The organism is Pseudomonas sp. SST3 (genome assembly GCF_003325755.1).
Map to the genome: position 1 here is coordinate 227,826 of NZ_QORI02000004.1, position 52,362 is coordinate 280,187.

Annotated in this window: 48 protein-coding genes and 4 pseudogenes (1 of these 52 cut by a window edge); 29 read left to right on the plus strand and 23 right to left on the minus strand. The window is 62.1% G+C overall.

Annotated elements, in window-relative coordinates; genetic code table 11:
• From dgcB to DQ405_RS06155, 4 genes are all read left to right on the plus strand, one after another.
• Nucleotides 1-1,125, plus strand: the 3' portion of a protein-coding gene (gene dgcB, locus DQ405_RS06140; protein ID WP_168423375.1) for a dimethylglycine demethylation protein DgcB. The gene continues 864 nt to the left of window position 1, outside the view; only the last 1,125 of its 1,989 coding nucleotides appear in the window; its start codon lies off the left edge, out of view; the stop codon is at nucleotides 1,123-1,125.
• A 124-nt stretch (nucleotides 1,126-1,249) separates the two neighbouring features.
• Nucleotides 1,250-2,476, plus strand: coding sequence for an electron transfer flavoprotein subunit alpha (gene etfA, locus DQ405_RS06145; RefSeq protein WP_168423376.1), 1,227 nt, complete (start codon nucleotides 1,250-1,252; stop codon nucleotides 2,474-2,476).
• An 89-nt stretch (nucleotides 2,477-2,565) separates the two neighbouring features.
• The gene (gene etfB, locus DQ405_RS06150) at nucleotides 2,566-3,339 is read left to right on the plus strand and encodes an electron transfer flavoprotein subunit beta (protein WP_168423377.1); all 774 of its coding nucleotides are present in this window, start codon (nucleotides 2,566-2,568) and stop codon (nucleotides 3,337-3,339) included.
• Nucleotides 3,340-3,382: 43 nt separating this feature from the next.
• On the plus strand, nucleotides 3,383-3,628 hold the full coding sequence (locus DQ405_RS06155) for a hypothetical protein (protein ID WP_168423378.1): 246 nt from the start codon (nucleotides 3,383-3,385) through the stop codon (nucleotides 3,626-3,628).
• A gap of 289 nt (nucleotides 3,629-3,917) precedes the next feature.
• On the opposite strand, the gene gbdR is transcribed toward DQ405_RS06155, so the two are convergent.
• Genes gbdR through DQ405_RS06170 form a run of 3 tightly spaced genes read right to left on the minus strand, consistent with a single transcriptional unit; the run spans nucleotide 3,918 to nucleotide 6,794 of the window.
• The gene (gbdR, locus tag DQ405_RS06160) at nucleotides 3,918-5,015 is read right to left on the minus strand and encodes a choline metabolism transcriptional regulator GbdR (RefSeq protein ID WP_168423379.1); all 1,098 of its coding nucleotides are present in this window, start codon (nucleotides 5,013-5,015) and stop codon (nucleotides 3,918-3,920) included.
• 16 nt (nucleotides 5,016-5,031) lie between these two features.
• Nucleotides 5,032-5,424: a hypothetical protein gene (locus DQ405_RS06165; RefSeq protein WP_168423380.1), complete on the minus strand. Its 393-nt coding sequence runs from the start codon at nucleotides 5,422-5,424 to the stop codon at nucleotides 5,032-5,034.
• A complete protein-coding gene (locus tag DQ405_RS06170; protein ID WP_168423381.1) occupies nucleotides 5,418-6,794 on the minus strand; it encodes an L-serine ammonia-lyase in 1,377 nt (458 codons plus the stop codon). Before DQ405_RS06170 ends, DQ405_RS06165 begins: the two co-directional genes overlap by 7 nt.
• 989 nt (nucleotides 6,795-7,783) lie before the next feature.
• On the opposite strand from DQ405_RS06170, the gene DQ405_RS06175 reads away from it, so the two are divergent.
• The 8 genes and pseudogenes from DQ405_RS06175 (at nucleotide 7,784) to betA (ending at nucleotide 17,461) form a co-directional block, all read left to right on the plus strand.
• A complete protein-coding gene (locus tag DQ405_RS06175; protein WP_168423382.1) occupies nucleotides 7,784-8,980 on the plus strand; it encodes a quaternary amine ABC transporter ATP-binding protein in 1,197 nt (398 codons plus the stop codon).
• Nucleotides 8,981-8,982: 2 nt separating this feature from the next.
• Entirely contained in the window at nucleotides 8,983-9,870 is an 888-nt protein-coding gene (locus DQ405_RS06180) for an ABC transporter permease (protein WP_174824653.1), read from the plus strand.
• A gap of 32 nt (nucleotides 9,871-9,902) precedes the next feature.
• On the plus strand, nucleotides 9,903-10,847 hold the full coding sequence (locus tag DQ405_RS06185; RefSeq protein WP_168423383.1) for a choline ABC transporter substrate-binding protein: 945 nt from the start codon (nucleotides 9,903-9,905) through the stop codon (nucleotides 10,845-10,847).
• A 262-nt stretch (nucleotides 10,848-11,109) separates the two neighbouring features.
• Entirely contained in the window at nucleotides 11,110-11,964 is an 855-nt protein-coding gene (locus tag DQ405_RS06190) for a glycine betaine ABC transporter substrate-binding protein (protein ID WP_168423384.1), read from the plus strand.
• A gap of 82 nt (nucleotides 11,965-12,046) precedes the next feature.
• A pseudogene (locus tag DQ405_RS06195) lies at nucleotides 12,047-13,347 on the plus strand (OprD family porin).
• A gap of 199 nt (nucleotides 13,348-13,546) precedes the next feature.
• Nucleotides 13,547-14,140: a transcriptional regulator BetI gene (betI, locus tag DQ405_RS06200; protein ID WP_168423385.1), complete on the plus strand. Its 594-nt coding sequence runs from the start codon at nucleotides 13,547-13,549 to the stop codon at nucleotides 14,138-14,140.
• 33 nt (nucleotides 14,141-14,173) lie between these two features.
• A complete protein-coding gene (betB, locus tag DQ405_RS06205) occupies nucleotides 14,174-15,646 on the plus strand; it encodes a betaine-aldehyde dehydrogenase (protein ID WP_168423386.1) in 1,473 nt (490 codons plus the stop codon).
• Between the two features lie 84 nt (nucleotides 15,647-15,730).
• A complete protein-coding gene (gene betA, locus DQ405_RS06210; protein WP_168423436.1) occupies nucleotides 15,731-17,461 on the plus strand; it encodes a choline dehydrogenase in 1,731 nt (576 codons plus the stop codon).
• Between the two features lie 267 nt (nucleotides 17,462-17,728).
• Here betA and choX read toward each other — a convergent pair whose 3' ends face one another.
• On the minus strand, nucleotides 17,729-18,664 hold the full coding sequence (gene choX / locus DQ405_RS06215; RefSeq protein WP_168423387.1) for a choline ABC transporter substrate-binding protein: 936 nt from the start codon (nucleotides 18,662-18,664) through the stop codon (nucleotides 17,729-17,731).
• A 70-nt stretch (nucleotides 18,665-18,734) separates the two neighbouring features.
• Entirely contained in the window at nucleotides 18,735-20,240 is a 1,506-nt protein-coding gene (gene betC / locus DQ405_RS06220; RefSeq protein WP_168423388.1) for a choline-sulfatase, read from the minus strand.
• Between the two features lie 111 nt (nucleotides 20,241-20,351).
• Between betC and DQ405_RS06225 the strand changes: the two genes are divergently transcribed.
• Nucleotides 20,352-21,266, plus strand: coding sequence for a choline sulfate utilization transcriptional regulator (locus tag DQ405_RS06225; protein ID WP_168423389.1), 915 nt, complete (start codon nucleotides 20,352-20,354; stop codon nucleotides 21,264-21,266).
• Between the two features lie 199 nt (nucleotides 21,267-21,465).
• Nucleotides 21,466-22,803, plus strand: a complete 1,338-nt coding sequence (gdhA, locus tag DQ405_RS06230) for an NADP-specific glutamate dehydrogenase (protein WP_168423390.1) — start codon at nucleotides 21,466-21,468, stop codon at nucleotides 22,801-22,803.
• 247 nt (nucleotides 22,804-23,050) lie between these two features.
• Here gdhA and DQ405_RS06235 read toward each other — a convergent pair whose 3' ends face one another.
• Nucleotides 23,051-23,827, minus strand: a complete 777-nt coding sequence (locus tag DQ405_RS06235; protein WP_168423391.1) for a ferredoxin--NADP reductase — start codon at nucleotides 23,825-23,827, stop codon at nucleotides 23,051-23,053.
• Between the two features lie 292 nt (nucleotides 23,828-24,119).
• Here DQ405_RS06235 and DQ405_RS06240 point away from each other — a divergent pair, with 292 nt between their 5' ends.
• The 4 genes from DQ405_RS06240 to DQ405_RS06255 all read left to right on the plus strand — a co-directional run bounded on the left by DQ405_RS06240 (nucleotide 24,120) and on the right by DQ405_RS06255 (nucleotide 27,642).
• Nucleotides 24,120-25,247 (plus strand): methyltransferase, encoded by a 1,128-nt coding sequence (locus tag DQ405_RS06240; protein WP_168423392.1) that lies wholly within the window; start codon nucleotides 24,120-24,122, stop codon nucleotides 25,245-25,247.
• On the plus strand, nucleotides 25,244-25,621 hold the full coding sequence (locus tag DQ405_RS06245) for a MerR family transcriptional regulator (protein ID WP_168423393.1): 378 nt from the start codon (nucleotides 25,244-25,246) through the stop codon (nucleotides 25,619-25,621). Before DQ405_RS06240 ends, DQ405_RS06245 begins: the two co-directional genes overlap by 4 nt.
• A 57-nt stretch (nucleotides 25,622-25,678) precedes the next feature.
• A complete protein-coding gene (locus tag DQ405_RS06250) occupies nucleotides 25,679-26,083 on the plus strand; it encodes a carboxymuconolactone decarboxylase family protein (RefSeq protein ID WP_168423394.1) in 405 nt (134 codons plus the stop codon).
• A 332-nt stretch (nucleotides 26,084-26,415) separates the two neighbouring features.
• A complete protein-coding gene (locus DQ405_RS06255; RefSeq protein WP_168423395.1) occupies nucleotides 26,416-27,642 on the plus strand; it encodes an MFS transporter in 1,227 nt (408 codons plus the stop codon).
• Between the two features lie 88 nt (nucleotides 27,643-27,730).
• Here the strand turns inward: DQ405_RS06255 and DQ405_RS06260 are convergent.
• From DQ405_RS06260 to DQ405_RS06280, 5 genes and pseudogenes are all read right to left on the minus strand, one after another.
• Nucleotides 27,731-29,934: pseudogene (locus DQ405_RS06260) on the minus strand (xanthine dehydrogenase family protein molybdopterin-binding subunit).
• Complete coding sequence (locus tag DQ405_RS06265) at nucleotides 29,934-30,917, minus strand: FAD binding domain-containing protein (protein WP_168423396.1); 984 nt, start codon at nucleotides 30,915-30,917, stop codon at nucleotides 29,934-29,936. Before DQ405_RS06265 ends, DQ405_RS06260 begins: the two are co-directional and overlap by 1 nt.
• Nucleotides 30,914-31,444: a (2Fe-2S)-binding protein gene (locus DQ405_RS06270; protein WP_168423397.1), complete on the minus strand. Its 531-nt coding sequence runs from the start codon at nucleotides 31,442-31,444 to the stop codon at nucleotides 30,914-30,916. The genes DQ405_RS06265 and DQ405_RS06270 overlap by 4 nt, the downstream gene beginning before the upstream one ends.
• Before the next feature lie 273 nt (nucleotides 31,445-31,717).
• Nucleotides 31,718-32,359, minus strand: a complete 642-nt coding sequence (locus DQ405_RS06275; RefSeq protein ID WP_168423398.1) for a nucleotidyltransferase family protein — start codon at nucleotides 32,357-32,359, stop codon at nucleotides 31,718-31,720.
• Complete coding sequence (locus DQ405_RS06280) at nucleotides 32,313-33,290, minus strand: XdhC family protein (RefSeq protein WP_168423399.1); 978 nt, start codon at nucleotides 33,288-33,290, stop codon at nucleotides 32,313-32,315. Before DQ405_RS06280 ends, DQ405_RS06275 begins: the two co-directional genes overlap by 47 nt.
• Nucleotides 33,291-33,584: 294 nt before the next feature.
• Between DQ405_RS06280 and DQ405_RS06285 the strand changes: the two genes are divergently transcribed.
• Entirely contained in the window at nucleotides 33,585-34,880 is a 1,296-nt protein-coding gene (locus DQ405_RS06285; RefSeq protein ID WP_168423400.1) for an NCS2 family permease, read from the plus strand.
• A gap of 106 nt (nucleotides 34,881-34,986) precedes the next feature.
• On the plus strand, nucleotides 34,987-36,078 hold the full coding sequence (gene trmA, locus DQ405_RS06290; RefSeq protein WP_168423401.1) for a tRNA (uridine(54)-C5)-methyltransferase TrmA: 1,092 nt from the start codon (nucleotides 34,987-34,989) through the stop codon (nucleotides 36,076-36,078).
• Between the two features lie 137 nt (nucleotides 36,079-36,215).
• Here the strand turns inward: trmA and DQ405_RS06295 are convergent, their stop codons facing one another.
• A complete protein-coding gene (locus DQ405_RS06295) occupies nucleotides 36,216-36,806 on the minus strand; it encodes a DUF4345 domain-containing protein (protein WP_168423402.1) in 591 nt (196 codons plus the stop codon).
• Nucleotides 36,807-36,975: 169 nt separating this feature from the next.
• On the opposite strand from DQ405_RS06295, the gene DQ405_RS06300 reads away from it, so the two are divergent.
• Together DQ405_RS06300 and ypfJ are read left to right on the plus strand one after the other, a co-directional pair.
• Nucleotides 36,976-37,410: a DUF411 domain-containing protein gene (locus DQ405_RS06300; RefSeq protein WP_168423403.1), complete on the plus strand. Its 435-nt coding sequence runs from the start codon at nucleotides 36,976-36,978 to the stop codon at nucleotides 37,408-37,410.
• Nucleotides 37,411-37,501: 91 nt separating this feature from the next.
• A pseudogene (ypfJ, locus tag DQ405_RS06305) lies at nucleotides 37,502-38,361 on the plus strand (KPN_02809 family neutral zinc metallopeptidase).
• 4 nt (nucleotides 38,362-38,365) lie between these two features.
• Here the strand turns inward: ypfJ and DQ405_RS06310 are convergent.
• A complete protein-coding gene (locus DQ405_RS06310; protein WP_168423404.1) occupies nucleotides 38,366-38,707 on the minus strand; it encodes a hypothetical protein in 342 nt (113 codons plus the stop codon).
• 111 nt (nucleotides 38,708-38,818) lie between these two features.
• Between DQ405_RS06310 and DQ405_RS06315 the strand changes: the two genes are divergently transcribed.
• From DQ405_RS06315 to DQ405_RS06330, 4 genes are all read left to right on the plus strand, one after another.
• Nucleotides 38,819-39,394: a DUF2796 domain-containing protein gene (locus DQ405_RS06315; RefSeq protein WP_168423405.1), complete on the plus strand. Its 576-nt coding sequence runs from the start codon at nucleotides 38,819-38,821 to the stop codon at nucleotides 39,392-39,394.
• Nucleotides 39,395-39,464: 70 nt separating this feature from the next.
• Nucleotides 39,465-40,172 carry an ABC transporter ATP-binding protein gene (locus DQ405_RS06320; RefSeq protein WP_168423406.1) on the plus strand — a complete coding sequence of 236 codons (708 nt, stop codon included), beginning with the start codon at nucleotides 39,465-39,467 and terminating at the stop codon, nucleotides 40,170-40,172.
• A gap of 3 nt (nucleotides 40,173-40,175) precedes the next feature.
• Complete coding sequence (locus DQ405_RS06325; protein WP_168423407.1) at nucleotides 40,176-41,441, plus strand: FtsX-like permease family protein; 1,266 nt, start codon at nucleotides 40,176-40,178, stop codon at nucleotides 41,439-41,441.
• An 8-nt stretch (nucleotides 41,442-41,449) separates the two neighbouring features.
• Nucleotides 41,450-41,962 carry a DUF3299 domain-containing protein gene (locus tag DQ405_RS06330; RefSeq protein ID WP_168423408.1) on the plus strand — a complete coding sequence of 171 codons (513 nt, stop codon included), beginning with the start codon at nucleotides 41,450-41,452 and terminating at the stop codon, nucleotides 41,960-41,962.
• Between the two features lie 125 nt (nucleotides 41,963-42,087).
• Here DQ405_RS06330 and DQ405_RS06335 read toward each other — a convergent pair whose 3' ends face one another.
• Genes DQ405_RS06335 through DQ405_RS06360 form a run of 6 tightly spaced genes read right to left on the minus strand, consistent with a single transcriptional unit; the run spans nucleotide 42,088 to nucleotide 46,963 of the window.
• Nucleotides 42,088-43,179, minus strand: coding sequence for a tetratricopeptide repeat protein (locus DQ405_RS06335; RefSeq protein ID WP_168423409.1), 1,092 nt, complete (start codon nucleotides 43,177-43,179; stop codon nucleotides 42,088-42,090).
• A gap of 1 nt (nucleotide 43,180) precedes the next feature.
• On the minus strand, nucleotides 43,181-43,888 hold the full coding sequence (locus DQ405_RS06340; protein WP_168423437.1) for an energy transducer TonB: 708 nt from the start codon (nucleotides 43,886-43,888) through the stop codon (nucleotides 43,181-43,183).
• A complete protein-coding gene (locus DQ405_RS06345) occupies nucleotides 43,888-44,301 on the minus strand; it encodes an ExbD/TolR family protein (RefSeq protein WP_168423410.1) in 414 nt (137 codons plus the stop codon). Before DQ405_RS06345 ends, DQ405_RS06340 begins: the two co-directional genes overlap by 1 nt.
• A gap of 10 nt (nucleotides 44,302-44,311) precedes the next feature.
• Complete coding sequence (locus tag DQ405_RS06350; RefSeq protein ID WP_168423411.1) at nucleotides 44,312-44,857, minus strand: MotA/TolQ/ExbB proton channel family protein; 546 nt, start codon at nucleotides 44,855-44,857, stop codon at nucleotides 44,312-44,314.
• Nucleotides 44,850-46,196 (minus strand): MotA/TolQ/ExbB proton channel family protein, encoded by a 1,347-nt coding sequence (locus tag DQ405_RS06355; RefSeq protein ID WP_168423412.1) that lies wholly within the window; start codon nucleotides 46,194-46,196, stop codon nucleotides 44,850-44,852. Before DQ405_RS06355 ends, DQ405_RS06350 begins: the two co-directional genes overlap by 8 nt.
• Nucleotides 46,193-46,963 (minus strand): DUF3450 domain-containing protein, encoded by a 771-nt coding sequence (locus DQ405_RS06360; RefSeq protein ID WP_168423413.1) that lies wholly within the window; start codon nucleotides 46,961-46,963, stop codon nucleotides 46,193-46,195. Before DQ405_RS06360 ends, DQ405_RS06355 begins: the two co-directional genes overlap by 4 nt.
• Before the next feature lie 197 nt (nucleotides 46,964-47,160).
• On the opposite strand from DQ405_RS06360, the gene DQ405_RS06365 reads away from it, so the two are divergent.
• Entirely contained in the window at nucleotides 47,161-47,835 is a 675-nt protein-coding gene (locus DQ405_RS06365) for an OmpW/AlkL family protein (RefSeq protein ID WP_168423414.1), read from the plus strand.
• 71 nt (nucleotides 47,836-47,906) lie between these two features.
• On the opposite strand, the gene DQ405_RS06370 is transcribed toward DQ405_RS06365, so the two are convergent.
• Together DQ405_RS06370 and DQ405_RS06375 are read right to left on the minus strand one after the other, a co-directional pair.
• Nucleotides 47,907-48,836, minus strand: coding sequence for an NAD-dependent epimerase/dehydratase family protein (locus DQ405_RS06370; protein ID WP_168423415.1), 930 nt, complete (start codon nucleotides 48,834-48,836; stop codon nucleotides 47,907-47,909).
• Nucleotides 48,829-49,713, minus strand: a complete 885-nt coding sequence (locus DQ405_RS06375) for a sugar nucleotide-binding protein (RefSeq protein ID WP_168423416.1) — start codon at nucleotides 49,711-49,713, stop codon at nucleotides 48,829-48,831. Before DQ405_RS06375 ends, DQ405_RS06370 begins: the two co-directional genes overlap by 8 nt.
• A gap of 636 nt (nucleotides 49,714-50,349) precedes the next feature.
• On the opposite strand from DQ405_RS06375, the gene DQ405_RS06380 reads away from it, so the two are divergent.
• Entirely contained in the window at nucleotides 50,350-50,733 is a 384-nt protein-coding gene (locus DQ405_RS06380; RefSeq protein ID WP_168423417.1) for an antitoxin Xre/MbcA/ParS toxin-binding domain-containing protein, read from the plus strand.
• Between the two features lie 247 nt (nucleotides 50,734-50,980).
• Here DQ405_RS06380 and DQ405_RS06385 read toward each other — a convergent pair whose 3' ends face one another.
• The gene (locus DQ405_RS06385; RefSeq protein WP_168423418.1) at nucleotides 50,981-51,325 is read right to left on the minus strand and encodes a hypothetical protein; all 345 of its coding nucleotides are present in this window, start codon (nucleotides 51,323-51,325) and stop codon (nucleotides 50,981-50,983) included.
• Between the two features lie 20 nt (nucleotides 51,326-51,345).
• Nucleotides 51,346-51,900 (minus strand): annotated as a pseudogene (locus tag DQ405_RS06390) (IS3 family transposase); the annotation flags it as partial.
• A 129-nt stretch (nucleotides 51,901-52,029) separates the two neighbouring features.
• On the opposite strand from DQ405_RS06390, the gene DQ405_RS06395 reads away from it, so the two are divergent.
• On the plus strand, nucleotides 52,030-52,362 hold a 333-nt coding region (locus tag DQ405_RS06395), incomplete at its 3' end, for a DUF4158 domain-containing protein (protein WP_168423419.1).

Here is a 52,362-nt window from a genome sequence, read left to right on the forward strand (position 1 = left end):
AAGGGTTATTTCGGCAGCCCCTACCCGGGGATTCCGGTCGGCGAGCACGGTGGTAACCCGCACCAGCCCATCGTCTTCGCCGAAGGCAAGGGGTTGGTCGAAGCTGAAACCCTATGGTCCTGCACCACCTGCCGCGCCTGCGTCGAGGAATGCCCGATGATGATCGAGCACGTCGATGCCATCGTCGACATGCGCCGCCATCTGACCCTGGAAAAAGGCGCCACACCAAACAAGGGCGCCGAGGTGCTGGACAACCTGATCGCCACCGACAACCCCGGCGGTTTTACCCCAGGTGGCCGACTGAACTGGGCGGCTGACCTGAACCTGCCGTTGATGAGCGAAAAGAAAGAGACTGAAGTGCTGTTCTGGGTCGGTGATGGCGCCTTCGACATGCGCAACCAGCGCACCCTGCGCGCGTTCGTCAAGGTGCTGAAAGCCGCTAACGTCGACTTCGCCGTGCTCGGCCTTGAAGAGCGTGACAGCGGCGATGTGGCGCGCAGACTGGGCGACGAGGCAACCTTTCAACAACTGGCCAAGCGCAATATCGCCACCCTGGACCAGTACCGTTTTCAGACCATCGTCACCTGCGATCCGCATAGCTTCCACGTACTGAAGAACGAGTACGGCGAACTGGGAGGCCGCTACGAAGTGCTGCACCACAGCACATACATCGCCACCCTCATCGCCCGTGACCAACTGAATCTTGGCAAGCACCAAAGCGCCAGCGTGACGTACCACGACCCCTGTTACCTGGGCCGCTATAACGGCGAGTACCAGGCGCCGCGTGCCGTGCTCAAGGCCATCGGCATCGAGGTGAAGGAGATGGCCCGCTCCGGCTTCCGTTCGCGCTGCTGCGGCGGTGGCGGTGGCGCGCCGATCACCGACATCCCGGGCAAGCAACGCATTCCCGACATGCGCATGGAAGACATCAAGGAGACCGGAGCTGAGCTGGTGGCGGTCGGCTGCCCGCAGTGCACCGCCATGCTCGAAGGCGTGGTCGAACCGCGCCCACAGATCAAGGACATCGCCGAGCTGGTGGCGGACGTGTTGATCGAAAGTGCGCAAGCCCCAGCAAGCACACCCCCGGCGGTGAAGCGTGAGAAGGTCGTGGAGATGCATTCATGAGCAGGCGCCATTTTTTGCGATACCAACCTGCAGCGAGCTTGCTCGCGAAACGCCCGGACTTCCGCACTAACCCGTTCGCAAGCACGCTCGCGCTCAGGGAAAGCGCCCCGAACCAGGAGGCCCTGTGATGAACATCATCCGTCGCGATCCCCGCGCCGAGTGGATCGCCCGCAACCGCCTGCATCCGTTGCACACAGCGATGCAGACCAAAGGCGAGACGAGCTGGATGGGTCCCAACGGCGTCATTCGCAAGAATCCCCACGCCGTCGGTTTTATCGGCCCCAACGGGATCAAGCGCATTGACCGCAGCGGTGCCCAGCAAGGCGGCAGCAACAAGGGCGCCGTGACCAGGGAAGCGCTGCAACTACCGTTGCATCGCATCGAGCAGCCGAGCTTTCACATCGTCGTGGTGCCGGACATGCTAGGTGGCCGACTCTCCAGCCACGACCGCGACCTGCTCGGTCTGGCGCGCAAACTGGCAGGGGCCGAAGGAGCGGTACTGGCGGTGCTGTTCGGCGACTACAAGGAAACCGCCCTGGACACGGCCGGCGTGGACCGCCTGCTGCATCTCGAAGGCAGTGAGTACGAAGGCTACGCGCCGGAGCAACGCCTGCAGGCTTTGGTTGCCGTCGAACATCATTTCAAGCCACGTCACTGGTTGGTACCCGACAGTCGTGGCGGCGGCGCTGAGCTTGGCCGCCGTCTGGCTGCGAAGCTGGACGAGCGCCCGGCTACACGTGTCTGGCAGGTGGACGAAGCCCGTTGCACCGGGCGCGCCGGCGCGGGCCGCGAAGACCTGCAGCGGCCGTTGCCGAAGCTGATCCTGGCCGCCGCCGAGTGCGCCGAACCCGTCGCCGAGACCCGCCACGAAGTGCTGCCGGTGGAGTTGCAGGTCGTCGTGGCCCGTAGCCTGCCGCGGCTCGAAGATCTCGGCCCGGTTGCCGTCGATCCCGCGCAGATACCCATGGCCGAATCGGAATTCATCCTCTCCGGCGGCAACGGCGTGAAAGATTGGGACCTGTTCCACCGCGCCGCGCAGGTGCTAGGCGCCACCAAGGGGGCCTCTCGGGTCGCGGTGGACGATGGCTTCATGCCGCGTCACTGCCAGGTCGGCGCAACTGGTACCTGGGTCACAGCGCGGGTCTATCTGGCGGTCGGGATCTCCGGCGCCATCCAGCATCTGCAGGGTATCGGCGCCTGCGACAAGGTGGTGGCAATCAACCTGGATCCGGGCTGCGACATGATCAAACGCGCGGACCTGTCGGTCATTGGCGATTCGGCGGCGATTCTCCAGGCGCTGATGGAGCGGGTCGCCACCTATCGCCAGGGAGGACAACGCGATGCCGCGTGAATGCCTAGGGTGGCCGCCGTTGTTCGCAGCCACCATCACCACGTCTCGGTGGATCCATGAAGTGCGATTCACCCTACGGAGCACCCGTGATGAATGACCTGAATGTTATCGCCCTGGTTTCCGTGGGCGCTCACCCGACCTCGGGGCGAGCCCGCCGCGCCGAACAGGATGCGCGTGCCGTCGAGTTGGGCTTGCGCCTGGCGGGCGAGCGACTGCAGCTGGTGCATGCCGGTGCCCCCGAAGAAGAGGCACTGCGCGGCTACCTCGGCATGGGTCTGGCGGAACTGACTGTGCTTAAACAACCCTCCGGGGCCGACGCCCTGCCCGTGCTCGCTGACTACCTGGCAAACGCAGGCGCCCAGATGGTGCTGACTGGAAGCCAGGCCGAAACGGGCGAGGGCTCGGGCATGCTGCCCTACCTGCTGGCCGAGCAACTGGGCTGGCCACTGGTGGTCGGTCTGGCCGAAGTGGAGACAGTCGAAAACGGTAGCGCACTGGTACTGCAGGCGCTGCCACGGGGTCAGCGACGCCGGCTGAAGGTGCGCCTGCCGTTTCTCGCCAGCATCGACAGTGCAGGCCCACCGGCACGGCAAAGCGCGTTCGGGCCAGCCCGCCGTGGCGAAATCAGCGCCGAAGCGGTCCCCGTGATCGAAGACGAGCTGTTCGCCGAGGCGCAGCTGCAACCTGCGCGCCCACGCCCCAAGCGGCTCAAGGTCATCCATGGCAAGACCGCCGCTGATCGCTTGAAAGCCGCCACAGCCAAGGCGTCCGGCGACGGCGGACAGGTGCTTCGGGATCTGTCGCCGGAAGCCGGCGCTGAGGCTATCTTCAACTTGTTGCGCGAGGAAGGTGTGCTGCGCTGAGCGCAGTGACCCGTCTCGCATCGAAGCCAAAGGAGCAAACGCGATGATGCATGCCGATCTGATTGACCAGGACGATTTTCGTGATCGCCTCGTGTCGCTGGGCTTTGAGATACCCAGTGGCGTTACCGCCGAGCAGGCCTGCGAACGGGCTGTCAGCGGCCTCTCTCAGGAACGCGCGCAGGCACTGCGCCGATTGGTCGAGGAACTCCTCGGCGGCTCCGCAACCCTGCTGCCCGCGGTGCGTGAAGCCATCAGCAGAAAGTTGCTCCCGGCATTGGTGCGACCGTAGTACAACGCAGGGGCGGATGACGTTCCGTTCTGAAGCACGTCGCGCTTGCTCATGCGACGCGAGATGACGTCTCGCGTCGCATGAAGACGTGAGCGTTATCGTTCTGGATCAAGGCAGGCTAACGGGCCTGCCCCGCCCACTTGCGGCCCGGGAAACCTGTGGCTATCGGGCCAGCACCCGTCCTAGACGCTGCACTGGCCCAATCGGCGTTCATCAGGCTTCCATCAACCCTACGCTGGGTCGGTCTGGGCCAGGCGCTCATCAGCCTGGCCAGAACGTCTATCGTCGATCAGATGCGCACGCTGGCGAAGGTCGACTCACCCTGGGCCCGTTGCAACGCGGCCATGACGGCTGGGTGTTTGCGGACTTCATCAGGGCGAGGAATCAGCGCGACCACCTGCCCCGAGTGCTGACCCGAGCGCTCGTCACGCGGTGGAATGCCGAAGAACTCGCGGTAGCACTTGGAGAAATGCGGGGTCGAGACGAAGCCGCACACCGAGGCCACTTCGATGATCGACATGGGCGTCTGCTTGAGCAGCTGGCGGGCACGTATCAGCCGCAGCTTGAGGTAGTAACGCGACGGCGAGCAGTGCAGGTACTTTTGAAACAGCCGCTCGAGCTGGCGTCTCGACACGTTGACGTAACACGCCAGTTCGTCCAGGTCGATCAGCTCTTCGAGGTTGGCTTCCATCAACGCCACGATTTCCAGCAGCTTCGGCTGGTTGGTGCCCAGCATGTGCTTGAGCGGCACCCGCTGGTGGTCCTGTTCGTTGCGAATGCGCTCGCACATGAACATGTCCGAGATCGCCGCGGCCAGTTCACGTCCATGCTGCGCGCCGATCATATGCAGCATCATATCCATCGGGGCGGTGCCGCCGGAGGCGGTATAGCGATTGCGATCGATGGAGAACAGCCGGGGCGTCACCGTCGCACGAGGAAAGGCTTCCTGCATCGCCGCGAGACATTCCCAATGCACGCTGCAGTCGTAGCCATCGAGCAACCCGGCCTTGGCCAGCGCCCAGCTACCGGTACACACCGCCCCCATCTGACGACCATGGCGGGCTTGCGCCTGCAGCCAGTGAAGATGCTCGCGGGTCGCGCTGTGTAGGATATCCACCCCGCCGCAGACGATCACTGAATCAAGGCTGGGCGCCGTAGCGAAGCTGGCATCCGGCGTGATCTGCAGCCCGTCACTGGCCATTACCGGTTGCCCAGCATGGGTCAACGTGAACCAGCGATACAGCTCTTTGCCGGAAAGCTGGTTAGCCATGCGCAGCGGCTCGACGGCCGAAGCCAGGGAGATCAGGGTGAAGTTATCCAACAGCAAAAAGCCGATGGTCTGCGGGAGCCGATTCGGGGGCTGCGACCCGGGGTTGATCTGTGACAATGACGGATCCTCACGCTTAGCAATATTGATGAGCCTTGGATGGCCCTTTTCTTATTTTCCGGCGTGTAACGGCGCCGGGTTTTGCAGATATCAAGGCAAACCGCATGCCTATATTGATTGGATGTTCAATAAAAGCCGGCAGCCCGCCAAAACGGCCCTGCGGCAAGCGCTGGGGCCCGCAGAAAAAACTTGCTGTATCGGGCCGGCACGCCTGCTTTTGGCAGGGGCTGAGCACTTTGGTAGCAATGCCCGGCGTGTCGAGCGCGAAACTCGGGTAGAAAAAAACCGGCGGTAACAAAAAGCGGTAACAGGCAAGGGCCGGAACCGGCCGGCGCTGCGCCCGCTCACCCGAAGAACGCACCACAAAGATCCCGTGCATCGGTACCAACGCACGGATCTGGGTCAGCACTCGATCGCGTTGACTGCAAGGCCGCCACGGGACGTTTCCTTGTACTTGTCATGCATGTCCGCGCCGGTATCACGCATGGTGCGGATGACTCGATCCAGTGAGATGAAGTGCTCGCCGTCCCCACGCAATGCCATCTGTGCCGCATTGATTGCCTTCATCGCAGCGATGGCGTTGCGCTCTATGCAGGGCACCTGCACCAGGCCGCCGACCGGGTCGCAGGTCAGCCCGAGGTTATGCTCCAAACCAATCTCGGCGGCATTCTCGAGTTGCTCGGGCGTCGCGCCCAGAAGCTCTGCCAAACCAGCTGCCGCCATGGCGCACGCGGAACCGACCTCGCCCTGACAGCCCACCTCAGCGCCGGAAATCGACGCGTTCTTCTTGCAGAGAATGCCAACCGCCGCCGCCGCGAGAAGGTAATTGACCACATCGTCATCGCAGGCTTGCGGGTGGAATTTCATGTAGTAATGCAAGACCGCCGGAATGATGCCCGCCGCGCCGTTGGTGGGTGCGGTGACCATCCTCCCGCCCGCCGCGTTCTCCTCGTTCACCGCCAGCGCAAACAGATTCACCCATTCCATTGCGCTCATGGTCGAACCGATGACATTCGGCTTGCCCAGCTCCAGCAGATTGCGATGCAACCTGGCGGCACGTCGACGGACATTCAGCCCGCCGGGCAACACGCCTTCATGGCGCAGACCATTGGTTACGCACTGTTGCATCGCTTGCCACAGGCGCAGCAGGCCGCTGCGGACCTCCGCCTCACTACGCCAGGCCGTTTCATTAATCATCATCAGTTCGCTGACACGCAGCTCATTGCGCTTGCACAGCTGCAGGAGCTCGACCGCACTGGAAAAGTCATAGGGCAACGCGGTGTGATCCTGATCCAGCTGACCGGCTGCCGCCTGCTCGGCGTTGACCACGAAGCCGCCGCCGACGGAGTAATAGGTGTCCTGAAAAAGCTCGCCGGAATGCCCTTGCGCGATGAAGGTCACGGCGTTGGGGTGGTAGGGCAGGTTCTCCTCAAGCAGGAGCAGATCTTTCGCCCAGTCGAATGCGATCGGCCAGTGACCATCGAGCCGCAGCTGCCCACTGGAGCGAAGTGCCGCGATGCGCGGAGCGATCTGCTCCGGATCGATGAGGTCCGGCCGTTCGCCCATCAGCCCCATCAGTACAGCGTTATCGGTACCGTGCCCGACCCCGGTCGCCGACAGCGACCCATACAGACGCACCTCTACGCGCCACACACGTTCCAGCAGCTTGCGTTCGCGCAGCGCACCGACAAACAGCGCGCCGGCGAGCATGGGTCCAACGGTATGCGAGCTGGAGGGCCCGATGCCGACTTTGAAAAGATCGAATACGCTGATCGCCACGCTGAACGCTCCACAGGATGCCCCAAGACAGGGAGCATGATCATCGTTTTGCCTGCGAAAAGAAGTCTGGCACCGACGCACTCATGTCCAAATCCGTCAGCCCAGCCGCCGTGGACTTCAGGCAGCGACGACGGGCTGCCCCCGGCGCTGTTACGAGCGGAAGAACATCGTGCACAGCCACTCAATTTCAGTGGTGCCGCTCCGGACAAATGACGTATCGGATTCGGGCAGGAATTCGCGCATCACACCTGTCGCTTTTGCCCCGCAGTTGCGCGCTTACCTTGAATGTCTTCAGGCGTTGTCGCCGGGCCAACGAAGCTCCCGAAACGGAACAAAAAACTTCTCAATGACATTCAAACTCTGGTTAATCAGCCCATCCTCATGATTTTTTTTCACGTTGCCGCTGATGGCGCCAGGCCACGGCACAGCGATCTATCCGCGCATTTGCTGGAGTACAACTATGCCCAACGAAGAAACCCAGCGGTGCCATGATGAATTTTTTTCTGTTATGGTTTTTTTAGGCATACATGTCGCCGCTCAGTACGTGAGCGTCGCAACCCGACAATCGCAAGCGCCAAAGGGGAATATCGTTAAGTCATGTTTATCCGAAGTCGCCAGGTCAGCACAGGTCCTGGCAACGCCGAATGCCTTGCGCAGATGAACCCCCAGCCGTCCAGCAGAACGGCTGTACATAACAATAATAGGTAGCCGGTTCAGCCCCTATGGAGCGGCGACCACGATTGGCTTGCTAGTACTGCCAGAGGACCAAAGCAGCACAGCGGTGAATGACAGAACGTAGGAATCGGCCGATACGCGAGATGAACATTCAGCTCGCCTGCAGAGCCGCGGCCCGTCGAGTCCCGCCGCACCGCGTCCGCCCGAAAATATGTCAACCCATAAGCCATAGCAGTTGGCACTAGCCGGCAGCGCTGCAAGGCGCTTGCGGCCTCGTTTAGCTGATCTGGATGTCTACTGAGGGGAACCATCCCATGCGGTCTGGAAAAATCGTCGTCGAGAACCTTTACAAGGTCTTCGGCCCGCAGGAACAAGAAGCCATCGCCCTGCTCAAGCAAGGCTGGAGCAAGGACAAGATTCTCGCCGAGCGCGGTGCGGTCATCGGTGTGAGTGATGTTTCGTTCAGTGTCGAGGAAGGTGAAATCTTCGTCCTGATGGGCCTGTCCGGCTCCGGCAAATCCACGCTGATACGCCTGATCAACCGCCTGATCGAGCCCAGCGCCGGAGACGTCTTCATCGATGGGCAGAACGTTGCGAAACTGCCCCACTCACAACTCATCGACTTGCGTCGTCGCGACATGAGCATGGTTTTCCAGTCCTTCGCACTGATGCCGTCGCGCTCGGTGCTGGACAACGCCGCCTTCGGCCTGGAGGTCGCCGGCGTCGGTCGTCGAGAACGAGAAGAGCGCGCCATGACGGTGCTCACGCAGGTCGGTCTCGACACCTTCGCGCAGAAGTATCCGCACGAGCTGTCCGGCGGCATGCAGCAGCGCGTCGGCCTTGCCCGTGCGCTGGCGGTGAACCCTTCGATGATCATCATGGACGAAGCCTTTTCCGCCCTCGACCCGCTCAAGCGCCGGGAGATGCAGGACGTCTTGCTGGAGCTGCAAAAGACCCATCGACGCACCATCATCTTCGTCTCCCATGACATCGAGGAAGCCATGCGCATCGGCAACCGCATCGGCATCATGGAAGGCGGCAAGCTGGTTCAGGTCGGTACGCCGCAGGAGCTGATCGACAACCCCGCCAGCAGCTACGTGCGCAATTTCTTCGAAACCGTCAACACGACCCGTTACCTCACCGCCGGCCAACTCAAGGCCGACAGCGTTCCGCTCTATGTGCACAACGGCAAGGCGCCGGACGCCCTGCAGGTCTGTCAGGAGTTGCAAGCGATGGACAAGCACTACGCCTTCGTCGTTGACGAGGACAAGAAATTCCGCGGTTCGATCAGCCTGGAACGCATCGCTCTGCTGGTCGAGAACGGCCAGACCTGCGCCCTCGAGGCGGACGTGTTGAAGCAGATTGATCCCCTGACCGAAGACCAGCCACTCGACCAGGTGATCGAACGCCTGGTGGATAACGAAGGGCCTATGCCCGTGGTGGACAGCCAAGGGTTCTACGCGGGCGCCATCAGCAAAGGCCGCCTTCTGACTCGCCTGCAGGAGGAATGATCATGAGCAAAGAACTCGATCTGGGGAGCTGGGTCAACGACGTCGTCCAGCACCTGCTGGAGAACTACAGCGGCGCCTTCGATAGCCTGGGCAGTGTGGTCAGCGGATTTTCCGAAGGTATCGAAGCATTGCTGATGCTGCCGCCGGCCTGGCTGCTCATCGCCATTTTCGTCGGCCTTGGGCTGTGGCGCATCGGCGCCCGGTTCGCCGTCTTTACCGCCGTATCCTTCATTCTCATCGTGCTCACCGGCTTCTGGGAGCAGACCGTGGTGACCCTCGGCCTGACCTTTTCCGCCACGCTGATCAGCCTGGTCCTGGGCGTTCCGCTGGGTATCTGGTCGGCTCGCAGCGAACGCGTGGCCATGATCACCCGCCCGATCCTGGACTTCATGCAGACCATGCCGGCATTCGTCTACCTGATTCCGGCGGCGATGCTGTTCGGCCTCGGTCGCGTACCCGGCATCATCGCCACGGTGATTTTCGCCATGCCGCCAGCGGTGCGCCTGACCAACCTGGGCATCCGCCAGGTCAACAAGGAGATCGTCGAGGCCGGACAATCCTTCGGCTGCAACGCCCGGCAGCTGCTGTTCAAGGTGCAGTTGCCCAACGCAATGCCGTCGATCATGGCTGGGGTCAACCAGACCATCATGATGGCGCTGTCGATGGTGATCATCGCCTCGATGGTCGGCGCTGGCGGTCTGGGCAACGACGTGCTGGCCAGTATCCAGCGACTGGACATCGGCCTCGGTTTCGAAAGCGGCATGGCCGTGGTGCTGCTGGCAATCATCCTCGACCGCATCACCGAAAGCTTCGGTACTGCCAAGCGGGCCACGCAGAAAGCTGCCTGGTACACCTGGGTGAGCACCAAGCTCAGGCTGCAGCGCCAGTAGACCATCACGAACCGTAGACACAGGGATTTACGATGAATACGTTCAAGAAGATCACGGGTATCGGACTGTTCTCCTGCGCATTGATGCAGAACGCATGGGCGCAGGAGCCAGCCAGCTGCGAGAAGGTGCGCTTCGCTGAGATCGGCTGGGCGGACATCGCCGCCACCACAGGCGTGGCGATGGTGCTGTCCGAAGGCCTGGGCTACGACCCAAGCAAGGTGATGGCCTCGGTACCGATCGCCTTCACCGGCGTGAAAAACAAGCAGATCGATGCCTTTCTCGGATACTGGTCGCCCTCCATGGACGCGGTCATCGAGCCCTTTACCAAGGATGGCGGCGTCAAGGTGCTCGAGTCGCCGAATCTTGAGGGCGCCAAATACACCCTGGCGGTGCCGACCTACGCGGCCGAAGCAGGGCTGAAGAGCTTCCAGGACATCGCCAAGTTCGAAGACGAGCTGGGCGGCAAAATCTACGCGATCGAGCCGGGTAACGACGGCAACCTGCTGATCGAAAAGATGATCAAGAGCGACCAGTTCGGCCTCGGTGATTTCCGCATGGTCGAATCCAGCGAAGCCGGCATGCTGGTTCAGGTGCAGCGCGCGATCAGGAAGAAAGAGCCAGTGGTGTTCCTCGGCTGGGCTCCACACCCGATGAACGCCCAGTACGACCTGACCTATCTGGCTGGTGGCGATGAGGTGTTCGGCCCCGACTACGGTGCCGCCAAGGTATTCACCGTGGTGCCGCCGGATTATCTGGAACGCTGCGCGAATGTCGGCAAATTGCTGCAGAACCTGCAGTTCACCGTCCCCATCGAGAGCGAGCTGATGAGCATGGCGCTCGAACGCGACGATCCGCAGACCGTGGCGAAAAGCTGGATCAAGGCCAACCCGGCCATCCTCGAGCAATGGCTGGCGGGCGTGACGACCTTCGATGGCCAGGATGGCGTTGCCGCCGTGAAGAAATTCGTCGGTCTCTGACCGCTTGAAGGCACTCAGGCAACGCAGGGCCGGGCAAGGATAGCCAGCAGGCCCGTCCCGGCCTGTGCCCGAGACGAGTCTGCCGCCCAGCCGCAACACAACCGATCACATTTCATTTTCGCCGGTGCGCAAGCAGAACCAGCGCGCCGAACCGTGCATGGGATTTCGCTCAACCGCTGAAATCCCTGCAACAAACCGCAGTCCTCGCAGAACGGGACCACGGTCGGCATCACTGCCATATCCTGACATGGAGCTATAACGCATGAGTCTATTCAAGCACCTTCTTTGTGGTCTCGGCGCCGCCAGCATGGCGCTCGGCATGGCCACCAGCATGGCGGCGGACAAGCCCGAGCTGAAAATCGGCTACGTAAACGGCTGGGACGATAGCGTCGCCGCCACCCACGTGGCAGGCGAGATTCTCGAAAGCAACCTGGGCTATACCGTCAAGCTGCAACCGGTCGAGCCGGCCATCATGTGGCAGGGCGTCGCACGCGGTGATCTCGACGCCACGCTCTCCGCCTGGCTGCCCGCCACCCATGGTGAATACTTCGAAAAGCTGAAGGATAAAGTCGTGGTGCTCGGCACCAACTACGAAGGCGCCAAGATCGGTCTGATCGTACCGGACTACATGGATGCCAAAAGCATCGCCGATCTCGACCAGCACAGCGAAGCACTGGGTGGCAAGATCACCGGCATTGATGCCGGAGCCGGCGTGATGCGCCGCACCGAAGATGCCATCGAGCAATACGATCTGGACATCCGGCTGATGGCCAGCTCGGGCCCGGCAATGACCACCGCGCTGACCCGTGCGGAAAAGGCGAAGGAGCCCATCGTCGTCACCGGCTGGATCCCGCACTGGATGTTCGCCAAATGGAAGCTGCGCTTCCTGGATGATCCGAAGAAGGTCTTCGGCGATGACGAACACGTCGACACGGTCGCCAACCCGGCCCTGGCCAGCAAGGCTCCCGAGGCCGAGGCCTTCCTGAAGAAATTCAGCTGGAACGCCGAAGAAGTCGGTGAAGTGATGCTGGCTATCCGCGACGGCGCCAAGCCGGACGCTGCCGCTCGCGAATGGGTCAAAAACAACCCGGAACGCGTCGCCGGCTGGCTCGAATAACCATCGATCCCCCTACACCCTATCTCTCCCACCCCGACCGCGCCCTTTGGCGGGCGCCGCTCGAAGCCATGGAGTCGTGCGCATGCGTGTAATCAAGTGGAGCACCCTGGCGCTGGCCGTCACCGCCGCCGTCAACCAGCTGGCCGTGGCCAGCGAACAGTCGGAAGCCGCCGACTTCGTCGACGACAGCAACCTGACGCTGCTGAACAAGAACTACTACTTCGCCCGCGACAACCATGCGCCTGGCGCCGATCCGAGCCGCATCGAAGAGTGGGCTCACGGCATGCTGCTCACCTATGAGTCCGGATTCACCCAGGGCCCCGTCGGCTTCGGCGTCGATCTCCATGCCGGTGGTGCCATCAAGCTAGACAGCGGTCGCGGCACCAGCGGCACCGGCCTGTTACCGGTGGACAGTGACGGCCGCGCCGCCGACGAGCTCGGGTTCGCCGGAGGCGCCGTCAAGCTGCGCATCTCCAATACCACGCTCAAGTACGGTGACCTGACCCCTACCGCCCCGGTCTTCTCGCCGGGCACCGGGCGCATTTTTGCCAGCACCGCCAACGGCTTCCAGCTGATCTCTGGCGAAATCGAGCGGCTGACGGTCGATGCCGGCTACTTCACCTCGATTCGTGATCGCAACCGCTCGGTCAATCGAGACGGCGAAATCACCCTGGTCTATGCCGGCGCCATCGACTCGGAAACCGTCGGCTACCTGGGCGGCACCTACCAGCTCACCGACAGCCTCAGCGCCACACTCTATGGCTCCAAATACGAGGATGTCTGGACCCAGTACTACGGCAACCTGAACTACGCATTGCCACTCGCCGAAAACCAGGCGTTGACCTTCGACTTCAACGTCTACGACACCCGGGACGAGGGTGCAGCGCTGGCCGGCGACATCAACACCACGGCCTGGTCGCTGGCTGCTGGCTATTCGATCGGCGCCCATACCTTCACCCTCGCCCACCAGCAGGTGAACGGCAACTCGCCCATGGACTACATCAGCATAGACGGCACCAACGCCGGCGACTCCATCTACCTGGCCAACTCCTCGCAATGGTCCGATTTCAACGCGCCCGGCGAGCAGTCCATGCAAGCCCGCTACGACCTCGACATGGCGGCCTACGGCGTGCCTGGCCTGAGTCTGATGGCCAGATAGATATCGACGGCGCGAGCGTCGACCCCAACGGAGCCTACGCCTACTACGCCGGAGCCGCCGGCAAGGGCAAAGAGTGGGAGCGCGACCTTGAAGCCAAGTACGTCGTTCAGGATGGCGGCCTCAAGGACCTGTCCCTGCGCGTGCGCTACGCCACGGCACGCGGATTCGCTGGTGATATCGACGAGCTGCGCGTGATCACCGAGTATCCGCTGGATATTCTCTGATCGGCAGCGGGCGGGTGCTCGCGCACCTGCCCGCCACCGCACAGCCCGCTTGCGCCGGCGGCTGTGTCCGCCCGTCCGTCATCGCTGATCACACGACACCGGCATGCGCAATAGCGACAACTGGCCCTTTATTGATTGATCGTTCAATAAAAAATCCCTAGGCTGGTCGCCAGTCAAACCCTGACCGGAGCCCCCCTTCATGCCCAAGGTTGGAATGCAGCCCATCCGGCGCAAGCAACTGATCCACGCCACGCTCGAAGCGGTGGATCAGGTCGGCATGAGCGACGCCAGTATCTCGATGATCGCGCGTCTGGCAGGTGTCTCGAACGGCATCATCGCGCACTACTTTCAGGACAAGAACGGCCTGCTCGAAGCCACCATGCGACACCTGATGAAAGCGCTCAATCAGGCCGTTCGTATACGCCGCGAGGCGCTTACCGACGACAGTCCGCGCGCGCACCTGAAGGCGATCATCGAGGGCAACTTCGACGATAGCCAGGTGAACGGACCCGCGATGAAAACCTGGCTGGCGTTCTGGGCGTTCAGCATGCATCAACCCTCCCTGCACCGGTTGCAGCGGATCAACGACTGCCGCCTGTATTCCAATCTCTGCTGCGAGTTCCGCCGCGTTCTGCCGAAGGAGCAGGCACGCTCGGCTGCGCGAGGCATGGCGGCATTGATCGACGGCTTGTGGTTGCGCGGCGCGCTGGCCAGCGACGACTTCGATATCGAACAGGCATTGCAACTGGCCTATGACTACCTGGATCAGCTACTGACCAAGCAGGTGCACTGATCCCCTTCTTCACTACGCACCGCGAGGATGACCATGCCCCGTTTCGAACAACAGAAACTCTACATCGATGGCCGCTATACCGAGGCCACTAGCGGCGGCACCTTCGAGACCGTCAATCCAGCGACCGGCGAAGTGCTTGCCGAGCTCCAGCGCGCGTCGCGGGACGATGTCGATAAAGCTGTCGCCAGCGCCACCGCGGGACAGAAGGTCTGGGCCGCGATGACCGCCATGCAGCGCTCGCGCATCCTGCGCCGAGCGGTCGACATCCTGCGCGAACGCAACGATGAACTGGCCGAACTGGAAACCCTCGATACCGGCAAGCCGCTGGCGGAAACCCGCGCAGTGGATATCGTGACCGGGGCCGATGTGCTCGAATATTACGCCGGGCTGATCCCGGCCATCGAAGGCGAGCAGATCCCGTTACGCGATACCAGCTTCGTCTATACCCGCCGCGAGCCGCTGGGTGTGGTGGCCGGGATCGGTGCCTGGAATTACCCGATCCAGATTGCCCTATGGAAGTCCGCACCGGCATTGGCGGCCGGCAACGCGATGATCTTCAAGCCCAGTGAGATGACGTCCCTGAGCACCCTGAAACTGGCCGAGATTTACACCGAGGCTGGCGTGCCGGATGGCGTATTCAACGTGCTCACCGGCAGCGGTCGGGAAGTCGGCACCTGGCTTACCGAGCATCCAGGCATCGAGAAGATTTCCTTCACCGGCGGCACCAGCACCGGCAAGAAGGTCATGGCCAGCGCGTCCAGCTCCTCGCTCAAGGATGTGACCATGGAGCTGGGTGGCAAGTCGCCGCTGATCATTTTCGAGGACGCCAATCTCAACCGTGCCGCGGACATTGCGGTCATGGCCAACTTCTTCAGCTCTGGCCAGGTCTGCACCAATGGCACCCGCGTATTCATCCATCGCTCTTTGCAGGCGCGGTTCGAAGCCAAGGTGCTCGAGCGGGTAAAACGCATCCGCCTGGGCGACCCGCTGAACGCGGAAACCAATTTCGGCCCCTTGGTGGGCTACGCACACATGGACAGCGTGCTCGATTACCTCGAGTCGGGCCGGGCGGAAGGGGCACGTCTGCTTTGTGGCGGCGCAAGGGTGACCGACGGTGAATACGCCAAAGGTGCCTATGTCGCGCCAACCGTGTTCAGCGATTGCCGCGATGACATGCGCATCGTGCGCGAAGAGATCTTCGGGCCCGTCATGAGCATTCTGATCTTCGATGACGAAGCGGAAGTGATCCGCCGCGCGAACGACACCGAGTACGGCCTCGCTGCCGGCGTGGTGACCAACGACCTGGCCCGCGCCCACCGTGTCATCCATCAGCTCGAAGCGGGCATTTGCTGGATCAATACCTGGGGCGAGTCGCCCGCTGAGATGCCGGTCGGCGGCTACAAGCAATCCGGTGTCGGCCGTGAGAACGGCCTGACGACCCTGGCGCATTACACCCGCACAAAATCGATCCAGGTCGAACTGGGCGATTTCGCCTCGGTGTTTTAGAAAACAGCCACGAGCTGCAAGGCAGCCGGCGCTGCTCACGCCTTTTCTCGACGGCGTGACGGCTGCCGCCTTCGTCCAGAGGATCTGACTATGGAATTCGACTACATCATCATCGGTGCTGGCTCGGCCGGTAACGTTCTGGCAACCCGCCTGACCGAGGACGCCGATGTCAGCGTGCTGCTGCTCGAAGCCGGAGGTCCCGACTACCGGATGGATTTCCGTACCCAGATGCCCGCCGCGCTGGCCTTTCCGCTGCAGGGGCGGCGCTATAACTGGGCCTACGAGACCGATCCCGAGCCGCACATGAACAATCGCCGCATGGAGTGCGGTCGGGGCAAGGGCCTGGGCGGCTCGTCGCTGATCAACGGCATGTGCTACATCCGAGGCAACGCCATGGACTACGATGGCTGGGCCAAGGCGCCCGGTCTGGAAGACTGGACCTATCTCGACTGCCTGCCCTATTTCCGTAAAGCCGAGACACGTGACATCGGCCCCAACGACTACCATGGCGGCGACGGCCCGGTGAGCGTGACCACGCCCAAGCCCGGCAACAATCCCTTGTTCCGCGCCATGATCGAGGCCGGCGTACAGGCCGGCTATCCGGAAACCGACGACCTCAACGGTTATCGCCAGGAAGGCTTCGGCCCGATGGATCGCACGGTCACGCCCAAGGGGCGTCGCGCCAGCACCGCGCGTGGGTATCTGGACATGGCCCGTGGCCGACCGAACCTGACCATCGTGACCCATGCGCTGACCGATCGCATCCTGTTCAGCGGCAAGCGGGCCATCGGTGCGGCTTACCTGCATGGCAGCAGCGACACGCCAGTGATCGTCCATGCCCGGCGTGAAGTGCTGCTGTGCAGTGGCGCCATCGCCTCGCCACAGATCCTGCAGCGCTCTGGCGTCGGCCCGGGCGCGCTGCTGCGCGAACTGGGCATCCCGATCGTCCACGATCTTCCAGGCGTCGGGGCCAACCTGCAGGATCACCTGGAGATGTACCTGCAGTACGCCTGCAAACAACCGGTTTCGCTCTACCCTGCGCTGCAGTTGCATAACCAGCCTCTGATCGGCGCCGAGTGGCTGTTCCTGGGCAAGGGCATCGGCGCCAGCAACCAGTTCGAGGCGGGCGGGTTCATTCGCTCGCGCGCCGAGTTCGAGTGGCCGAACATCCAGTACCACTTCCTGCCGGTGGCGATCAATTACAACGGCAGCAACGCGGTAAAGGAGCACGGCTTCCAGGCCCATGTCGGTTCCATGCGCTCGCCCAGCCGCGGGCGTGTACATGCCCGCTCGCGGGACCCGCGCCAGCACCCGAGCATCCTGTTCAACTACATGTCGTGCGAGCAGGATTGGCAGGAGTTCCGCGACGGCATCCGGATCACCCGGGAGATCATGGCGCAATCGGCACTGGATCCCTATCGCGGCCGAGAACTGAGTCCCGGCGCCAACATCGACAGCGATGCCGAGCTGGATGAGTTCGTCCGCCAGCACGCCGAAACCGCCTTCCATCCGTCCTGCTCCTGCAAGATGGGCGAAGACGAGATGGCCGTGGTCGACGGCCAGGGCCGGGTGCACGGCCTCGACGGGCTACGGGTGATCGATGCCTCCATCATGCCGCTGATTACTACCGGCAACCTCAACGCGCCGACCATCATGATGGCCGAGAAACTCGCCGACCGGGTTCGCGGGCGCACGCCGTTGCCGCGCAGCACCGCGCCGTATTACGTCGCGGGATCCGACCCGGTGCGCAACGCGGCGCAGACACAGCCGGCAGCCGCGCAGAAGGCGCAGAAGGCGCAAAGCGTTCAAGTCTAGGGGGCCGATATAGGGTGGATGATGCTCTGTTCATCCACCTGTGCCACCGCTCGGTGGAGCGCCACCCGGTGGATCGGTGAAGCGTGATCCACCCTACCAAGCTCTTGCATGTGCGCACTTAGGAATCAGGCGACGCTCAACCAAACGTCATGGCGTAGGGTGGATGACGCTTTTTTCATCCACCTTTGGCACCGCTTGGTGCAGCGCCACCCGGTGGAGCGCCACCCGGTGGATCGGTGAAGCGTGATCCACCTACGAAGCTAAACCTCAGAGCGAGGCCTTCACCGCCGCTAGCCCATCTTCACCCTCGCGGGTTGTGACGCCTTGCAACCAGCCTTCGAGCACCTCGGGATGGGCCTGTATCCAAGCCTTCACCGCCGCCTCGTTGCTGGCGTTTCTGGCCAGCACCTCGTCCATGATGGCGTTCTCCATGTCCTGGGTGAATTTCAGATTGGAGAGCAGCTTGCCGACATTCGGGCACTGCGCAGCATAGCCCTTGCGCACCAGCGTATTGACCGTCCCGCTTTCGCCGAAATAAGCCTCGCCGCCCTTGAGATACTTGATGTCGTGTTGCACGTTCATCGGGTGCGGCGTCCAGCCGAGAAAGACCACGCCCTTGTCCCGCTTAACTGCCCTGCCGACCTGCACCAGCATTGCCTGCTCGCTGGACTCGATCAACTTCCAGTCGCCAAGACCGAATTCATCGTTAGCGATCATTTTCTGGATCGTCAGGTTCGCTGGCGCACCGGCGGCAATCCCGTAAATCGTCTTGTCGAACAGATCGGCGTGCTTGTCGAGATCCTCGAAACGCTTCACGCCGGCATTCCAGACCGAAGTCGGCACCGCCAGGGTGTACTCGGTGCCGGTCAGGTTCACGCTGTGCTCGTCGATCTCACCGGTGGCCACGAACTTGTCGTAGTTGTCCTGTTGCGCCGGCATCCAGTTGCCGAGAAAGACATCGACCTGATCCTTGGTCAGCCCGGCGAAGATGATCGGCACGCCCAGCGTCATGACCTGCGGCTTGTAGCCGAGGCCTTCGAGCAGCAGGCTGGCGATGCCATTGGTTACGGCAATGTCGCTCCAGCCCGGATCACCCAGGCGCACCGTGGCGCACTGTTTGTCTTCGATCACGCCCTGCGCCTGGAGACTCGTGGCGGCCAGCAACACGCTACCGGCCACAACCGCATTTATTGTTTTTCTCATGTCCGTCTGCCTTCTCTCTATTCGAAAGGATTCCGTAAACACGGCCTGGTTGCTGCCGTGCCGTGATGATTCAGGGTCTAGGGTAGCGGGCCTGACGCTCGAGATCGTCCAGGTCGATGTGGTTGCGCATGTACTGCTGGCTGGCGTCCACCCAGGGCTGATGATCCCAGCTGGTCAGCTTGCCCAGGCTCAGCGCTTCGCTGACCAGACGCCGCCGGCGCTGGCTGGCAAGCACCTGGTCATGGATCGCCCGCATGTCCCAACGTTGCCGCGCTTCGGTCAGAAAGGCTTCGGCGAGCGCCTGGTGATCGGCCGAACCGACAAGGTTCTCGCGCTCCAGCGGGTCGTTGACCAAATCGAACAGCAGGCACGGATCCTGTTCCGAATAGATGAATTTGTAGGCCCCGCGGCGGATCATCATCAGAGGGCTGGTGGTGCCTTCGGCCATGTACTCGCCGATCACTTCGTCATGGCCTTCGTGGCCGGTCAGGTGCGGCAGCAGCGAGCGGCCATCGAGCGGCAGGTTGGCCTCCAGCGTGCCGCCGGCCAGCTCGACCAGGGTCGGCAGCAGGTCGGCGGTCGATACCGAGGCGCTGACGCGGGCCGGATCGATGCCGGGTGCGTGGATGATCAGCGGCACACGAGCCGCCATTTCGAACCAATGCATCTTGTACCAGAGCCCGCGCTCGCCCAGCTGGTCGCCGTGGTCGCCGGAAAACACCACGATGGTGTCTTCGGCCAGACCGCACGCTTCAAGCGTCTTCAACAGCTTGCCGACGTTGTCATCGATATAGCTGCACGCGCCGAAGTAGGCGCGCCTGGCATCCTTGATTTTCTGTTCGGGTAGTGACTTGCCCCACAAGTCGATGACCTTTAGCAGGCGCTGCGAGTGGGGGTCCTGTTCATCCTGGGCGATATCCTGGCGCGGCAGCGGGATGTCTTCGTCCCGGTAACGGTTCCAGTACTCCTCGGGGATGGTGTAGGGATCGTGAGGGTGGGTCATCGACACCGTCAGGCAGAACGGCTTGCCATCTTCCGCGCGAACGAAGTCGTAGAGGTACTGTTGCGCCTTGAATACCACCTCCTCATCGAAATCCATCTGGTTGGTGCGCACGCTGGGCCCTGCCTGCAGCACCGAAGACATGTTGTGGTACCAGCTCAGGCGTACGTCCGGTTCGTCCCAGTTCACCGCCCAGCCGTAATCGGCCGGGTAGATATCACTGGTCAGCCGCTCCTCGTAGCCATGCAGCTGGTCCGGTCCGCAGAAGTGCATCTTGCCGGACAGTGCAGTGTGGTAACCGAGCCGGCGCAGGTAGTGCGCGTAGGTCGGCACATCGGCAGGAAAGTCGGCGGCATTGTCGTAGGCGCCGATCCTGCTGGGCAGCTGGCCACTGACGAGAGTGAAGCGCGACGGCGCGCAGAGCGGGCTATTGCAGTATGCCGAGTCGAACACCACGCCTTCGGCCGCCAGACGCGAAAGGTTCGGCAATTTGATTGGCGATGCCGGGTCATGCATCGGCAGGATTGGCGCGGCCATCTGATCGGCCATGATGAACAGTATGTTTGGGCGCTTCATATCCGAGTGGTCCATGTCTGTTTTTTATGCGAGATTGCTTCGAACACAGTCTGGACCCTGAAACGCTGCGGTAAACCCGGCTGCAGGATATGCCTAGGATAAGTACAGCTAATGCGTAATCAGATCGACAAAATCTCCCTTGATGCGCTACGGGTATTCGAATCCGCCGCTCGCCTGCAGAGCTTCACCGCCGCAGCGCTGGAACTGGGGAGCACGCAACCGGCGATCAGTCAGCAGATTAAGCGTCTGGAGCACCAGCTGGCGGCCCGTCTGTTCGACCGTGTCTACCGCGGCATCGTCCTCACCGAGGCCGGCGAGCTGCTACTGGGCTATGTCCAGCAAGGTCTGGGCACGCTCGACGCCGGCATCGCCGCGGTCACTGCAAAGCAGCAGCATGAGGTGCTCCAGGTCGCCACCGACTTCGCCTTCGCCGCGTACTGGCTGATGCCGCGTCTGGAGCGCTTCCATCAACTTCATCCCGAGGTGGATGTCAGCCTGGTGACCAGCGAGCGCGGCTTGGGTGCGCTGCCATCGGAGACCGACGTGGCCATCGTCTTCGGCGACGGTCGCTCCAAACATGGCGAGGCGCACCTGCTGTTTCACGAAGAGGTCTATCCGGTCTGCAGTCCGCGGTTGCTCAAGGAGCAGACCGCGCCGCTGTCGCCGACCGCACTGGCGCGGCTGCCGCTGCTGCATTTGCGCCCGGAGAGCCGCTCGCGCTGGCTCGACTGGAGCAGCCTGTTTCGCGCGCTGGGGATCGCCGAGACACCCGGCTCGGGCATGTTGCGCTTCGACAATTACACACTATTGATTCAGGCGGCAATCGCCGGCCAGGGCGTCGCCATCGGTTGGCGCCATCTGGTCGATGATCTGATAGCCCAAGGCCTGCTTTGCCGCGTTTGCACGACAAGCGTGAAAACCGAGTTCGGCTATTACGTGGTGCTTCCTGAACGGAAACGGCGCCAGCGCCTGATCGGCACCTTCGTGACCTGGCTCCAGACCGAGCTGGCCGACAACCAGCCTTGAACCTCGAAATTCAGCGGTCAACCACCCGTCGGAACCGCACCGAGCAAGCCCCGATACGCTGCCCGAAACGCAGCGAATCTGCACCATCGGAGTGCTTTGCTCGCTAAAACGCACTATCGCAAGGCAAATGCGCTTTGCTAGAGTCGGCGGCCCTATCATTTTTTCATGACCGCTAATCGCGGTAATCGAGGCCTTTTAAATGACTGAAACCGTCAATGCGTTTCTCTCCCGACTAAAGCAGCGCGATCCACACCAGCCGGAATTTCATCAGGCGGTCGAAGAGGTTCTCGGCAGCCTCTGGCCTTTTCTGGAAGCGAACCCCAAGTACCAGCAGGCCGGCATCCTGGAGCGCATCGTAGAGCCGGAACGGGCCATCATGTTCCGTGTTCCATGGGTCGATGATCGCGGCCAGGTACAGGTCAATCGCGGGTTCCGCATTCAAATGAACAGCGCCATCGGCCCCTACAAAGGCGGTCTGCGCTTCCATCCTTCAGTCAATGTGGGTGTGCTTAAGTTCCTCGCCTTCGAGCAGGTCTTCAAGAATTCCCTCACCTCGCTGCCCATGGGCGGCGGCAAAGGCGGCTCGGACTTCAACCCCAAAGGCAAGAGCGACAGCGAAGTGATGCGCTTCTGCCAATCGTTCATGAGCGAGATGTTCCGCCACATCGGAGCGGACGTCGATGTACCGGCTGGCGACATCGGGGTCGGCGCGCGCGAGATCGGCTACCTGTTCGGGCAGTACAAACGCCTGTCCAACCAGTTCACCTCAGTGCTCACCGGCAAGGGCCTGTCGTACGGCGGCAGCCTGATCCGCCCGGAGGCCACCGGCTTCGGTTGCGTGTATTTCGCCGAGGAAATGCTCAAGAGCACCCACAGCAGTTTCGACGGCAAGCGAGTCGCCATATCCGGTTCAGGCAACGTCGCCCAGTATGCCGCGCAGAAGGTCATGGAGCTCGGCGGCAAGGTGATTTCCCTGTCCGATTCCGGCGGCACCCTGCACTTCCCAGACGGCTTGACCGAAGAGCAATGGGCTTACCTGATGGATCTCAAGAACGTTCGACGCGGTCGGCTCGAGGAAATGGCCGCGCATTTCGGCATCGCCCACTTGGCGGAACAGCGTCCATGGAACCTGCCCTGCGAGATCGCCCTGCCTTGCGCTACGCAGAACGAGCTCGACGGCGAGGATGCCCGCAGCCTGCTGAACAACGGCTGCGTCTGCGTGGCCGAAGGGGCCAACATGCCCTCGACGCTCGAAGCGGTTGATCTATTCCTCGAGGCGGGCATTCTCTTCGCGCCGGGCAAAGCCTCCAATGCTGGCGGTGTCGCCTGTAGCGGCCTGGAAATGAGCCAGAACGCCATGCGCATGCATTGGACCGCCGGCGAAGTGGATACCAAGCTGCACAGCATCATGCAATCGATCCACCATGCTTGCGTGTCTTATGGCGAAGAAAACGGCCGCACCAACTACGTGAAGGGTGCCAACATCGCCGGCTTCGTCAAGGTCGCCGATGCGATGCTGGCGCAGGGCGTCGTGTAAAAGAGCGGCAAGCTTTTTCAAGCCGAAAGCTTCACGAAAAAGCCCCCCGCCGGGTCGTCCGGTGGGGGCTCTTTTTTGGAAACCGAGAGCGGAAATCGTAGGTGGGCCGGGCGGCGCTCTGCCGAATCCGCCGAGCAAGCGTTCGGCCTGAGCCGTCACTGGTGGGCTGAAGCCCACCCTACATTACTGCCCCTGCTCTGCTGTTTGGTGAGCTGAAGCGGAGCGCCGTCGGCCCAGCCCGCCTGATCTACCAATAATTTTCCACGGCCACCTGCCCGGGCCGCCGGGTCAGGCTCAGGTTGAGATCGCGCGCCTTGAGGATGGTGCGGGTGTCCTCGATCATCTGCGGATTGCCGCAGAGCATGATCCGCGAGTGCTCAGGCTCCAGTTGCAGATCGGCGGCACGCTCCAGTTCGCCGTTGTCGATCAGCGTGGTGACACGGCCATGCAGCGCGCCGGGCATTTGCTCGCGGGTCACCACCGGCAGATAGGTCAGCTTGGAGCCGAGCCCTTCCAGATAATCACGCTGCGGCAGCTCGCGGATCAGGTCCTGATACGCCAGCTCGGACGCGGTACGCGCACTGTAGACCAGCACGATCCGCTCGAATCGCTGCCAGACCTCGAAGTCCTGCAAAATCGAAAGAAACGGTGCAAGACCGGTACCTGTGCCCAGTAGCCACAGGTCGCGGCCATCGATGAAGCGATCCAGGGTAAGAAAGCCGAACGCCTGCTTGTCCACCAGCAGTTCATCGCCGGGCTTCAGGCGGCTCAGTTCACTGGTGAACTCGCCATCCGGCACCACGATGGAGAAGAAATCGAGAAACTCATCATGGGGCGCCGACACCATCGAATAGGCGCGCCAGACGATGCAACCACTGGCTTTGCGCACACCGAGGCGAGCGAACTGCCCGGCGGTGAAGCGGAAACCGGGGTCGCGGGTCGTGCGTAACGTGAATAACGTGGGGGTCAGCGTCTGCACCTCGAGCAGACGCTGACGGGTGAACTTCTCTTCGCTGACGGTCATACTTCGCTCCCTCCCAAACATGGACACTCCGGGTACCCAGACCGTGGAAAAACGTAGGCGAGGCAGGCAAGACAAGGCAGAACAGCCGAGAAGCGGACCGCGCTCGGGCTCGAGGTCAGGCGTTCTAGATGAGCCTGACTCTCTTCTTCGCCCTACGGGCCGTGCTGAAGCGCGTTAGCCGCAAGCGGCTTGCTGAGGCTGTTCTTAACGCAGTATTGGCAACGCAGGTAGTTTTTCCACGGCCTAAGCCCTTGATACTCCTTTCCGACGCAGATAAACACCGCCAGTTCTTATGCCTATTCTCGAAACCGCCTACGCCCACCTCGATCTGATCCGCCAGCCGGAACAGCCCAACGAACCCTTGCAGGCGTTCGATGCAGCTGACGAATACCTGTTGGCGCAGCTTCATGAGCAAGGCTTGCCGGCGTCGATGCGGCTGCTGGCCCTCAACGACAGCTTCGGCGCGCTGGCCTGCTCGCTGGCGCAGCACGCCCATGTCACCAGCAGCGGCGATTCCCACCTGGCGCATCTGGCGCTTGAAAAGAACCTGCAGCGCAATGCACTCCTCAGTGACGCCGTGACCTTCGTTCCGGCCAGCGAAGTCGCGCAGGGCCCGTTCGACCGGGTGCTGATACGCGTGCCCAAGACCCTTGCCCTGTTGGAAGAGCAGCTGATCCGCCTGCATGGTCAACTGGCGCCGGGTGCCCAGGTGATCGCCGCCGCGATGATCAAGCATCTACCGCGGGCGGCGGGCGACTTGCTGGAGAAGTACATCGGCCCGGTGCAGGCATCGCTCGCCGTAAAGAAGGCACGTCTGCTGACCGCTACGCCAGTAGAAAAGCCAGCATCCCGCTCGCCCTACCCGACCCGCTACCGCCTCGATCAGCCGGGTCTGGAATTGATCAATCACGCCAATCTGTTCTGCCGGGAAGACCTCGACATCGGCACCCGCGCCTTTCTCCCGAATCTGCCCAAGGCGCTCGGCAACCTGCGCGTAGCCGACCTGGGCTGCGGTAACGGCGTGCTCGGTATCGTCTATGCGCTGGGCAATCCGCAGGCCGAGCTGACGCTGGTGGATGAAAGCTACATGGCGGTGCAGTCGGCGCGCGAGAACTGGCAGGCGATCCACGGAGAGCGTCCCGTCGATATCCGTGCCGGTGATGGGCTGGCCGAGCAGCCGATGGATTCGCTGGATCTGGTGCTGTGCAATCCGCCCTTCCACCAGCAGCAGGTTGTGGGTGATTTTCTCGCCTGGCGGATGTTCACCCAGGCCAAGACAGCGCTGGCCAAGGGCGGCGAGCTGTGGATCGTCGGCAACCGTCACCTCGGCTATCACCTCAAGCTCAAACGCCTGTTCGGCAAGGTCGAACAGGTCGCGGCGACGCCCAAGTTCGTCATCCTGCGGGCGATCAAGCCGTGAGCGAAACACCGGTCCGGCTGAGCATCCAGCAATTTGCCGCGCGAACCGGCCTGTCTGCCGACACCCTGCGCTACTACGAAAAAATCAGCCTGCTGCGCCATGTCGCTCGGGACGCCAGCGGCTTTCGGGTCTACGGCCCGCGCGACCTTGAGTGGGTCGGCTTCATCCTCCGCCTGAAGGACACTGGCATGGCGCTGGAGGACATCACCCGATATGCCGACTTGCGCGAACAGGGCGACGCGACGCTCGCGCAGCGCCAGGCCCTGCTCGAAGCGCACGCCGCCAAGCTGCAGGCGCGCCTTGAGCGCGACCGCGAGCACCTTGATGCATTGCAGGCGAAAATTGAACTGTATCGCCAGCAAACAACCGCTTGACCTGGAGTCCACTCCAACCCGCAGGTTCGTCCTCTACCCAATCGAGAGGAACGCTCCATGTCTGCATCGACCCGCTACACCGAAGGCCTAGCCAAGCTCGAGCAGATCGACGGCGAGGCCGGCCGAAAGGTCATCGACAGCCTGCAAGCCATCGCCCCGGATCTCGCCCGTTACGTCATCGAGTTTCCCTTCGGCGATATCTATCAGCGCCCCGGCCTCGATTTGCCACAGCGGGAGCTGGCCACAGTCGCGGGGTTGACGGCACTCGGACATTGCCAACCGCAGCTGGCGGTGCATATCCATGGCGCGTTGAATGTCGGTTGCAAGCCTGAGCAAGTGGTTGAGGTCATCATTCAGATGGCGGTCTATGCCGGTTTCCCGGCTGCGCTGAACGGCATGGCGACCGCCAAGGCCGTGTTTGCCGAGCGCGGTGTACTGCCTGGCTCACCGGGCGACGGCTGAACAGCTGGCAACGTGGGTTGGGCGTTCAGCTTTAGCATTTTCAGCAACATCGGCCATGTTGGTGGGCTAAAGCCCACCCTACAGGGGAAACCCGGTGCCTGATTTCGTACGTAGGGTGGGCTGCAGTGCGTAGGGTGGGCTTCAGCCCACCAGCGACACTAGAGACACAACGTTTCGCACCATCGCTGGCTGAGGCGCAACGCTGCCCGGCCCACCCTACCAAGCGGCGCGATTGAATCGGCGCGAACAACGAACGCAGCGGTCAAACGCTAGCCTCGCGTGCGTTGGCTGCGTGCTAATCTGCCCGGCCCTGCCGTGTTTGCGCCTGCCTGATGTCGACCCACGCCAAACTCCTGCTGAGCCACCAGCGCCCTTTCATCAAGTTCTGGTTCGCTCGCGTTTTCACCGCCAGCGGCTTCCAGATGCTGGCCGTTGCTATTGGCTGGCACATGTATGAGCTGACCGGCAGCGTGCTCGACCTCGGCCTGGTGGGCCTGGCCGAGTTCTTTCCGCGCCTGCTGTTCATTCTCTGGACCGGTCATGTCGCTGACCGCTTCGATCGGCGCCGTGTCGCGGCGCTGTGTCAGGGCTTGCAAGGGCTGATCGCCCTGTCGCTGGTGCTCGGGGCCGGCGGGCTGGGTGTGACGCGGGAGATGATCTTCGTGCTCGCGTTCCTGCTGGGCACCGCGCGGGCGTTCGAAGGCCCGGCCACCCAGGCGCTATTGCCGAGCCTGGTTCCCACACAACTGTTCCCGGCAGCTGTAGCGGCCTCATCTTCGGCCATGCAGACGGCCACGATCGTCGCACCTGCGCTTGGCGGTCTGTTGTTCGCCATCGGTCCGCTGTGGGTGTATGGGCCGGTAGCGCTGCTGTTCGCCTTTGCCTGTTGTTTGATGCTGAGCCTGCCGAAGCGTCCCGCGCCGCCAAAGCAAACCGGTCCGGCAATGGACAATCTGCTCGCCGGCATGCGCTTCATTCGCAGCCGTCCGGACATCTTCGGCGCCATTTCACTGGACATGTTTGCCGTGCTGCTCGGCGGTGCCACAGCGCTGTTGCCGGTGTTCGCCAAGGACATTCTGCTCACCGGGCCGTGGGGCCTCGGGCTGCTGCGCTCAGCACCGGCGGTGGGTGCGCTATTGATGTCCTTCTGGCTGGCGCGTTACCCGATAAACCGCCAAGTCGGGCGGGTCATGTTCGCGGCTGTCGGAGTGTTCGGCCTGGCGACCATCGCCTTCGGGCTGTCGACCTCGTTCTGGCTGTCGTTGGGCGTACTGGTGGTGCTCGGCGCAGCGGACATGATCAGCATGGTGATCCGCGGCGCCTTTGTGCAGCTGGAAACGCCGGACGCGATGCGCGGGCGGGTCAGTGCGGTCAATGGGTTGTTCATTGGCGCATCCAATCAGCTCGGCGAATTCGAGTCTGGCCTGACGGCTCACTGGTTCGGCACGGTGCCGGCTGTGGTGATCGGCGGGGTTGGTACGCTGATCGTTACCGGCGTCTGGATGAAGCTGTTCCCAACCTTGACCAATCGGGACCAATTGCATCGAGATCTGGATTAGGTGGAAAAGACGCTTCGCAGTCTTCCCTACAACCGTAACCGGTCAACCGTAGGGAGGAAAACGGCGAAGCCTTTCGCCGTCCCGCCTCTTACAACAGCTTATCCATGGTGATTGGCAAATCTCGCACCCGCTTGCCGGTGGCGTGATAGATCGCGTTGGCGACCGCTGCAGCGACACCGACGATGCCAATCTCGCCGACGCCCTTGGAGCCGAGCGCGTTAACGATCTCGTCCTTCTCCTCGACGAAAATCACGTCGATCTCGCCGATATCGGCGTTTACCGGGACGTGATATTCGGACAGGTTGTGGTTCATGTAACGACCTAATGCGTGGTCATCATGGTTTCCTCATGCAGGGCCTGGCCGATGCCCCACACCACCCCACCGACGATCTGGTTGCCGGCGGTCTTGGGATTGACTACCCGCCCGGCGGCCACGGCGCTCACCGCCCGGCTGACCTTGACCGTGCCCAGGTTCTCATCGACCCGTACTTCGATGAACACCGCCGAGTGCGTGGCGGTTGAATAGGCATTGCGCTTCTCGCCGGGCTTGACGCTCACCTCAGCCTCGAGCACGCCGCTGACGGCGACAATCTGTTCGATCTCAACGCTGTGCGCGGGCGAGGCCTTCATCCGCATCTGGCCTTCGACAAATTCGACATCGTCGAGCTTGGCCCCGGTAAATGGTGACACCGGCGACTGCTGCGCCGCATCGAGGATCTTCTGCCGCAACCCTTCGCAAGCTTGCTGCACCGCGCTGCCGACCGACGACACGGTCGCCGACCCGCCTTCCAGAGGCGCCTGGGAGAGGTTGGAATCGCCCAGGCGGAACTCGACACGCTCCAGCGGCAGGCCCATCGCCGCCGCAGCAATCTGGGTCATCACCGTGTAGGTACCGGTGCCGATGTCGGCGGTGGCGCTGCTGACTACCAGCCGACCATCCGGCCCCATGCAGGCCTTGGCGCTGGCCGGCATCTGAATCGCCTCCCAGACGCCGGTGGCCATGCCCCAGCCGATCAGCTGATTGCCGTCGCGCATGCTGCGTGGCTCCATAGAGCGGCGCGACCAACCGAAACGCTCGGCGCCCTGCTCGTAGCACTGGCGCAGCTCCTTGCTGGAGTAAGGCTTGTCCGCGTTGCCGTTGCGCTCGGCATAGTTGGTCAGCCGCAAGGCTAGCGGGTCGACGGCCGCAGCATAGGCCAGCTCATCCATGGCGCATTCCAATGCGTACACACCGATGGCCGCACCCGGTGCACGCATGTCCAGCGGGGTGTAAACGTCCAGCGGCACCAGCTGATAATCCAGCCGCACATTGGGGCACCGATAGAGCATGCCGGACCACTCGACCTCATGCTCAGTGAAATCCTCGAAGCTCGAGGTCTGGCCAATCGCCTGATGCGTCAGGGCTTCCAGTTGGCCATTGGGTGCCGCGCCGAGTGAGATCCGCTGCAGACTGCGCGGCCGATAGCCGAAGGTGAACATCTGCTGTCGCTTGAGCGCCACGCGCACCGAACGCTGCAGTTTCAGCGCCGCCATCACGGCGAGGGGCAGCTGATACTGCGGGCGCAGCCCGGAGCCGAAAGCGCCGCCAACGAAAGGTGAAATGACGCGGATCCGGCCCTCCATGCCGAACACTTCCTCCAGATAACGCATGCAGTTCTGCACGCCCTGAGTCTTGTCGTAGACCTCCAGGTTGCCTTCCGGAAAATAGTGGACGGTGGAGGCATGCGGCTCCATCGGGTTGTGGTGCTCGACCGGCGTGGTGTATTCGAGATCAAGCCGGAGCATCGCGCCACGCAATGCAGCCTCCACGTCGCCACGGGCCGGGGGCAGCTCGGCCGGCGCTTTGTGCATGGTTTCCAGCTCGCTGAGCAGGTCGGTCCGGTGCGGCTCGCACTCGTATTCCACGCGCACCAGGCTGCCGGCATAACGGGCCAGTTCAAGGTTCTCAGCGACCACCAGCGCAACCGGCTGGCCGCTGTAAAGGATGCGATCGTTGTACAACGGTCGAAACGGGGAACCCTCGGCGGCATCATCGTCCTCGTAAGGTTCGTCGTAACTGGCGATCGGCGGGCGGTTCTGGTGAGTCAGCACCAGCTCGACGCCAGGCACCGTCTCGGCCGCGCTGGCATCGATGCTAAGGATCCTGCCCCGGGCAATGCTGCTATTGACTACGCTGCCGTAGAGCAGACCGGGCACCTGGAATTCTGCAGCGTACTGCGCCTTACCTGTGACCTTGAGCGGGCCGTCGACGCGATCGATGGGCTGGCCGAAGGGAGAAGAGGCAGGTTTCATCAGGCGGCTCCTTTGGCGGCATCGGTCAGGGCACGCACAATGGTGCGCCGGCCCAGTTCGATCTTGAAAGTGTTGTGTTCGAAGCCGCTGGCGCCCTCTAGCAGGATCTCAGCAGCGGCTGTGAATGCGGCCTCGTCAGCAGATTTGCCGACCAGCGCCGCCTCCGCTTCGGCCTTGCGCCACGGTTTGTGCGCCACACCACCCATGGCGATGCGGGCGTTGTGGATGCCGGTGCCGCTCATCTCCAACGCTGCCGCCACCGAGACCAGGGCGAAAGCATAGGAAGCGCGGTCGCGCACCTTGAGGTAGCTGCAGTTCGTAGCAAAACCCTGCGCCGGCAGCTCGACCGCGGTGATCAGCTCGCCGTCGGCCAGCATGTTGTCACGGTCTGGTGTGTCGCCCGGCAAGCGATGGAAGTCGGCGAAGGATATCCGCCGCTCGCCGTGCGGCCCTTGCAGCTGCACCACGGCTTCCAATGCGGCCAGGGCTACGCACATGTCAGATGGATGCACAGCGATGCACGCCTCGCTGTGCCCGAGAACCGCGTGGATACGGTTGAGGCCATCGCGCGCCGAGCAACCACTGCCGGGCTCACGCTTGTTGCATGGCGTGGTGCTGTCGTAGAAGTAGTAGCAACGGGTGCGCTGCAACAGGTTGCCGCCCGTGGTGGCCATGTTACGCAGCTGTGGCGAGGCGCCTGCGAGAATCGCCTGGGACAGCAATGGATAGCGTTGTTGCACCAGCGGATGCCAAGCCAGATCCGAGTTGCTCACCAGCGCACCGATACGTAGTCCGCCGCCCTCCGTCTCCTCGATGTCGGCCATCGGCAGACGCGTAATGTCGATCAGCTGCGCCGGGCGGGTGACGTTTTCTTTCATCAGGTCGAGCAGATTGGTGCCGCCCGCAATATATCGGCTGTTCGGCCGGTACAGGCCGATGGCTTCGTCGATGGCCGCTGGTCGTGCGTAGCTGAACGGGTTCACGGCTTCACCTCCCGCACGGCGGTGAGGCGGTCGCGCGTCTGCGGTATCGCTTCTTCGATTGCTGCGAGGATGTTCGGATAGGCGCCGCAGCGGCAGAGGTTGCCACTCATTTGTTCGCGCAGATCGTCGCGGGTCTGCGCGTGACCTTCAGCCACCAGGCCGACCGCCGAGCAGATCTGCCCCGGCGTGCAATAACCGCATTGGAAGGCGTCGTGACTGACGAAGGCGGCCTGCATCGGATGCAGCTCCTCGCCTTGGGCAAGTCCCTCGATGGTCGTCAGCCGAGCGCCGTCGTGCATGATCGCCAGGGTCAGGCATGAGTTGATCCGCTTGCCATTGAGCAATACCGTGCAAGCGCCACATTGGCCGTGGTCGCAACCTTTCTTGGTGCCAGTCAGATGCAGTTGCTCGCGTAGCAGATCGAGCAGCGTGGTCCAGGGATATACCTCAACCTGGCGGCTCTGGCCGTTCAACTCAAGGGTTATCGGGCAGGCGGCGGCACCTGCAGGAGAGGATGTTTCGCTCATGGCAGCCTCACGGTTTTGGGGGCCGTCCGGCACCTGTTCTGCGCAGGCTCGCCGACGACCTCAGGCATTGGGTGCGCTGTCCGTGCGTCTAGGGGTACGACTGCCCAAGCGGGAAGATTGTTCAGCCGGGCCATGAGTCGCCAAGGGCGAGATAGGCAGGAGGCCCCATGACAGGTACCGCTGTCCAACCGCCGCCCGGCAGGCATATGTGGAGCGTGCTAATCAGGAAGTCAAGCGCCATGCAACCATCGCATGCGGCCCGGCATTGGCTCTTCAGCCTGGGCGGCGGTCTCCTGGACGGTCGATATCCTGCAGTACGCCAGGGTCGTCCAGCTCGATTTCAATCACCTGCGAATCGACGAACAGCCCTTGAGCCCCTCTGTCGTCGCCCAGCATCAGTAGCTGATCGAGGTAGTGAGCGCCGATCCCGCGTGGATGGCCGCGCTGGCCCCGGTAGGTTGGCACCACCAATCGCTGCGGCTGGATGGCAGCAGCGATGCGAGCGATGCTTTCGCGCCGCACGTAGGGCATATCACCCAGCGCCACGAGCCAGCCGCGGCGAGCCGATCGATGAGCCACAGCCTGCGCTAGGCTATGACCGAGGCCGTTGCTGCGCACCGACAGGATCTCGGCACCCAGACCCTCACCGATTTGATTCAGCCAGGCCAGCAACCGCTGGTTGTCGTCGCGGGCCACGACCAGCAGCCATTCGGCGACGCCGCTCAGTGCGCTCAACGTCTCGGCCAATACTGGCGACGCATCGGGTGCGTCGGTACTGGGCGAGAGCAGCTTGTCCTCATCGCGGTGCTCGCGATAACGGCTCCCCTGTCCCGCAGCGAGGACGACGGCGCACACCCCCTCGATCGAATCAGGCACAACGCCGCGCCGCCGCGGCCTGCTCGCGCTGCGCGCCATTCTTGATCGCCACCACCTGCGCCATCAGCGACAGCGCGATCTCGGCCGGCGTGCGACTGCCGATGGGCAAGCCGATGGGCCCGTGCAAGCGGTTCACTTCATGCTCGCCCAACCCCAGCGTCAATAGGCGCGACCTGCGCTTCTCGTTGTTGAGACGCGAGCCCAGCGCACCGATATAAAACGCCTCGGACCGCAGCGCGGTGAGCAGCGCCATGTCGTCCAGCCGTGGGTCATGGGTCAGCGCAACGATAGCGGTGTGCGAGTCCGGCTCGATGGTCACCACCGCATCGTCCGGCATGCCCGGCACGAAGCGTACGTCGGCGTCACGCCAGCCATGATCGTAGCCTTCACGGGGATCACAGATCAGCACTTCGAACCCGAGCCCAAGCGCGAGGTCGGTGGTATAGCGTGATAGCTGGCCGGCGCCAATCATCAATAGCCGCCAGGTTGGCCCGAAGGGTGCACGCAGGTTCGTGCCGTCGAACTGTAGACATTCACTGCGCCCGGCGGGGACCAGGCTGACGACGCCACTGGCCATGTCGAGACAGCGCACCAGCCGCTCATGACCGGCGCAGCGCTGCAGCAGTTCGTCGAGCCAGGTCACGTCGTGCAACGGCTCCTCCAGCAGGCGCAGGGTACCCCCACACGGCAGCCCGAAGCGCGCGGATTCTTCCTTGCTGACGCCATAGGTAATCAGCTCGCAGGCTTTGCCCCGGCTGGTGATGGCCTGGCGGCGGGCCAGCAGATCGTCTTCGATGCAGCCGCCGGACACCGACCCTTCCACCTGGCCATCGTCACGCAGCGCCAGCAGCGCACCTACCGGTCTCGGCGCGCTGCCCCAGGTTTCCAGGACGGTATAAAGCATCACCTCATGGCCATCGCGCAGCCAGTGGCGGGCACGGCGCAGCACCGCCAGATCCACACTGTCCATCTTTCCCTCATCGGTTTCGGTCGAAACGCCGATCAAACCGGCATGCCTTCAATGACTGACCGGAGTAGCGGTTAGTTCGCCGCCGCATGGATGCCTACCCACAGACGCCGGGCCGCCACGCCTGACGAAACCCGTCGGTCACACAACTGGAAATTCAACCCGATGCGGGGCCGGTGTAAGATGCGCGGCTTTTGTGCGCAACGCCCTGCTAGGCTTTGCTGTAGCAAGCGAATTGCCCCAAGAGGCAAAGATACCCAAACCGCCTGCCCTGACCGGGACACACGAGGATTGACCATGCTGGAGAAGCTGTTTCAACTCAAAGCGCACAACACCACGCTGCGCACCGAGATGCTTGCCGGTCTCACCACCTTCCTGACGATGGCCTACATCCTCTTCGTCAACCCGAGCATACTTGCCGAAACCGGCATGGATCACGGCGCGGTGTTCGTCGCTACCTGCCTGGCCGCCGCCATCGGCTCGGCGATCATGGGGCTCGTGGCCAACTACCCGATCGCCCTGGCACCGGGCATGGGGCTCAACGCCTTCTTCACCTACACCGTGGTGCTGACCATGGGCTACACGTGGCAGACCGCGCTGGGTGCGGTATTCCTCTCTGGTGTGATTTTCTTCCTGCTGTCGATCTTCAAGATCCGCGAATGGATCATTCACAGCATTCCGCTGGCGTTGCGCTCGGGCATCGCTGCGGGTATCGGCCTGTTCCTGGCGATCATCGCCCTGAAAAACGCCGGCATCGTTGTCGATAACCCGGCGACACTGGTCGGCCTCGGCGACCTGACCGCCGGCGGCCCGATGCTGGCCTGCCTGGGCTTCTTCCTGATCGCTGCGCTGGCCTACCGCAAGGTCACCGGCGCGGTGATGATCGGCATTCTGGTAGTGACCGGGCTGTCGATCCTGCTCGGCCTGTCTCAGCTCAACGGTGTCGTCTCGATGCCACCCTCGCTGATGCCGACCCTGATGCAACTGGACATCATGGGCGCGCTGGATATCGGCCTGCTTAGCGTGATCTTCGCCTTCCTGTTCGTCGATCTGTTCGACACCTCCGGCACGCTCATCGGCGTGGCGCAGAAGGCCAACCTGTTGGATAAGGACGGCAGGATGCCGCGCCTGGGCCGCGCCCTGCTCGCCGATAGCACCGCGACCATGGCCGGCGCCGCACTGGGTACCTCGACCACCACCAGCTACATCGAATCCGCTGCGGGTATCAGCGCTGGTGGGCGCACCGGCCTTACCGCCTGCGTGGTTGCGCTGCTGTTTCTGCTGAGCCTGTTCTTCGCACCGCTCGCTGGCGCCGTGCCCGCCTATGCCACGGCGCCAGCGTTGCTGTTCGTCGCCGTGCTGATGATGAGCAGCCTGGCCAACATAGACTGGGACGATCTCACCGTCGCCGCACCGGTGGCCATCGCCGCGCTGGCCATGCCGCTGACCTTCTCCATCGCCAACGGCATCGCCTTCGGCTTCATCGCCTGGACCGCGATCAAGCTGCTCGCCGGCCGCTGGCGCGAGCTGAGCCCGGCGATGTGGATTCTCTCGATCCTGTTTGTGGTCAAGCTGGGCTGGTTCGCCGGCTGACGCCCCGTAGGGTGGATGACGCTTTTCTCATCCACCTTCCGCGCGGTAACGGTGGATGGATGAAGCGTCATCACCCTACGATTTATCTGCCATTCCAAGAGTCTTCATGAGCGCTCCGCAATTCGACCCCGCCACTTACGATGCCCAACTCGCCGACAAGACCGCCCGGCTGGTCGAGCTGCTAGCGCCCTTCGATGCGCCGGCTCCAGAAGTCTTCGACTCCCCACGCGAGCATTACCGGCTGCGCACCGAGTTCCGCCTTTGGCGCGAGGACGGCCAGCGGCACTATGCGATGTTCGAGCAGGGGGACAAGCACACACCGATCCTGATCGACGACTTCCCCATCGCCAGCCGCCGCATCAACGAGCTGATGCCGCAGTTGAAAGCCGCGTGGCAGGCCTCGGAAACCCTGAGCTTCAAACTGTTCCAGGTCGAGTTCCTGACCACCTTGTCCGGTGATGCGCTGATTACCCTCGCCTACCACCGTCCGCTGAATGAAGCCTGGCAGGCCGAGGCCGAACTGCTTGCGGCCAGCCTCGGCGTCAGCATTATCGGGCGTTCCAAGGGCAAGCGCATCGTCATTGGCCGAGATTATGTAACCGAGCAACTGACGGTCGCCGGTCGCACCTTCAGCTATCGTCAGCCGGAAGGCGCCTTCACTCAACCCAACGGCGAAATCTGCCAGAAGATGCTGAACTGGGCTTACGACGTGCTGGGCGAACGCACCGACGACTTGCTCGAGCTCTACTGCGGTAACGGCAATTTCACCCTGCCGCTAGCGACCCGTGTGCGCAAGGCGCTTGCTACCGAGATCAGCAAATCCTCGGTGAGCGCGGCGCTGGCCAACCTCGACGATAATGGCGTCGACAACGTCAGGCTGGTGCGCCTGTCGGCGGAGGAGCTGACCCAGGCCCTCAACGAAGTGCGGCCGTTCCGCCGCCTGGCTGGCATTGACCTGAAGAGCTACGATTTCGGCAGCGTCTTCGTCGACCCACCCCGCGCAGGAATGGACCCGGACACCTGCGAACTGACCCGTCGCTTCGAGCGCATCCTCTATATCTCATGCAATCCTGAGACGCTGGCGGCCAACATCGCCCAGTTGCACGACACCCACCGCATCGAGCGCTGCGCCCTGTTCGATCAGTTTCCCTATACCCACCACATGGAATCCGGCGTGCTGTTGGTGCGGCGCAACTGAGCGATAATCCAGAGCCGATCGAGGCCTGATGTGAACGCTGCGCAGTAGCGCGAGCGGCGAGCATCGAGATGGTCGAGGTCGCGCGTGCTGATCGCCCAGGCAGCGGAGCGCCATTCGCAGCGGTGGAGCCCCACTTGCTATCTGCCGGGCGGATCCTGCGGTATATCCGCCGGCTGAGCCTCGGGATCTCCACGTCGAAAGGGCGCCGGTGCAGGCTCGGTGGTTGTCACGGGAGCAGGTCCGTCGCCCAGACGAAACGGCTTGGGCGGCCCATCATCGAGGCGGGTCCGCTTGGATTGCGATGCTGCGTCCAGTTCGGCGTCTGCATCCGGGTCCGTCCGCAGGCGCTCCCTCATCAACAGCAGCGCCACTGCAGCGAGCAATGCGGCACCAACCCGGTAAATCAGCGAGGCCAGATCGAAGCCGATCAGCTCACCGCCGTCGAGCCACAACGATCCCAGCCGCCCGGCGGCCAGCGCCAGCATGGTGATCACCAGCATTACCAGGGCCGCTCTGGTGTGCTCAGGCACTCGCATCGCCCAGAGCAGGAACAGCGCAAGACCCAGCTGTAATCCTCCGTAATAGACGCGCATGTGGCTGACCGAGGCGGTCTCCATCAACAGCATTCCATTCAGATTGGCCATCTCATACGGGCGCAGCCAGTAGGCGAGGCTGAAAGCAATCATGATCACGGCCTGGACAACCAGAACGAACCGGGCAAAACGCATCGAAAACTCCCCTGATAGCGGCTGCGCACCACAATGGTTATCGGACCGAAACGGCTCGTATTGGTTCGCCGCAGAGCCGGTAGCAGCCTGTGACAATCGCTCACGGATGGATGTTTGGGCTCGCCGCTCGCTTGACGTTATCCTGCGCCATCCGTTGGAGGAAATGCTCATGCGCCGTCTGCTACTCGCCACCACCTTCTTCGCCAGCCTGGCCCAGGCAGCCGAACCCATCGCCATTGATGTTCACCGCGACGCCAACTGCGGCTGTTGCACCTCGTGGATCAAGCATCTCGAAGAGAACGGCTTCCAGGTGAACGACCATGTCGAAACCGACATGGCGGCGGTCAAGAGTCGCCTCGGTGTGCCTCACCGGCTGGGTTCCTGCCACACCGGCGTGATCGATGGAAAGTTCGTTGAAGGACACGTTCCCGCTGCCGATATTTTCAAGCTTCGCGCTCAGCCCGATCTGATCGGCGCGGCAGTGCCGGGCATGCCCTTGGGTTCGCCGGGTATGGAAATGGGCGATCGCCAGGACGCCTACAAAGTGATTGGGCTGGACAAGCAGGGCGAGGAATCGGTGCTGGCTGAATATCCGGCGCACTGATTGAAAAATAGGCGAAACGCAATCGCCCGACTGAATTAGCTGATAACCGCGCGGTCTACCCACCAGCTATGTCTGGTCGAGGGATTCGTACATGCGTTGGAAGAAAGCGCGTCGCAGCGACAACGTGGTGGATGCCAGGGGCCGCAGCGGCGGTATCGGTCGAGGGCGTCTGAGCCTGGCCGGGATAGCCATCGTGGTGGTGATCGGCTTGCTGTCCGGCCAGGACCCGATGCAGATCCTCGGCCAGCTGGCCAACCAGACCGGCTCGCCGCCCATCCAACAGAGCGAGGCGCCAGCACGCGACGACGATCCGCAGGTGGCCTTTGTCCAGGCCATCCTCGGTGATACCGAAGACACCTGGCGTGCGCTGTTCCAGCAATCTGGCGCGCAGTACCGCGATCCGACGCTTGTGCTGTTTCGTGGCGGAATCAACTCAGCGTGCGGCTTCGCCAGCTCGGCGGTCGGCCCCTTCTACTGCCCGGGCGATCGCCAGGTGTATCTCGACCTTCAATTCTTCGACGAAATGGCGTCGCGCTTCTCGGTCGCCGGAGATTTCGCCCAGGCCTACGTGATCGCCCACGAGGTCGGCCATCATGTACAGACGCTGCTGGGGGTGTCGCAGCAGATGCAGGCCGCACGCCAGCGCGGCGCTCAGATGGAAGGCGACAACGGCCTGCTGGTTCGTCAGGAGCTGCAGGCGACTGCTTCGCCGGTGTCTGGGCCTACCATGCGCAGCAACGTCATGATTGGCTCGAAGCGGGCGATCTGGAAGAGGCGCTGAACGCCGCCAATGCCATCGGTGATGACCATCTGCAAAAGCAGAGTCAAGGCCGCGTGGTGCCGGACGCGTTCACCCATGGCACCTCGGCGCAGCGGGTCAGATGGTTCCGCGCCGGCTTCGACAGTGGCGAGCCGACGCGCTGCGATACGTTCCAGGCAAGCCGGCTCTGAGCGCTCAGCCCGGCTCGGTCACCCAGTTGTAGATCGGTGCGTCTGCGCCGCTCTGCACTTTCACCTGGGCGCTGTGGCGCAGACGCACCAGTAGGCGCTTGCCAGCCAGGGCGCTGCCGCTCAGGGCTTCCAGTTCGGCCAGTAACTGCGGGCCCTCCATGCGCCCCGCTTCGCGCAGCAACTGTTGAGCACCGAGCCACAGCGCGTCGGTTCCGGTCTCCGCAGGCGCGGCCTGCACATTGGCACTCAACGGCAACTGCCGCGCCAATTGCGCCCAGTCCTGATCATCCATATCAATGCTTAGGTCCACCGGCCATTCGCCGACATGGCCACGAATTCGAATCATCTTCACGCTCCTGAAAGTCAGGACGATATGCTCCCACGCTCCGGCTTGGGCTGGCCAGCCACAGCTGCCACCTGTTATAACGTAACTCGCTCTTTATCCGGGAGTCCCGTTATGCACCACCTGCTGCTTGCCCTGCCCTTCGCTCTGTTGCCCGGTTTCGTTCTAGCCGCCGAAACCCACGACCACGATCATCATCACGCTCAGCATGGCAGTCTCGGCGCACATGAGCACGGGGCAGCTGAGCTGGATGTCGCACTGGATAGTTCCACATTGGAAATCGAAATGCGCAGCCCGGCCATGAACCTGGTGGGCTTCGAACACGCACCGAATAGCGAAGCCGATGACCGCAAGATCGCCGATGCGCGCAAGCGACTGGAGCAGCCTGACACCTTGTTCGGGCTCTCGGCCGCAGCGGGTTGTGTCCTGGCTGAAACCGATCTGCAGAGCCCTCTGTTCGAAGATGATGTTCCTGAGCATGAACACGAGGAGGGCCACGATCAGGACCACAGCGAGATCCACGCGCGGTACCGGTTTGATTGCGCCACCCCCCAAGCACTGACGGGCGTCGATCTGCAGGGCTTGTTCGCAGCCTTCCCAGGCACCGAGAAAGTCCAGACACAGCTGATTGGCCCGAACGGTCAACATGGCGCACAGCTGAGCGCCGATCAGCTGCGCGCAGAATTCTGATCCGACCTGTCTCTGCCGCTGCCCGACCTGACGCAGTAAACTCTCGGCTCGTCTGAAACGGATCATCTTGATGACCGCACCGCTACTTGAACTCCACCAATTGGGATTCGCCTGGCCCGGCCAGGCAGAGTTGCTCGATATTCCAAGCTTTAGCCTCGAGCGAAACCAGAGCCTGTTTCTCAAAGGCCCCTCAGGTAGCGGCAAGACCACCTTGCTCGGTCTGGTTGGCGGTGTGCAGACCGCGCGGCGTGGCATCGTTAGCCTGCTCGGCACCGATCTCGCGGCACTCTCGGCCGGAGCGAGAGATCGTTTCCGTGTCGATCACACCGGCTATATCTTCCAGCAGTTCAATCTGCTGCCGTTTCTTTCGGTCGCCGAGAATGTCGGGCTGCCCTGCCATTTCTCAAAGACCCGCGCAGAGCGCGCCCGGCAGCGGCACGGCAGCGTCGCGCAGGCAACGGCGAGTCTGCTGTCGCATCTCGGCCTCCCTCAGGACCTGCACGATCGGCGCGCCGAGGCCCTATCCATCGGCCAGCAACAGCGCGTCGCTGCGGCGCGCGCGCTGATCGGCCAACCGGAACTGGTGATTGCCGACGAGCCCACGTCTGCACTCGACGCCGACAGCCGCGAGGCGTTTCTGCAGCTGCTGTTCGCTGAATGCCGTGAGGCCGGCTCGAGCCTACTGTTCGTCAGCCACGACCAGAGCCTGGCGCCACTGTTCGACCGCAGCCTGTCCCTGTCCGAACTTAACCGCGCCTCCTGCGCCGCAGAGATCTGAGCCGTGTATCTGTTGCGCCTGGCCGTGGCCAGCCTGATCAACCGCCGCTTCACCGCCCTGCTCACCGTCTTCGCTATTGCATTGTCGGTGTGCCTGTTGCTGGCCGTCGAGCGGGTGCGCACCGAAGCGCGCGCCAGCTTCGCCAGTACCATCAGCGGCACCGACCTGATCGTGGGTGCGCGCTCCGGCTCGGTGAATCTGCTGCTGTACTCGGTCTTCCGCATCGGCAATGCCACCAACAACATTCGCTGGGACAGCTTCGAAGACTTTGCCAGACATCCCCGGGTGAGTTGGGCAATTCCCATCTCGCTGGGCGATTCCCACCGAGGCTACCGGGTGATGGGCACCAGCAGGGGCTACTTCGAGCACTATCGCTACGGGCGCAAGCAGCTCCTGCAAATGACTGAGGGCCGGCCGTTTGCCGACGACCCGTTCGAGGTGGTGCTCGGGGCGGAAGTCGCTCGGGCGCTGGACTACAAGCTGGACGACCGACTGGTGCTGGCGCACGGTGTCGCCACGGTCAGCCTGGTCAAACATGACGACAAGCCGTTTCGCGTGGTTGGCATCCTCAAGCGCACCGGCACGCCGGTCGATCGCACGCTGCATATCAACCTCGCCGGGATGGAAGCGCTGCATATTGACTGGCAGAACGGCATGCCGGCGCGCGGCGCAGCGCGTATCGATGCCGAGCAGGCGCGCCAGCTTAAATTGCAGCCGAAGCAGATCACTGCCTTTCTGCTCGGCCTGGACAGCAAAATCGCGACCTTCGCCCTGCAGCGCGAGATCAACCAATACCGCGGCGAGCCGCTGCTGGCGATCCTCCCGGGCGTCGCCCTGCAGGAGCTATGGAGCCTGATGGGCACTGCGGAGAAGGCGTTGTTCGTGGTATCGCTGTTCGTGGTGCTCATCGGGCTGATCGGCATGCTCACCGCGATCCTTACCAGCCTCAACGAACGCCGCCGGGAAATGGCCATCCTTCGCTCGGTAGGCGCCAGGCCCTGGCATATCGGCAGCCTGCTGGTGGCTGAGGCTTTCAGCCTGGCACTGGCGGGCGTACTGCTCGGCCTGCTGTTGCTGTACGTCGCTATCGCAATTGCTCAAACCCCGCTGCAGGCCGAGTATGGCCTTTATCTGCCAATCGCCTGGCCCAGCATCTATGAGTGGTCGCTGCTGGCGGCGATACTGCTGGCCGGGCTGCTGATGGGCTGCGTACCCGCCTGGCGCGCTTACCGACAATCACTGGCTGATGGCCTGTCGATACGACTATGAGGACAACCATGCCCCGTCTGTTGCTTGCCACGCTGTTCACCCTTGCCGCGACCTTTGCGAACGCCGACGTGCGTGAGCTGCAATGGTCGGATCTGCTTCCTGCCGATGCGCCACCGCCACCACCTCCATTGGCGATCCATGACATGTCCCAGCTCGCGGACGTGCTTGCCGCCGAGAACGGCCCTGCCGCCGCACAGCAATCGCCGGCCGCGCCGGTGGTCAAAGCGCTCGACGGCATCCAGGCGAAACTACCGGGCTACATCGTGCCGCTGGACATGAGCGAGGAAGGGCGCGTCATCGAGTTTCTGCTGGTGCCCTACTTCGGCGCCTGCATCCATGTGCCACCGCCGCCGTCCAACCAGATCGTGCATGCGACCAGCGAGCTGGGCGTCAAGGTTGACGAGCTTTACCAGCCCTTCTGGATCGAAGGCCTGTTGCGGGTCGAGCACGCCAGCAGCGAGCTGGCCGAAGCCGGCTATCGCATAGACGCACAGAAGATCTATTTCTACGAGATGGAGTGACCCGCTGTAGGCTGGCAGCGAGCTGCGAAATGACGAGGCACGGCCAGAGACTAGCGGCTCCCCGTGTTTGAACGTCCCTGGCGTTGAATGAGTCAGTCGCCGCGATGCCAACGCCCGCGCACCGCTCAACGTGCGCTGGCGACCTGACGCTCACGCTCGAAGCTCAGTTCACCTTGCGCCCACTCTCGCCAAGCGCGCACCTTGCGCCGCTCCGCACCTGCGCGTTCAGCCTGCTTCAGCGCATCGAGCCCCGCCTGCCAGTGCGTCTGTTCCAGCTCCAGCTGAGCCACATGCAACCAGAACTCGGCGCTGCCGGACTGCGAAGCCAACTCGCGATAAATCTTCGCCGCAGCCGAGCGTTCCCGCGCCTGCCACCAGAGCATGCCCAGCCGCTCGCGGCGGGTGGCATTGGTTGGCAACAGATTTGATTCGAGCATCCCCTGCAGCAGCTTGGCGCCTTGCCATGGCTGTCCGGCGGCGCTCGCCAGCAACACCAGGTTATCCAGTTCCGACTCACTGAAACGCACGCCCTTGGCATGCGCCGCACGCAACGTGGCAAGCGCTTTGTCCTCGGCGTCGGCCATCTGCTGCAGCCCCGCGAGCTGCCGCCAGGCGTTGGCCTGGTCAGGATGGCGCGCCAACAGGCGACGCTGCCAGCGCTCGGCGGTCTCGTAGCGTTTCAGCTCGGCGTTACCGGCTACCAGAAATTGCAGCCAGGTATCGGCTGCACCGGGATTGGCCTGGACGTAACGCTCAGCCAGCGGCAGCGCCTTGCTGTGCTGGCCCAGCCCTTGGTAGGCCTGCACCAGCATCTGCAGAACCTCTTCGCTCGCCTGGTCGGGCGAGCCCAGTAGACTGACCACTTTGGCGTAACGACGCTCGATCAGGTTCAGCTTAGCCAGGTTGAGCCGCTCATTCGGCAGCATCGCCTCGTCGAGCTTTCCACTCGTGACCGCCTTTTCAAGTAGCTCCAGCGCATGTCGGTTTTTACCTTCAGCCCAGGCCAGATAGGCCCGGCTGCGCCACACAAGCGCCTCTTCAAGGCTGCCTGACTTGGCCTCGGCTTGCTTGAGCACGCGATGCGCCGCGCCATAGTCGCCCTTCTCCTGGGCGCTCTGCGCACGTTCCAACGCCTTGAAAACGGCCGGATCGATGCTTTGTGCGGCATGAGTCGAGACAGTGAACAACAACGAGATCAATAACAGCAAACGTGGCATGTCAGCGTTCTCCTTGCAGGCGGAAATGCAGGGTTTTGACGGCTTCGCGCGATACTGCGGCACCATTTTCGGTGCGCGGCGCAAAGCGCCAGCGAGCAGCGGCGCGGCGCGCTTCACGGTCGAACACGTTGCGTGGCGAGGCCTCCAGAACCCGGATGTTTTCAACCTTACCGGCAGGCGTGATGGTGAAGGCGAGCTTGATATGACCTTCGATGCCGCGCTGACGTGCCCGATACGGGTACTCGGGACGGACGTCGTTGAGCGGCATGACTTCCTGCTCCGGACCGCCGGATTGCGATCCAGTGTCAGCAGCTATAGGCGGCGGGGCTGGCGTCGCTGCGGGTGCCGCTGCGGTCAGGCCGCTCAGGCTGGGGGCCGGCGCGCTGGCTATAGCCATCCCGCTGTCGATGTTCGGCAGCTGCAGATCGAGCTTGGGCAGGTTGGCACTCGGCGTGGCCATGCTCGGAGTGGGCGGGGTCGGTGGCTGCGGCGTCTTTGGCTGGGGCGGCTGTGGCGCCTGTTGCCGTGAGCGTGTCGCAGTGCTTTCGTTACGGCTGTCCATGCGCACGAAGTTGGCGATCGCCACCGCTTCTTCCGCCACATCGCTGCGCGGCGGATTGACCATGCTCAGCATCAAGGCGAACAGCAGCAGCGCCACCACGCAGGCGGCGATGAAGGACAACCCGACGCGGGTCAGCCCACGGACCATCATTGCGCTCCCGAACTGGCGGCAAGCGCCACGTCCCGGACGCCGGCCTGGCGCGCCTGATCCATGACCTGAACCACCAGTCCGGTCCGCGCGTCCTGATCAGCCTGAACCACTACCGCGCCTTCCGGTTGGTCGACGCGCATGCGCTCCACATGGGCGCGCACGCTGCGCACATCTACAGGCTGCTTGTCGATCCAGACCTGACCCTCGGCGGTCACTGCGATAAGGATGTTGCCCTTGTCCTGGGCACTGGCGGTATCGGCCTGCGGGCGCTGGACCTCGACCCCGGATTCCTTGATGAAAGAGCTGGTGACGATAAAGAAGATCAACATGATGAAGACCACGTCGAGCATCGGCGTCAGATCGATGCCGGTGTCCTCTTCCTGCTGATAATGATGGCGACGCATACGCATCCGGTAATCCTCAATCGTGACGCAGCTGGTCGGCCAGCCGGTCGAGAGCCTGGCGTGAAATACGTTCGAGACGCGCCAGGCTGAATAGTCCAGTGATGGCCAGCACCATGCCGGCCATGGTCGGCAGGGTCGCCTGCCAGACCCCAGCGGCCATGCCGCGGGGATTGCCGGTGCCGTTGAGTGCCAGCACATCGAATACCGCAATCATGCCGCTGACGGTGCCGAGCAGGCCCAGCAACGGATACATCGCCACCAGCGTCTTGCTCATCCGCAGCGGGCCGGTGAGCTGCTGCTGTGCCTGGGCCAGCCACGCAGTGCGCACCGCGCGTTGCCAGCTACCGGATTCATCGCCGAGCCGTGTCCAGGCCTCGCGGCGCGCGTCGACCCAGCGCGGGAATACCCGCCGCATGAACCACAGGCGTTCGAACACCAGCGTCCAATAAAGTACGCACAAGGCAGCCAACGCCCACATCACCGCGCCGCCCGCCGCCATGAAGTCGAGCAGCGCATAGCCACTGTCGACCAGACGCAGCCAGTGCCCGTGCAGGTCAGTCACGACGTGGCGTCCCCGACAGATGCAGCGCGATCAGGCCCGCGCTCTGCTGTTCAAGCAGCTGGATCAGCGATTTGCTGCGACTGGCCAGCAGGCTGTGCAGGAACAACAGCGGAATTGCTACCACCAAACCCAACACGGTGGTCACCAGGGCCTGGGAAATACCGTCGGCCATCAGTCGCGAATCGCCGCCGCCGCTCTGGGTGATCGCCTGGAACGTCACGATCATCCCGGTCACGGTGCCCAGCAGGCCAAGCAGCGGGGCCACTGCGCTGAGCAGTTTGAGTAGCGGCTGGCCGCGCTCCAATGGCGGTGTTTCCTGAAGAATTGCCTCGTCGAGTTTCAGTTCCAGGGTTTCCAGATCCGATAACTGCGGCTTAGGCCCGAGCACGCCGATGATGCGCCCCAGCGGATTGTCATCGCGCGGCAGATTGAGCTCGCGCATCTGCCGGCCCACGGCGCGGCCAACGCCGGTCAGGTAAACCATGCGCCAGATGGCGAGCAGCAGACCGATGGCTCCCAGCACCAGGATGACCCAACCGACCAAGCCGCCCTGCTGAACGCGATCCCACAGCTGCGGCTGCCGCTGAAGCTGCGCCAGCAACGAGCCGCGGCTCGGATCGATCGGCAGGGTCGCGAGCGCATCGGCGCTTTCCAGGTAGTCATCGACCAGGTCCATACCGGAGGGCTGACGACCGGGCGTCAACAGCTCGTCGGCGCCACTTTCGTAGCGCAGGAAGGCGTCATCGGTGAAGGCGGAGAAACTGCCGACGCGCAGCACCGCTTGCTCGCTCCGCTGCCCATCGACACCCACCACCGGCAGCTCGATCCGCTCGATGCGACCGCTGGCGGCAAGATCCTCGAGCAAGGTCATCCAAAAGCTGTCCAGATCCTCTGCCGAAGGCAGCGTGCGGCTTTCAGCCAATGCTTTGAGTCGTTCGAGCCGCCCAGGGTACTGTGCATTGAGCAGGCTGTCCTGCCATTGCCCGGCGATATCGCCAGCGCTCTGACGAACCACGCCGAACAGCTCGCCGAGATGGCCAACCCGCTGCGCCAGGAGCTTTTCCTGCTCGGCCAGTTCCGCTTCCTGGCGGTCGAACTCGGCCTTCAGGCGTTCGGCTTCGGCTTTCTGCTTTTCCAGCGCTGCAGTGGCACGAGCCAACAGCTGCGCCTGTTCACTGCGATTCTGGATGAATGCCTGTTCGCGCGCCTGCATCGCGTCGACCTCGGCCGCGCGCTCGCTACGGATGCGCTGCAGCAGCTGATCAGGACTCAAGGGTTCGGCTGCCTGAGCCAGAGCAGGCAACAGGCCAATGAACAACAATGTCAGCAAACGGCTCATTGCGCAGCCTCCTTGACCAAGGTCTTCACGGGCAATTCGAGCCAGGTGGGTGCCTGTTGTTGACGGGCTATGGCGATGGCTTTGGTAATCGGCCGGCGCACACTGCCGTCAAGCACTTCCCAGGCACGGGTCCGCGGGTTCCACCAGCCGCTCTCGTGGGCGTCCAGAGTCTGGTAATACAACATGGTCCGGCCCAGGCGCAGGAACTCGACGCTACGGCTGCCGCCTTCGATAGGCAGTTCGCCGCGCCAGGCTTCAAGTGTTCTGCCGTAATCGCTCTCGATCTGGTAGGCCTCGAGAATGCGCCGGTACTTCTCGGCCAGGCTCACATCGGCGCGGGCCTGCATGTCCTGCAGAGCGGCCAGACGATCGGCGCGCTCATCGGGTAGGAACGGCAGATCCGCCGTGATGAATTCTTCGAGCACGCCGATCATCCGCCCCATCTGCGGCGCAACGGCCTCCTGGGTGCGCTCGATGCTGTCCAGTTGGCGCTGGAAGTCATCAAGTTCCTTGCGCTGCCCCGCGGTGAGTTCGGCCAGCTGCGCGTTGTAGGCTTTCAGGGCCTCGGCCTGCTGCACGGCACTGCGATAGTCGTTGAGCATCTGCCGGGTCGCGTCATCGAGCTGTTCGATGCGTGCTTGCGATGCCTTGGCCTCAGCGGCCAGGCGCTGACTCTCGTCCAGCGCGGCATCCAACGGAGCTGCGTGAAGCTGCACGCAGCATGGCAGCACGGCGACCGCCAAGAGGCGGGGAATAAGGGCTTGCATTGATGGGTCCTTGCAGACGAAGGTCAAACTCGAAAGAGAAACATTATCATCTACATGCACAAAGGAAGGCAACCAGGACAAGAGGTCGCAGCCCAGCCAAAGCGGGGCGTTTCGTTGAGCTGGATCAAAATCGAGGGGGCCTTGCGCCCTACCATGGCAAGCAATCGCAACACACCATGTCTCGATGGAGTTCCATTATGCGCAAGACCCTGTTTACCGCTTCCGTGCTGGCCGTGGCCCTCGCCGCTCCCTTCGCCCAGGCCCATCAGGCTGGTGATGTCATACTGCGTGCCGGTGCCATTACCGTTGATCCGCGGGAAGATAGCGGCAATGTGTTCACCTCCGTCACGGGCTCTCTTGCAGGCAGCAAGGCTACCCTGGACAGTGATACGCAGCTGGGCCTGAACTTCGCCTACATGGTGACCGATAAGCTGGGTATCGAACTGCTAGCCGCAACACCGTTCGAGCACTCCGTAGGCCTGAGCGGCATGCCGCTAGGTCTCGACGGCGATTTCGCTGACGTTAAGCACCTTCCGCCAACCCTTAGCCTGGTCTACTACCCACTGGACACCAAGTCGGCCTTCCAGCCCTATGTCGGACTCGGGGTGAACTACACGATTTTCTTCGACGAAGAGCTAAACAGCCGTCGTAAGGGCGAGCAGTTCAGCGACCTGGAGCTGGACGACTCATGGGGTTTGGCTGCTCAGGTAGGCTTGGACTTCATGCTGACCGACCAACTCATGCTGAACGCACAGGTCCGCTACATTGACATCGACACCGAAGCGACGGCCAATTCCGCTTTCGGAAAGGTGAAGGTCGATGTAGACGTCGACCCGATGGTCTACATGGTCGGCCTCGGGTACAAATTCTGACGAACCCGGCCGATTGCCTGCCGCAGACACGACAAAGGCGCCCTCGGCGCCTTTGTCTTTTCTCGTTTACGCTAGCGCGCCAACAATTTCGCCAGCCCTGTGCGCATATCGGTAGGCGGCTCCGGCAGATGGAAACGCTGCATCAACCGTGCATTATTAGCCCGAGAATGGCGTATATCGCCACTACGGGCTTGCTGGTAGCTCACCGGCGGCAGCTCACCCAAGACATCACCGATTGCGGTCAACAACTGTTTCAGGCTGGTTGCGCGATTCAGGCCGACGTTTACCGCACCGACTTCAACGGTCGGCTGCTCCAATGCCTGCAGTAGCACCTCTACCAGGTCGCCAACGTAGAGGAAGTCGCGGGTCTGCTCGCCATCGCCAAATACGGTGATTGGCAGCCCCTGTTGCGCACGCTCGGTAAAGATGCTGATGACGCCCGAGTAGGGTGAAGACGGATCCTGGCGCGGCCCATAAATGTTGAAGAAGCGGAACACCACCGGCTCCAGCCCATGCTGGCGTCGATAGAAATCGAGGTAATGCTCGCTGGCCAGTTTATCCGCCGCATAGGGGGTCAAGGGCGCCTTCGGCGTATCTTCGTCGATAGGTCGCCCTTCTCCATTGTTGCCGTACACCGCTGCACTTGAAGCAAAGACGACTCGGCGTACACCCGCCTCGCGCATCGCCTCACACAGGTTCAGCGTACCCACCAGATTGCTCTGATGCGTGCCAAGCGGATCATCGACCGATGCCTGCACAGATGCTACGGCAGCCAGATGCACCACGGCGCCACATCCCCGGACAGCACGCCGTACAGCCTGTGGGTCAGCCACATCACCCTCGATCAGCTCCACCCCGGCATCGACCGGCAGGTTACTGCGCTTGCCCGTCGACAGATTATCCAGAACCCTCACCGAATAGCCGCGAGCCACTAGCACATCAACCAGATTCGAGCCGATGAACCCGGCGCCCCCGGTAACCAGAATGGGTGATTCAGACATAACGGTAGTAACGCTCCAGCAGAGTGGGCAGCCCGGTGCGCCAGGCTCGAGGCTTGATGCCGAATGTATTGAAGATCTTCTTGCACGCCAGCACGCCATGCTGTGGCTCATCTGCCGCATCTGGACACGCAGCATGAGCGACGGGGGTCAGGCGATCGATGGTCAGCTGCCGATGATGCGCCGCCTCGGCGAGTAGCGCCTGACCGACTACCAGCGGAGTCGAAGCCTCGTGGCCGCCATAATGATAGGTTCCCCACAGTGGTGCCTGACAATCCAGCTGCTTCAGCACGGCAAGGACCACCCGCGCCGCATCTTCGACAGGCGTAGGGTTGCCACGCCGGTCGTCGGCGAGACACAACTCATCATCCTGTTCGAGACGCTGAAGGAAACGCCCGAGCAAACCGTCTGAGCTGTCATCGAGCAGCCAGCCGAAACGCAGCAGAACGTGACGCGGACACAACGAGCGGACACTTTGCTCCATACGCCAAAGGGCGCAGCTGCGAGCATCCAATGGCGCAACTTCGTCCTTTTCGCTGTAAGCGGTGGTGCGAGCGCCATCGAAGACACGATAACTGGACGGCTGCATCAGAACGAACTGATGGTGCTGGCACAACTGCGCCAACCGTTCCACCGCCCGCTCCTGATTGGCCAACACCTCATCATCGACATGGCCGCTTTGAAACCAGTCGAAATAGTAGGCGAGATTGATCACGACATCCGGGCGATTGATATCGAGCAATTCAGTCAGACTGGGCGCATCCCAGCCCTGAGCGGGCGGGCGCGGCGCGAGAAAGCCGATGTCTTCCTCGGCGCCGAGGCGGATGAGCGCCTGACCCAGGGCATTGCCGCCGCCCAACAGCATCAGGCGCATTCGCATGGATTGAACTCTAAAATGGTAGTATCTACCTTGCAGCTTACGAAAATTTTGCTTACCCCTCAGCTGCGCGCCATCCAACACCGCGCAGATACTGAACTGTAAAGAAATTCGTATGGTTTTAGCCTGAACAGGTAGAAAATCTTTACAAAATCGCTTTTCCACGATGATATTGCTAGCCGAGCGATGCGCTCGGTCCAGCATGCTGTTTTTGGCCAGCTGCCTTTTTTGCTGCATGCAGCATGTGCTCACATATCGTAACGTCACGCGCCCTTCTGAACAATAGGCCCATTTCACGCATAGACTGCTATAAGTCAGCTGCCTTGCCCAAGCCAGTTGAAGCAGCTTCATGGCTTATAGCCTACGATGGAGAAATGGCTCTACGAAATGATTAATCGCGCCCCTAACGGCAACACATTGCAGACCGCACTATGAACGAAGCTTTAGCTACTGATGAGTATCATCAGTGAAGGACCGACGAAAGTATCTGTAAATAAATCATGAGAAGAGCAAGACTGGGCTTTACTAATAGGTTCAATCACGCATATAACCAGCCCGGGCTAAGTAGTATCCTCTATGATTGTGCGAAACTGCGGGACACCCTGAGACTCAGCTTTTCAAGCAGAAAATGGGGAAATTATGCATACCTTTGTAAAGCACATTAGCGGAAAATATCTTATAGAGCTTCCGGAGCAATTGGTTAGATCAATGCATATTACCGCCGGCGATAGATTATATATTTGGGAGGTAACAGCTGACGGAATGAAACGCATCGTCGTAACAAGCTCGCCGGTGCATCCGGAAGCCCCCTCCATGTCCGACGCATGCCATGAAAATCACTATCAAGTGCAGCAACTCGAGAATCTCGCTCTGACAATATTTTCATCAAGAGAGATGGCTGATCGCTGGTTATCGAAGCCTAAAGGTTACCTCAATGGCCTCAGCCCTCTCGAGGCAGCAAGAGGCGGACGCATGGACGAAGTAATGGAACGATTGGCGCAATTAAAGAGTGGCTACTTCTAGATTTTAACGCGCTTTGTTTGAATATATCCGCATTCGATTTTAAAAAATAAAACCCCATCATTCGTACCTGCCGCTCACTCAAGCTAATCTCTCATCCGCATGACCTAGGCAAGACGTAACACCAGGGTTGTGCCGTCCAACTTTGCAAACGACAAGCTAAAGGCAGCAACTGTTTTTGGGCGTGTAAATGTGGCTTCTCGTTAAAAATGAGAAAATAACTGGGTGTCGTCAGGACCCATCGGGTTAGTCAAGACCCGCTTTCTCGGTAAATCAAAAACTCTCCAACCAACGCCGCGACGGTGCTGGGCTCTACATAGGTCGTGTCAGCTACATCATAGACACAACGGAGCTCGCCCCCGGCCTGCTCAAGGGCAAGATAAAGTGACACCAGTCTCTCCATCCGCCAGTGTTTAGTCCCATTGAGAACCGGCGAACTAACAAGCATGACATTAGTTACGCTTAGTTCCTCATTCTGGGCTTTCAATAGCTCATCCAGATTGCGCCAACTGGCAAAAAATGCAGATTTCGGACAGATATTTGCTCCGGAACCAATCGCTATGTTCACAAAAAACCATGACGACTGGCCGAGCATCTTGAATCGCCCCGGATTTCCTAGACACTTTCCAGGCTCTGGAAATAGCGTTTTTCAAACTCTACCGGCGACAGCTGGTTGTTGAAACCATGCCGGCGTTTTGGGTTGTAGAACATCTCGATGTAGTCGAACACATCAGCGCGAGCATCTTGCCTGGTGCTGTAGATCTTTCGCCTGATCCGCTCTCGCTTCAGCAACTGGAAAAAGCTTTCCGCTACCACGTTGTCATGGCAGTTACCACGTCGACTCATGCTGCCAAGCAAGTTGTTGGTTTTCAGGAAGCTCTGCCAGTCGCCGCTGCTGAACTGGCTACCTTGGTCTGAGTGAATCATCAGCTCCTGCTTTGGCTTACGCCGCCAAACCGCCATCAGCAATGCATCGATAGCCAGGTCGCTGGTCATCTGCTGCTTCATCGACCAACCGATTACCTGCCGCGAAAACAGATCGAGTACCACCGCCAAAAATAATCAGCCCTCATAGGTGCGGATGTAGGTGATGTCCGTAACCCAGACCTTGTTGGGTTCGGTGACATTGAATCGACGCTCAAGATGATTTGGTGAGGCCACTGGAGGGGTCATGCCGAGATAAAGGGAAAATTCACTCACTCCGCTCGTAACGTGTTGATGCCAAACGAGTTTACCAAATAGACCGCACAGCCTCTGATCGTGGACTATCTTTTCTGACTCCTCAGAAAAGGAGTTCCTATGGCTTCATTAGAGCGTACGGCGTATCCCACCCTGCCAAAGGCGTATTCAAAAGCTGAACTGCAGCGTGATTTTTCGTTCTCAGATGATGAGATTAAGTGGGTACGGAGCAAGTCCAAGGCCCCCTTTCACCTCAATCTCGCCGTTCTTCTCAAGACCTTTCAGGTGCTCCGATATTTTCCTGATATCACCGACGTCCCTGGTCAACTGGTGGACTTCATTCGCGGAGAGTTAGGTCAGCGTAGCAAGGTGAAACTCGCGGAATACAAGTGGTTCCAACAATATCGCCACATGAACGCGATCCGAGCTCGCCTCGGTGTGACGGCATTCTAC

Coding starts and splice junctions, on each gene's coding strand:
- DQ405_RS06280 (WP_168423399.1), bottom strand. CDS start 33,290: ATGGACAGTGTGGATCTGGCGGTGCTGCGCCGTGCCCGCCACTGGCTG.
- DQ405_RS06295 (WP_168423402.1), bottom strand. CDS start 36,806: ATGCGTTTTGCCCGGTTCGTTCTGGTTGTCCAGGCCGTGATCATGATT.
- DQ405_RS06250 (WP_168423394.1), top strand. CDS start 25,679: ATGTCTGCATCGACCCGCTACACCGAAGGCCTAGCCAAGCTCGAGCAG.
- betI (WP_168423385.1), top strand. CDS start 13,547: ATGCCCAAGGTTGGAATGCAGCCCATCCGGCGCAAGCAACTGATCCAC.
- DQ405_RS06225 (WP_168423389.1), top strand. CDS start 20,352: ATGCGTAATCAGATCGACAAAATCTCCCTTGATGCGCTACGGGTATTC.
- DQ405_RS06385 (WP_168423418.1), bottom strand. CDS start 51,325: ATGCTCGGCCAGTCGTCATGGTTTTTTGTGAACATAGCGATTGGTTCC.
- DQ405_RS06240 (WP_168423392.1), top strand. CDS start 24,120: ATGCCTATTCTCGAAACCGCCTACGCCCACCTCGATCTGATCCGCCAG.
- choX (WP_168423387.1), bottom strand. CDS start 18,664: ATGAGAAAAACAATAAATGCGGTTGTGGCCGGTAGCGTGTTGCTGGCC.
- betC (WP_168423388.1), bottom strand. CDS start 20,240: ATGAAGCGCCCAAACATACTGTTCATCATGGCCGATCAGATGGCCGCG.
- gdhA (WP_168423390.1), top strand. CDS start 21,466: ATGACTGAAACCGTCAATGCGTTTCTCTCCCGACTAAAGCAGCGCGAT.
- DQ405_RS06345 (WP_168423410.1), bottom strand. CDS start 44,301: ATGCGTATGCGTCGCCATCATTATCAGCAGGAAGAGGACACCGGCATC.
- DQ405_RS06190 (WP_168423384.1), top strand. CDS start 11,110: ATGAGTCTATTCAAGCACCTTCTTTGTGGTCTCGGCGCCGCCAGCATG.
- DQ405_RS06180 (WP_174824653.1), top strand. CDS start 8,983: ATGAGCAAAGAACTCGATCTGGGGAGCTGGGTCAACGACGTCGTCCAG.
- DQ405_RS06375 (WP_168423416.1), bottom strand. CDS start 49,713: ATGCGAATGCGCCTGATGCTGTTGGGCGGCGGCAATGCCCTGGGTCAG.
- DQ405_RS06320 (WP_168423406.1), top strand. CDS start 39,465: ATGACCGCACCGCTACTTGAACTCCACCAATTGGGATTCGCCTGGCCC.
- DQ405_RS06365 (WP_168423414.1), top strand. CDS start 47,161: ATGCGCAAGACCCTGTTTACCGCTTCCGTGCTGGCCGTGGCCCTCGCC.
- DQ405_RS06335 (WP_168423409.1), bottom strand. CDS start 43,179: ATGCCACGTTTGCTGTTATTGATCTCGTTGTTGTTCACTGTCTCGACT.
- DQ405_RS06370 (WP_168423415.1), bottom strand. CDS start 48,836: ATGTCTGAATCACCCATTCTGGTTACCGGGGGCGCCGGGTTCATCGGC.
- DQ405_RS06330 (WP_168423408.1), top strand. CDS start 41,450: ATGCCCCGTCTGTTGCTTGCCACGCTGTTCACCCTTGCCGCGACCTTT.
- DQ405_RS06380 (WP_168423417.1), top strand. CDS start 50,350: ATGCATACCTTTGTAAAGCACATTAGCGGAAAATATCTTATAGAGCTT.
- DQ405_RS06300 (WP_168423403.1), top strand. CDS start 36,976: ATGCGCCGTCTGCTACTCGCCACCACCTTCTTCGCCAGCCTGGCCCAG.
- DQ405_RS06175 (WP_168423382.1), top strand. CDS start 7,784: ATGCGGTCTGGAAAAATCGTCGTCGAGAACCTTTACAAGGTCTTCGGC.
- DQ405_RS06355 (WP_168423412.1), bottom strand. CDS start 46,196: ATGAGCCGTTTGCTGACATTGTTGTTCATTGGCCTGTTGCCTGCTCTG.
- DQ405_RS06315 (WP_168423405.1), top strand. CDS start 38,819: ATGCACCACCTGCTGCTTGCCCTGCCCTTCGCTCTGTTGCCCGGTTTC.
- DQ405_RS06185 (WP_168423383.1), top strand. CDS start 9,903: ATGAATACGTTCAAGAAGATCACGGGTATCGGACTGTTCTCCTGCGCA.
- trmA (WP_168423401.1), top strand. CDS start 34,987: ATGAGCGCTCCGCAATTCGACCCCGCCACTTACGATGCCCAACTCGCC.
- DQ405_RS06255 (WP_168423395.1), top strand. CDS start 26,416: ATGTCGACCCACGCCAAACTCCTGCTGAGCCACCAGCGCCCTTTCATC.
- DQ405_RS06310 (WP_168423404.1), bottom strand. CDS start 38,707: ATGATTCGAATTCGTGGCCATGTCGGCGAATGGCCGGTGGACCTAAGC.
- DQ405_RS06360 (WP_168423413.1), bottom strand. CDS start 46,963: ATGCAAGCCCTTATTCCCCGCCTCTTGGCGGTCGCCGTGCTGCCATGC.
- DQ405_RS06235 (WP_168423391.1), bottom strand. CDS start 23,827: ATGACCGTCAGCGAAGAGAAGTTCACCCGTCAGCGTCTGCTCGAGGTG.
- DQ405_RS06275 (WP_168423398.1), bottom strand. CDS start 32,359: ATGGCGCGCAGCGCGAGCAGGCCGCGGCGGCGCGGCGTTGTGCCTGAT.
- DQ405_RS06270 (WP_168423397.1), bottom strand. CDS start 31,444: ATGAGCGAAACATCCTCTCCTGCAGGTGCCGCCGCCTGCCCGATAACC.
- DQ405_RS06155 (WP_168423378.1), top strand. CDS start 3,383: ATGATGCATGCCGATCTGATTGACCAGGACGATTTTCGTGATCGCCTC.
- betB (WP_168423386.1), top strand. CDS start 14,174: ATGCCCCGTTTCGAACAACAGAAACTCTACATCGATGGCCGCTATACC.
- etfB (WP_168423377.1), top strand. CDS start 2,566: ATGAATGACCTGAATGTTATCGCCCTGGTTTCCGTGGGCGCTCACCCG.
- DQ405_RS06285 (WP_168423400.1), top strand. CDS start 33,585: ATGCTGGAGAAGCTGTTTCAACTCAAAGCGCACAACACCACGCTGCGC.
- DQ405_RS06340 (WP_168423437.1), bottom strand. CDS start 43,888: ATGGTCCGTGGGCTGACCCGCGTCGGGTTGTCCTTCATCGCCGCCTGC.